Source organism: Pseudomonas sp. VE 267-6A (genome assembly GCF_024126555.1).
Lineage (GTDB): Bacteria > Pseudomonadota > Gammaproteobacteria > Pseudomonadales > Pseudomonadaceae > Aquipseudomonas > Aquipseudomonas palmensis.
Window position 1 is genome coordinate 1 of sequence record NZ_JAMYBY010000024.1, and the last position, 57,671, is coordinate 57,671.

Below are 57,671 nucleotides of genomic sequence, written 5' to 3' on the forward strand. Positions count from 1 at the left end.
CCAGGGCGTAGGCCTGCTGCATCCAGCACAGGCGGTTGGTGAGTGCGCTGTGGCGGTTGCCGGCGCCCTTGGGATTGCCGGTGGAGCCAGAGGTGTAGATGACGTAGGCCAGGTTCTCCGGGTGCAGGGCAATGTCCGGGTTGCTCTGGGCGTGCTCGCTCAGGTCCAGTGTGTCCAGGGCCAGCAGCGGTACGCCTTCGGGCACCGGCAGCTGTGCCAGCAGGTGCTGCTGGGTCAGCAGCAGGGCGATGCCGCTGTCGTCGAACAGGTAACCCAGGCGCTCGCGCGGGTATTCCGGGTCCAGCGGCACGTAGGCGCCACCGGCCTTGAGGGTCGCCAGCAGGGCGACGACCATCTCGATGCTGCGTTCCATGGCGATGCCGACCAGCACGTCGGGGCCGACACCGCGTGCAATCAGCGCATGGGCGAGCTGGTTGGCACGGCTGTTGAGTTCGGCATAGCTCAGGTGCTGCCCGCCGAACACCAGGGCCGGGGAGCCGGGGGTCCGCTCGACCTGGTCTTCGATCAGCTGGTGCACGCAGCGTTCGAGCGGGTATTCGGTGCTGGTGGCGTTCCACGCCTGGACGACCTGCTGGCGTTCGGTCGACGCGAGCATCTCCAGCTCGCCCAGGTGTTGGCGGGGGTTGTCGCGCATGCGTTCGAGCAGGTTGAGCAGGTGCTCGCCGATGGCCTGCACGCCCGCGTCGCTGAAATGCTGTCGCGAATAGCTGGCATGCAGCAGCAGCGAGTCGCCAGCACTGATGGCCAGGGTCAGCGGGTAGTTGGTCTGTTCGTGATAGTCGACTGCACCGAATGTCAGCCCGGCGGGCGCCTCCTGTTCCAGGGCTTCGGCCACCGGGTAGTTCTCGAACACCAGGATGTTGTCGAACAGTGCCTCGCCCTGTTGACCGGACCAGCGCTGGATATCGCTCAGCGCGGTGTGTTCGTGCTCACGCAGGCCAAGGTTGATTTCCTGCACCTGCTGCAGCCAGCTGGCCACGCTGACGTCGGGGCGCGGGCTGGCGATGACCGGCAGGGTATTGATGAACAGGCCGATCTGCTGTTCCACGCCCGCGATATCAGCCGGGCGCCCGGCCACGGTGGCCCCGAAACATACGCAGCGCTGGCCGCTGTACTGTTGCAGCACTACCAGCCAAGCGGCTTGCACGAGGGTGTTGAGGGTGACTTTCTGCTGGCGTGCGAAGTCGTTGAGGCGTTGAGTGCGTGGCGCATCCAGGCTCAGGTAGCAGGCGCCATGGCCCTGCGCCGGCGTGCTGTTGACGACCGAATGCGCGAGCCGGGTGGGCTCCTCCAGGTCGGCCAGTTGAGTGTGCCAGTAGGCCTGGTCAAGTACGGCGTCCTGACGGCCGAGCCAGTCGATGTAGTCGCGGTAGCGGCCTGGCGGGGTAGCGAGGGCCTGGCCGCTGTAGCGTTGCAACACTTCGCCGAGCAACTGCGAGGTGCTCCAGCCATCCATCAGGATGTGGTGGCTGGTATGGATCAGGTGATAGTGCCCAGGTGCGGTGCACACCAGCACAAGCCTGAACAGCGCAGCCTTGTCCAGCGCCAGGTCCTGTTGCAGCTGCTCGGCGGCCAGTGCGTCGAGCGCGCCCGGCAGGTCAGTGCGTTGCTGCCAGTCGAGCAGGCTGAACGGCACGCGCATCTGCCTGTACACCGCCTGCAGTGGCTGCGCCATTTCGCCTTGCCAGAGGAACACCGTGCGCAGGCTGTCGTGTCGGTCGACGGCGGCCTGCCAGGCTTCGGCGAATGCCTGGGGGTCCAGGCCGCTGATGTCCAGGCGCATCTGGTTGATGTAGCTGCGACCGTCCTGGTCGTGGGCTTCCTGCTCGTAGAGGGTATGGAACAGCATGCCTTGCTGCAGCGGCGACAGCGGATAGAGGTCGTCAATCAATGCCAGGTCGATCGGCAGGGCATCCAGTTGCGCCTGGTCGAGCCCGGCCAGCGGGAAGTCCGACGGGGTAGCGCCCTGATTCAGGCTGTCACAGCAGTGGTCGATCAGTGCGCCGAGCTCTGCGACATAGTCCTCTGCCAGACGCTCTATCACCTGCGGGGCGAAGCGGTTCTGGTCATAGGTCCAGCTCAGGCTCAACTCGCCGGCGTACACCTGGCCATTGATGCTCAGCCAGTTGCTCAGCGGGGCATCGGCGTGTTTCTCGGCACCTGCCGCTTCGCTGGCCGGTATCAGCAGCGGTTGCTGGGTGTCATCGAAGCTGGTGTCGAACTGGCCGAGGTAGTTGAAGGTGATACGTGCATCTGGCAGCGCCTGCAACACGTCGCGCACGGCTTGCTCGCCCAGGTAGCGCAGGGCACCGAAACCGATGCCTTTGTCGGGTATGCCACGCAGTTGCTCCTTGACCTGCTTGATGGTGGCCTGCAGGTCATGTCCCGCCGACAGCCGGAGCGGGAAGGCACTGGTGAACCACCCCACGGTACGGGTGAGGTCCAGCCCTTCACTCAGCTCTTCGCGGCCATGCCCTTCGAGCTGGATGAGGTTGTCGGCCTGTCCGGTCCAGCGTGCGAGTACTCGGGCCAGCGCGCTGAGCAGCAGGTCGTTGACCTGGGTGCGGTAGGCCGCAGGAGCCTGTTGCAGCAGGCGACGCGTGCGTTCGCTGTCCAGGTGCGAATCGAGCAGCGCGACCTGTGCCGGTGCGCCCATGGCGCTCCGGGCATCGGGCAGGTCGGCTGCGATGGCCTGGTGCTGGTCCAGCCAGTAGTCCAGCTCGCCGATGGCCTGGCCCCTGGCATGCTCGCGCAGCGCCTGGGCGAAGGCCTGCAGCGAACTGGTACGGGCCGGCAATTGGGGGGGCTGGCCAGCCAGGCACTGCTGGTAGGCGCTTTGCAGGTCATCAAACAGGATGCGCCAGGAAACCCCGTCGATCACCAGGTGGTGGGCTACCAGTAACAGGCGTTGACGCCCATCGGCCAGGCTCACCAGCAGCGCGCGCAGCAACGGGCCGTGTTCGAGGTCCAGGCTGCGCTGGGCGCGTTCGCACAACTGCTCCAGTTCGCGATCATCGCACGCCACCGCTTGTAGCAGGGCGTTGTGGGCGTCGGCAGGCGCGCGGTAGACGCTGTTCCAGCCCTGTGCCTGCTGGGTGAAACTCAGGCGCAATGCGTCGTGGTGGTTGATCAGGGTGTTCACTGCCTGTTCCAGCACAGCGGCATCGAGTGGCTGCCCGGCCGGCTTGAGCAGGACCGACTGGTTCCAGTGATGACGTGATGGCACCGGCGTATCGAAGAATGCCTGCTGAATCGGCAGCAGCGCGACCGTGCCGCTGGCCGGCCCCTGGTCGATGTGTGCAACCGGGTCGTCGAACTGTGCGACCTGGGCCAGCCCCTGCACGGTCTGGTGCTGGAACAGCTGTTTGGGAGTAAAGCGAATGCCAGCCTGACGGGCGCGGCTGACCACCTGGATGGAGACGATCGAGTCGCCACCCAGTTCGAAGAAGTTGTCGTTCAAGCCGATGTTCGGCTGCTTGAGCACTTCCTGCCAGAGCATCGCGATCTGGCGTTCCATGGCGCTTTGCGGGGCCGCGTACCGGTAGCCGGTGGGCGCGGTGTCGGGCATAGGCAAGGCCTTGCGGTCGAGCTTGCCGTTGCGTGTCAGGGGCAGGCCGTCGAGCAGCAGCAAGTGGGCCGGTACCATGTAGGCCGGCAGTTGCTGTTTGAGCCCGGCGATCAAGGCCTGGCGCAACTGGTCCTGCGCCTGAGCATCGGGCAAAGGCCGGGTGGCCACCACATAGGCCACCAGGCGCTGGCTGCCCAGGTAGTCCGGGGCCAGTACCACGGCTTCGGCCACCTGGGGCTGTTGCAGCAGGCGTGCCTCGATCTCGCCCAGTTCGATGCGCAGGCCGTGCAGCTTGATCTGGTGGTCGATGCGGCCGACATAGTCGATCACGCCGTCGTCGCGATAGCGGGTCAGGTCGCCACTGCGGTACAGGCGCTCGCCGTGTCCGGCGAAGGGGTCTGGCACGAAGCGTTCGGCGGTCAGCCCGGGCCGGGCGTGGTAGCCGCGGGCCAGGGCCACGCCACCGATCAGCAGCTCGCCACTGACGCCGATGGCGCAGGGGTTCAGCTCGTGGTCGAGCACGTGGGTGCGCAGGTTGCTGATTGGCTGGCCGATGGGGACGATGGCGCCGTCGGGCGTGGCCGGCACGCTGTAGCAGCACGTGTCGATGGTGGCTTCGCTGGGCCCGTAGAGGTTGTAGATACGGGCGTCGCTGACGCTGCGCAGTTGCTGCACCAACGCCGGGCTCAGCGCTTCGCCGCCCAGCAGGATTGCCCGCAGGCTGGCCAGTGATGTGCGCTCGGCCTGGCCCATCAGGGCTTGCAGCAGCGAAGGCGCGGCTTGCAGCACGGTGATGCGCTGGGCCTGCACTTCGGGCCACAGCAGCGACATGTCGTCGTTCAGTTCAGGGCCAGCCAGCACCAGTTGCGCGCCGTTGAGCAACGGCAGCCAGAACTCCCAGACCGAGGCATCGAAGCTGAACGCGGTTTTTTGCAGCACCCGGTCCTCGGCCTGCAATTGCAGGGTCTGCTGCATCCACAGCATGTGGTTGGTGAGTGCGCCATGACGAACCTGCACACCCTTGGGGCGACCGGTGGAGCCGGAGGTGTAGATGATGTAGGCCAGGTTGTCCGCGTCGACCACTGGCGTCGGGTTGCTGTCGGCATACCCCTGCAGTTCGTTGTCGGCCTGCTCCAGCAGCATGACCGGCAGGGCCTCGGGCAGCAGCAGGCCAGGGTGCACCGATGCCTGGGTCAACAGCAGTGCAATGTCGCTGTGCTCGATCATGTAGGCCAGGCGATCCTGCGGGTAGCCGGTGTCCAGCGGCACATAGGCGCCCCCGGCCTTGAGCACGCCCAGCAGCCCGATCACCATCTCCAGGCTGCGCTCGCACGCAATGCCCACGCCGACCTCTGCACCTACGCCCAGCTCCAGGAGCTTGTGCGCCAGGCGGTTGGCGCGCTGGTTGAGTTGACGATAGGTGAGAGCGGCACTGCCCAGGCGTACGGCGACGGCATCCGGGGTGGCGTGCGCCTGACGTTCGAACAGGGTCTGCAAGTTGGCATGCGCGCCGAAGTCCGTGGCTGTGGCGTTCCAGGTGTGGAGGGCCATCTGCTGTTCGGCACGCTCGAGCATTGGCAGCTCGCCCAGGCGCAGTTGAGGCGTTTCGACAAGCCCCTGAAGCAGGTGCTGCCAGTGGCCGGCCAGACGCTCGATGGTCTGTGGCAGGAACAGTGCGGTGCTGTAGCTGAACGTGGCGTCGATCTGCTGCTGGCTGTAGTCGATCTCCAGCGACAGGTCGAACTTGGCCTGCTGCTGCTCGACACCGAGAAATTCCACCTCCAGGCCATCCAGGCGCAGTTGTGCTGCGTCCTGGTTGGCCACGCGCCAGTTGAACAGCGTCTGGAACAGCGGGTTGGCCTGGGTGCTGCGTTGCAGTTGCAGGTCTTCCAGAATCAGCTCGATGGGGTAGTCGGCGTGCTCCAGTGCGGCCAGCGACTGTTCGCGCAGGCGTTGAAGGAATTCGGCGGCGGGTTGCGCGCAGTCGAGTCGGGCACGGTACACCTGGCTGCTGACGAAGAAGCCGACCAGCGCCTGTGTCTGGCCCTGGCTGCGGGTTGCATTGGGCACGCCGACGGTGAAGTCGTGCTGGCCGGTATAGCGACCCAGCAGCAGTTGCCAGGCACCCAGCAGCACGATGAAGGGGGTCAGCCCCTGTTGCTGGCAGAACCGCTGCAGGGCGCTGCCCAGCGAGGCCGGCAGGGTAAGGCAATGGTTGCCGACGAGGTGTAGCTGGTCTGGTGCATGCGGCCTGTCGAAGGGCAGGTCCAGGCTCGGCAGCTCGCCGTCGAGCACTTGCTTCCAATGGGCGGTCGCGCGTTCGTGGGCGGCGCTGAGCGGGTACTGCTGGCGCTGCCAGTGCGCGTAGTCGGCGTATTGGATCGACGGCCGCTGCAGGCCAGCGGGCAGGCCTGCCTGCGCTTGCGCAAAGGCTTGGGCCAGGTCCTGCAGCAGGATCGCATTGGACCAGGCATCGGACACGATGTGGTGCATGTTCAGCAGCAGCACGTGCTCGCTGGCACCGGTACGCAACAGCGTGCCGCGAATCAGAGGTGCCTGGCTCAGGTCGAACGGTTGGGCCAGGTCGGCGTCATGGTGCCGGCGTATGGCTGCGTCGCGCTCGGTGGCGGGCAGTTCGCCCAGGTTGTGCCGTGCAAGTATCAGTCGCGCCTGGCGGTCGACCTGCTGCTGCGCCAGGTTGTCGATTTCGACGAAGCGGGTGCGCAGGATATCGTGCTTGTCGATCACTGCATTCAACGCCTGCTCCAGCGCGTCGGCGTTCAGCGGACCGTTCAGGCGCAGTGCGCGAGGCAGGTTGTAGGCACAGCTCTGCGGGTCGAACTGCTGCAGGAACCAGAGGCGCTGCTGAGCGAAGGACAAGGCGCCATGCGTGGGTGCGCAACCGGCCTTGATCACGTGTTCGGAGCCGGCTTCGTCGGCCAGCAGCAGGGCCAGCAGGTCGTCGTCGGAGGGGTGATTCATCTGATTCATGTCGATCTCGTCGCCGTCGGCAGAAATTGAGCGTTGTCAGGAAGACGAAGGGCGACGAATGCGATTTAGTTGCAAAGGCGGGCAGCGGCGAGCGGCGGTGCGCTCGCCGGTTCTAGGCATTCAGGCGAAGACTTTTTCGCTGACCACACGACCGCCGTGCATGCGCACCAGTTGGTCGGCCACGTCGAAATAGCGGTCGTCGTGGGAGATCACGATGATGGTCTTGCCCAGGCGTTTGAGATCGGGCAGCAGCTCGGTGTAGAAGATCCGGCGGAAGGTCGGATCCTGGTCGGCGGCCCATTCGTCGAACACCAGCACCGGGCGCCCGTCGAGCCATGCATTGACCAGGGCCAGGCGCTTGCGCTGGCCGGTGGACAGGTCGGTGGTGGTGAAGGCGCCGTCGCGCACGCTGACCTTGTGCGCGATCTCCAGGCGCTCCAGGTACTGCGCGGCATCGTCGGGCAAGGCGCCTTCGCGCTGCACCAGTTCGTCGAACAGGAAGTAGTCGGCAAAGATGGTGGTGAACAGCTGGCGGTAATCGTCCAGGCCAGGCGCATCAACAGCCTTGCCGTTGAGCAGCACCATGCCCTGTTGCGGCGTGTACAGGCCCAGCAGCAGCTTGATCAGGGTGGTCTTGCCGCAGCCGTTCTCGCCGACGATGAACAGGATCTCGCCGGGCTCGATGTTCAGGTTGACCGGCCCCAGGCGGAAGGGCGCGGCGCCGGGTGCCGCCGGGAAGCTGTATTGAACGTCGCGCATTTCCAGGCCCTCGAAGGCGCCTGCGGGCTTTTCTGCAGCGCTGAGCAGCAGGTGTGGCTCGGGCGAGGAGAAGCGCTCGGCCAGGTCGGCGATGCGGCGGAAGGCGATTTGCGCCCGGCTGATGATCGGGATGTTGCCGATCAGGTTCTCCAGTGGGCCTTTCATGTACAGCAGTACCAGCACGAAGCCGCTCAGCGCGGTGGGGTTGCTGGCCGGCCAGAACGCCTGCAGGGCCAGGGCCAGGCCGATGACCACGAAGAACAGCATCGAACCCAGGCTCTTGGCGATCACGAAGATGTTGATGGCGCGTACATGGGTATCGCAGATGAAGTCGGCGGTGCCCTGGATGTTGCGGGTGAACATGGCGTGGCGGCGTGGGCGGTGGATGCGCAGTTCCTTGGCGCCCTCGGCGATTGCCTGGTAGTGCTTCTGCAGGTTGTCCTCGGCGTCGCGCGCGGCATGGAAACCCTTGACGCCGCGGCGCTGGGCAAAGAACTGCACCGCCGAACCGATGCCGATGGCAATCAGGGTCATCAGGCAGATCGGCCAGGACAGCATCGCCAGGTAGCCCAGGCAGCCGATCACCACGGTCAGCGAGATGGCCAGTGGCGCGAACGAAAAGGCGAAATCGCTGATGGTGTCGACGTCGTGGGTCAGCACCGGGATCAGGCGGTGGGTACGGTAGCGCTCGATCTGCTCGATCGGTGCGGCGAGCACCTTGGCGCCCAGGTCCTTGCGCAGCTTGGCGATGATTTTCTGGCCGACGTAGTTGCTGCCGATATCGGCCACGATGGTGCTGAGCAGGGCCAGAACGCATAGCCCGGTAAACGCCAGGACCACGCCCTTGCCCATGCCGCCGGCATCGTGCAGGCCCTGGTTGACGGTGGCCAGCAGGGCGGTGACGCTCAGGCCTCCGACGATACCCAGCGCGATCGAGGCGATCACGATGGCGCGGTAAGGCCTGAGCAGGCTGAAGAGTTCGCGAATGGCGCTACGCGGTGCTGCGGTCATGAAACTACCTCGGTCGCGACGTGGCTACGTGCTAAGGGCGAGTGGACCCGCGCACGGCGGGCTGTCTGAAACTGGACGAGTGGATACGCGGGGGATTTAGTGAGGGCGCCGGCGCGGCACCGGCGCCCTGGCCGGTCGGCTACAGGTCGCGCATCACACGAAAGCCCAGCCAGTCGCCGGCGTTGTCCGAACAGCGGTCGTTGCGGTTGCCTGAGCGCGAGAAGATCGGCGCTTCGGTCCAGTCGTTGCCGCGGATGTGCCGGTAGTCGCAGGTGGGGTCGCTCGGCTTGGGGTCGATCCAGGCGCTGCCATCGGTGGGTGCGCCGACGTAATCGTCATGCACGCTGTCGGCGACCCATTCGTAGACGTTGCCGTGCATGTCGTACATGCCGAAGGCGTTGGGGGGGAAGCTGCCCACCGGGGCGGTGAAGCTGAAGCCGTCTTCAGGCCCGTAGGTGTTGGCATGCCTGGCGATGCTGTATTCCTTGCCTTCGTCGAAGGGGAACGGGAAGGGGCCGGTGCTGCCGGCACGTGCGGCGTACTCGCGTACCGACTCGCTGAGCATGCGGTAGGGCTTGCCGGTCTTGTTCGACAGCCAGTCGATGTAGCGCTGCGCTTCGTGCCAGGTCATGCAGACGGCGGGGTGACGCGCGGTGGTCGGGTAGCTGGGGTTGCCGGCGCTGCATTTGCGGCCGGGGCGGTCATCGGCGTCGGGCATCCTGTAGCCGGTGTCGCGCAGAAATGCCTGCCACTGGCCGATGGTCACGGTGAAGCGGCTGACGGCAAATGGCTTGCTGAAGGTCACCTGGTGCAGCGGGCCTTCGTCGGGCTGGCGGCCGACTTCGTCATCAGGGGTGCCCATGGTAAAGCTGCCGCTGGGCAGCACGACCATTTCAGGGCAGTCCTTGCAGTCCTGGAACACCTCGCCCGGGGGCGGTACGGCGGCGTGTGCGGCGGGCATCAGGCAGGCGAGCAGGGCACCAAGGGCCAGTGCGTTGTGCCAGGGGGTCGGGATCATCTGGGGTCTCCATGAGGGGCGGATCGCTGCACGCAGGCAGGGACGGTACGCGGTGTGCTCCCCAGGAAGAACGAGCGCAGGGCCGATTAATTTATCCGGCACCGGGTGTGGCGCCGACACTAAATTTAACCTTCAAGCCTACGTCCTAGCTTGGATAAAGCCTGCTTCCAGGCTGATACAGGTAGGGCAATGACGATATCTCGACGAGGATTTGTCGCAGGCCTGGCACTGACCGGTGCTGCGGTGCCTGCTGCGTTGTACGCGCACAAGGAACTGACGCGACCCGAGCATCCGGTTACCCCGGGGGAAGCCAGGGTCGAGCTGCCGGATACGGCAGGACGCCAGTTGGCCGATCAGTTGCGCGGGGTGTGGAGCCTGCGCCTGGAAGGGCGCGATGCGGGACTGGACGGCCTGGCCACGCATGACCTGGAGGTGTTCATCGACATTGCACCGCGCGGGCGCGCGGTTCGCGGTTTCATCGACACCGCGCAGGCCCTGCGTGCCCCCGCGGCCCCGCGCTACAGCCTGCTGGGCGACCTGGCCACGCCGGGAGCGGGGGAGCTGACGTGGCGCCTTTTCGATCGGGAGCAGGGGCTGCAGCAACCGGTCTACGAATTGAGCATGGTGCTGGATGAGGTGTGGGGTGAATTTGCCAACGCCGGCAGCGGCACGCTTACCGGGCGCATTGCGCGCCTGGACCGCAGCCTTGCCCTGGTACAGCAGGACAACCGTTTTGTCGCCACCCGCAAGCTGTTCCCGGAAGCACGCGAGCGCATCGGCTTGCAGCCGGCCCTGCTGAACTGGCTGATTTCCGACGAGCACAGGTTGTTTCACCAACTCTGGCACGCTTCGCGTGACCAGTGGCACTCGTTACCCGAAGACAAGCGCAATGCTCTGCGCGGGCTTGGCTGGCAGCCCGGAACGCGCGAGCGCGAGCGCGATGCGCGGGGGCCGACCAAGGACCGCAATGGCTCCGGGGTGGATTTTCTGTTCATGCATCGACATATGCTGCAGACCGCGCGGGGGTTGCAGGACCTGCCTTCCTGGCCGCGCTTTCCGGCGCCACAGCCGGAGCTTGAACGCGACCGCCTGGGCTTTGCGCGCTACTTCGACAACCATGACGGCTGTGCGGTGCCGCCAACCTGGCTGGCGCCGGGGGATGCCGAGTACACCCAGTGGGTCAGTGACATCAAGAGTGCCGAGACCTACCACAGCAATTTCGAGGTGTGGGAGTCGCAGTACCGCGACCCGCGCTACCTGTCGCGCCTGACCCTGGGACAGCTGGGCTCGGAGATGGAGCTGGGCCTGCATGACTGGCTGCACATGCGCTGGGCGTCGGTGCCGCGTGACCCGTCCAACGGTGCGCCAGTACCCATGGCGCGTGACCTGGACGACTTCTCGGCGCGTTGGTATGGGCCCGAAAACGACTTTCTCGGCGATCCGTTTTCTTCCCATGTGAACCCTGTGTTCTGGCTGTTCCATGGCTGGATCGATGACCGTATCGAAGACTGGTTCCGCGCCCACGAACGCTTCCACCCCGGCCAGGTGACGCGCAACCGGGTCAATGGCGTGCCGTGGTTCGCCAAAGGGCGCTGGGTCGATATCAGGCAGCCCTGGCTGGGCCCTGTGACTCATGGTTGCAGCACCACGCCAGGCCTGCAGCCGGGCAAGAGTGTGGAGATGGACCCGGAGACCATGAAGCTGGCGCTGCGGGTGATCGTCGCCAATACCAAGGACAAGCAGCGTTTCAAGGGGTTGCTGCGCCGGGTGCCGCAACGGCCCTGGTACGCGCGTCACCTGGTGGTCACGCGTCGCACCTGAGGGCAGGTGCAGTCATTGCACCTGCCACCCCCCTCCCACAGCCTTGTACAGGGCGATGCTGGCCTGCAGTCGCTGCAGATGCAGCAGCACGGCCTCGTCCTGGCTTTCGTACAGGCTGCGTTGCGCGTCCAGTACATTGAGCAGCAATTCGGCGCCTGCCTCGTAGCGTGTGCGTGCAATGTCGAAGGCCTGCTGAGCCTGGTTCAGCTCGACGCGCTGCCATTGGCGCTGGCGATCGAGGCCGTCGATGCTGTTGAGGGCCTTTTCGACATCGGCAAATGCGTTGATCAGTTCGCCGCGGTATTTTTCCAGCAGTTCCTGCTGCACGGCGGTGGCCTTGTCACGTTCGGCGCCGAGCCGCCCATTGTTGAAGATCGGCGCACTGAGGCCGGCCGCCAGGCTGTAGAACGGGTTGCGCAGCACGTCGGCGGCGACGTTGGCGCCGGAGCCCAGGCCGGCAGTCAGGGTCAACTTGGGCAGCATCGCGGCGCGCGCCACCTGCACGTCGGCCTTGGCCGCTGCCAGGCGAGCCTCGGCCGCGGCGATGTCTGGCCGGCGGCTGAGCAGGTCGCTGGGCAACCCGGCATCGATGCCAGGGGCGGCGATGCGGTTGAAATCGCTGGCGTGCAGGGTGAGGGCCTGCACCGGCTTGCCCAGCAATGCGGCCAGGGTGATGCGGGCCTCGGTGGCCTGCTGGCGCAGCAATGGCAGCCGGCGCTGCTGCGCAGCGACCAGTACTTGCTGCTGGGCCAGCTCAAGTGCAGTTGCCGAGCCCGCGTTGTACTTGGCGCGTACCACCTCCAGTACCTGCTGGGCGTTGGCCAGGTTGAGGCTGGCGATACGCTGCTGTTCGTCCAGGGCCAGGGCCTGCAGGTAGAAGCTGGCCACGTTGCTGAACAGGGTCAGGGTGACGGTAGCCTGGTCGAACTCGCTGGCCTTGAGGGCCTGCTCGGCACTGTCGCGTGCCGCCGCATTGCCGCCCCAGAAGTCGACCTCGTAGCTGGCGTTGAAGCTGGCGCTGTAGCTGACCGATTCTCGGTCGTTGGTGCTGCTGGAGGTGCCGTAGCCGTTGTGGTGCATCTGTTTTTCGCGATTGCCGGCCAGGGCTGCGCCAACTTCGGGCAGCAGCGTGCCGCCAGTGATGGTGCGCGCCGCACGGGCCTGGCGCACGCGGGCGATGGCAGCGGCAATGTCGTAGCTGCCGCTGTCGGCCTGTGCGATCAGTTGGTCGAGTTCGGGACTGGCAAAGCTGCGCCACCAGGCGCGGTTGCTGTCGCGCACCGCCTGGGTGTTGGCTGACTGCCACTGTTGTGGCGGGGCAAACCCGATGTCCGGCGGGGTGGGTGGAGTGCTGCAGGCACTGAGCAGCAGGGCCAGGCTCAATGCGCTCAAGAGCGGTTTCATCGGAGGTTCATTCACTGGTGAGGGCCTTGACCGGATCGAGACGGGCGGCTTTGCGTGCGGGCATGAAACCGAATACCACGCCGGTGATGACCGCGCAGGTGAATGCGCCAAGCATGGCGCCCAGGGTAAAGGCCACGGCAATGTCGGCCAGCAGCAGGCCGCCGCCGATCAACAGCGCCAGGGCAATGCCGGTGATGCCACCGACCATCGACAGCAGCACCGCTTCGCTGAGGAACTGGCGCAGGATGTCGCGCTGGCGGGCGCCGGTGGCCATGCGGATGCCGATTTCGCGAGTGCGTTCGCGCACGGTCATCAGCATGATGTTCATCACCCCGATGCCGCCCACCAGCAGCGAAATGGCTGCGATTGCGCCCAGCATCAGCGACAGGGTGTTCTGGGTGCGGGCCTCGGCCTGGATCAGCGCCGCATCGTTGGTCAGCTCGAAATCATGCTTGCCGTTGTGCAGGCGGCGCATCAGGTGATCGATGGCCTGCTCGGTTTCCTTGACCCGGCCCGAGTCGACGGCGCCGATGGTGACGTACTCCGGATCGCGGCTGCCGAACAGGCGCACGGCAGCGGCGGAGTAGGGCACCACGATGCGGCCATCGCTGTCCTGATTGCCGGAGCTGGAACCTTTTTCGGCGAGTATGCCGATGACCTGGAAGGGCACGTTGCCGATCAGGATGTACTGACCAATAGGGTCGCCGGCATCCTTGAGAAGTTTTTCCCTGACCTTGTGACCGATCACCGCGACGGCTGCGGCAGCATGTTCGTCAGCGTCGGTGAAAAAGCTGCCTTCGACCACCGGCCAGTTGAAGATCTCGGGGAAGTGGGTGTTGTTGCCGCCGACGTAGAAGCGCTGGTTGCTGTTGCCGTAACGCACCGTCAGTTCGCTGCCGATGACCGGCATGATCATCTTCACCTGCGGTAACTGCGCCACTGCTGCCACATCGTCGAGGGTCACCACTCCGGCGGGGGCGTTGTGCGTTGGCTCGCTGCCGCTGAGGTAAAGGATGTTGGAGCCGAAGGCGGCCATCTGCGCCATGACCTGGCGCTTGCTGCCTTCGCCGACGGCCAGCATCACCACCACCGAGGCCACGCCGATGACGATGCCGAGCAGGGTCAGGGCGGTGCGGAAGCGGTTGATCCACATCAGGCGCCAGGCGGCCTGCAGGGCTTCGATGAGCTCGCCTTTCCAGGCCCCGCTCTGGGTGGCGCCGCGGTCCAGGCGCTGGCGCAGGTCGTCTGCATTCAGGCTGGCCACCGCTGCGCGCGCTGGCGCCGCCGCGTTGGCCGAGTCGCTTAGGATCAGGCCGTCGCGGATCTCGATGATGCGCTTGGCGCGCGCGGCGACTTCGCGGTCATGGGTGATCAGGATCACGACGTGGCCCTGGCCTGCCAGTTCGTCGAGCAGGCTCATCACTTCGGCGCCGCTCTGGCTGTCGAGGGCGCCGGTGGGTTCGTCGGCCAGGATGATGTGGCCGCCGTTCATCAGCGCGCGGGCAATCGAGACGCGTTGTTGCTGACCGCCGGACAGCTGGTGCGGACGGTTGCCCGTGCGGGTGGCCAGGCCCAGTCGGGCCAGCAGCCCGGCCGCGCGGGCATGGCGCTCGGCGGCAGGGGTACCGGCGTAGATTGCCGGCATCTCGACGTTTTCCTGGGCCGACCCGGAGGCGATCAGGTGGTAGCCCTGGAACACGAAGCCGAAGGCTTCGCGACGGATCCAGGCCAGTTCGTCGCTGTCCAGTTCGGCGACATCCTTGCCGGCAAAGTAGTACTGGCCGCTGGTGGGGCGGTCGAGGCAGCCCAGGATGTTCATCAGGGTCGACTTGCCCGAGCCCGAAGCCCCGACGATGGCAACGAACTCACCGGGCTGGATGGCCAGGCTGATACCGCGTACCACCTCGACCTTGGGCGTGTCGATGCCGCCGTAGGATTTGCGTATGTCGCGCAGTTCGATCAGGGGCGTGGACATTCAGCCTCCACTGGCGGCGGGCGCGCCGATCAGCAGGGTGTCGCCCTCGGCCAGGCCTTCGAGGATCTGCACGCGCAGGCGATCGCTGAGGCCGGCGCGAACCTGGCGTTGCTCGACCTTGCCGTTGGGGTGCAGTACCTGGACCAGGCGCATGTCGTTTTGCCGGGCATCGGGCTCCAGCGCCACGATCGGGGCAGTGAGCACGTTGCTGGCCTGGCCGGCGACGAAGAACACCTGGGCGGTCATTTCCGCCATCAGGGAATTGTCGACGTTGTCCACGTCCAGCAGGACGGTATACAGCACGACCTTGCCCCCACCGCCGGAGGCGCTGGAGCTGGTGGGGCTGCCACCGCCCTGGCTGATCTGGTCGAGCGGCTTGGGCGGTATCGGCAGGATCTGGCGCACGGTGCTGCTCCAGCGGCGCTTGCCGCCGGCCAGGGTGGTGAAGTAGGCCTGCATGCCGGGTTTGACGTTGCCGATGTCGGCCTCCGAGACCTCAGCCCATACGGTCATCGGCGACAGCTTGGCGATGCGCAGGATCAGCGGTGTTTGCTGCTGCGCGTTGAGTGTCTGGCCCTCACGCGCATCCACGGCGACCACCGTGCCGGACATCGGCGCGTAGATACGCGTGTAGCCCAGCTCTGCCTCGTCGCTGCGCAGGCTGGCCTGGGCCTGCAGGATCTGCGCCTGGAACATGCCGATGCGTGCCTGGGTGACTTTCAGTTGTGCCTGTGCGGTCTGCACATCCTCTTCGCGGGTAGCGCCGCTGGCGGCCAGTTGCTGCTGGCGCTTGAGCTGATGCTCGGCCAGGGTGTACTGGGCGCGCTGCTCCTGCAGCTGGGCCTTGAGGTTCTCGATCGAATAGCGGCCTGCATCGAGGCGTGCCTTCTGGGTCGAAGGGTCGATCTCGACCAGCAGTTGGCCTTCCTCGACGTGGTCTCCGGTTTCCACATGCAACTTGCGGATCTGTCCCGAGGCCTGGGCGCCGACATCGACATAGCGGCGTGGCTGCAGGGTGCCGAGTGCTGTCACGCTGCTTTCGATGTCGGCGCGGGTGACCTTGATGGTGTTCGAGGGCTCACCACCCAATGGCAGGGTTTGCCAGGCCGCCAGGCTGCCGGCGGCGAGCAGGCCGAGGCCGCAGAGCAACAGGCGGCGATTTTTCGTAAGACGTGTCATGCGGGCTTCCAGCCAGAAGGGTTGACCCGCGAGTTGCTGGCGTAGACAGCGCAGGCACGGGGGCTCCTCGTTAGACGAGCTATATGCGCAGGAATTTACCGGTGCACATTCAGGGTCGCAGGCCGTGCAGTCGGGTAATCTGCGAGGCGTGACGGAGGTTGCTGAGAATAATAATAATTTGTATTGTTGCCTACTGGCTTCACCCTGATTCTCCATTCTCGGCGCTTTAGCGCCGAATCCTGGCCAGGTGTCGTTTTGGAAAACTACTATCGCGAACTGGTGAGCTTTCTGTGTGTTCGGCTGGGCAGTCGCCAGGCGGCCGAGGACGTGGCCCACGACGCTTATGTGCGAGTGCTCGAGCGACATGGCGAACAGCAGATCGAGTATCCGCGGGCCTTTCTCTACCGTACCGCGCTGAATCTGGTGATCGACGACCATCGGCGTAGTCAGGTGCGGCACAACGAGCCGCTGGAAGTGCTCGACACCGACGAGGCATTCCGTTCGCCGGCGCCCTGCCAGCGCATGGACATGGATCGCCGACTGGAGCTGATGCAGCAGGCGTTGGGGGAACTAAGCCCTGGGTGCCGGGACAGTTTCCTTCTACGCAAGCTGGAGGGGCTTTCTCACCAGCAAATTGCCGAAAGACTCGGAATTTCTCGCAGTCTGGTGGAAAAAAATATCGTCAATGCCATGAAGCATTGCCGGGCGCGGATGCGCCAAAATTCCGTCTGATGCACTGGTCAGCAACAAACAATTGAGGCTGCGCCTTGATTTCCCGGCATTTCCCTACAACTATCTATCAGATCCGTCACCTGACGTAATGCCTGTCGCAGCCTGAGGTTTATCGTGGCGTAGTAGCGGTCAAGGAATGTCTTCCATGCTCTCTATCCAGGCCCTTCCGATGCCCGACAAGTCCATGCGAATCCTGATTGCCGATGAGCACCCCATCCAACTGCTGCAGTTGGAGAAGATGCTCAACGGCCTGGGGTATTACCGGATTGCCCCTGTCGAGACCTTCGACGACCTGCAGCGCCTGGTGCAGAACGCGCTTTTGCCGTTCAGTCTGCTGGTCGGAAATATCGACCTGGCCAGCCACGTGGGGGTCGATCTGGAGCGGTTCTGTCGCGTGAGTACGCAGATCCAGCATGTGCTGCTGTATGAGTCGCAACACCTTCGCGTACCTGCGGTGCCTGCTGGCCAGCGTCAGGCGGTGAGCGTCAGCCTGCCCAAGGTGCCCGACAACGAGGCCCTGCAGTCCTTCATGGCTATCATCGATGCCCCGCTGCTGTTGGGGCAGTTGCCCAACCCCGGGTACAGGCCTGCTGGTAACGCGCCCCCCATGCGCCGCCTGAACATGGGGCATACGGTGTTCCCTCGCGAGGCCTGAGCCGTTCGCCGCTTTTTGGTATGCTCTGCGCCTGTCCTGGCGCGCCTTGCTGCGCGCAGTGAGCCTATCGAAGCGGATGCCTTTATGACTGCCACCAACCCTGCGCGCCCGCTGCGGCTTTCGCGCGACGACCACAAGACCCTGGGCCTGGCGGCGCTGGGCGGTGCGCTGGAGATCTACGATTTCATCATCTTCGTGTTCTTCGCGCTGACCCTGAGCCAGCTGTTCTTCCCGCCCGAGATGCCGGAGTGGCTGCGTCTGCTGCAGAGCTTCGGGATCTTCGTCACCGGGTACCTGGCGCGGCCGCTGGGCGGCATCCTGATGGCGCATTTTGCCGACCACCTGGGGCGCAAGAAGGTGTTCAGCCTGAGCATCCTGATGATGGCGCTGCCGTGCCTGCTGATCGGGGTGATGCCGACCTATGCCGACATCGGCTACGCGGCGCCGCTGATCCTGCTGGGCCTGCGCATTCTGCAGGGCGCGGCGGTGGGCGGCGAGGTGCCAAGTGCCTGGACCTTCGTCGCCGAGCATGCGCCGGCCGGGCGGCGGGGCTATGCGCTGGGTTTTCTGCAGGCCGGGCTGACGTTCGGCTACCTGCTGGGCGCGCTGACCGCCACGGCGCTGGCCCAGGTGTTCACCGCCCAGGAGATTCTGGACTACGCCTGGCGCTATCCATTCTTGCTGGGCGGGGTGTTCGGCGTGATCGGGGTGTGGCTGCGCCGCTGGCTGAGCGAGACGCCGGTGTTCCTGGCGCTGCGCGAGCGGCGTGAACAACCGGTGGCCTTCCCGCTGCGCACGGTGCTGCGCGAGCACCGCCGCGCGCTGGTGCCGGCGGCCCTGCTGACCTGCGTGCTGACCTCGGCGGTGGTGGTGCTGGTGGTGATTACCCCGACGGTGATGCAGCAGCGCTTCGGCATGAGCGCGGCCGACACCTTCGCCCTGAGCGCGCTGGGTATCGTGTTCTTGAACATCGGTTGCGTGCTGGCCGGCTTGCTGGTGGACCGGGTAGGTGCCTGGCGCGCGCTGATGGTCTACAGCCTGTTGCTGCCGTTGGGAGTGGGGGCGCTGTATGCCAGCCTGATCGGCGGCTGGGGCTGGACCGGGATGGCCTATGCGCTGGCAGGGCTGGCCTGTGGTGTGGTGGGGGTGGTGCCGTCGGTGATGGTCGGGCTGTTTCCGCCGGCCATTCGCGTGTCGGGGATTTCCTTTACCTACAACCTGGCCTATGCGCTGTGGGCCAGCACCACGCCGCTGATGCTGATTGCGCTGATGCCGTGGAGCCCATGGGTGTGTGTGGGGTTCTGCCTGCTGATGGGCACGGTGGGCCTGCTCACGGCGGTGTACTTCAGTGCGCGGGAGGACCTGCGGGCCGGGGATGAACTGGTGTTGGCGAAGGTGTGAGACCGTTTGCTCGAACGCCTTCACGAAAAAGCCCCCAGCGCCGCAAGGCGTGGGGGCTTTTTTAGTGGGCGGTACTTACATGTTCGGGTAAGTCGGGCCGCCAGCACCTTCAGGGGTCACCCAGGTGATGTTCTGCGAAGGGTCCTTGATGTCACAGGTCTTGCAGTGCACGCAGTTCTGGGCGTTGATCTGGAAGCGCTTGCTACCGTCTTCCTGGCTGATCACCTCGTATACGCCGGCCGGGCAGTAGCGCTGCGCCGGTTCGTCGTACAACGGCAGGTTGGTGCCGATCGGGATGCTCGGGTCGGTCAGCTTCAGGTGGCACGGCTGCTCTTCTTCATGGTTGGTGCTGGAGAGGAACACCGAGCTCAGCTTGTCGAAGCTCAACTTGCCATCGGGCTTGGGGTAATCGATCTTCTTCGAGTCGGCCGCCAGCTTGAGGCAGGCGTAGTCCGGCTTGGTGTCGTGCAGGGTGAACGGCAGCTTGCCGCCGAACCAGTTCTGGTCGACATAGTTGAATGCCGCGCCGAGCATCGGGCCGAACTTGTGCATCGCCGGGCCGAAGTTGCGGCTGGCGAACAGTTCTTCGTACAGCCAGCTGGCCTTGAAGCCGTCGACGTAGGCGGTCAGTTCGTCGCCACCCTCGCTACCGGCCAGCAGCGCATCGGCCACCGCTTCGGCTGCGAGCATGCCGGACTTCATGGCGGTGTGGCTGCCCTTGATCTTGGCCACGTTCATGGTGCCCAGGTCGCAGCCGATCAGCGCGCCGCCCTTGAATACCATTTTCGGCAGCGAGTTCAGGCCGCCCTTGGCCAGGGCACGGGCGCCATAGCTGATGCGCTTGCCACCCTCCAGGTACTGGGCGAGCACCGGGTGGTGCTTGAGGCGCTGGAACTCGTCGAACGGGGAGAGGTAGGCGTTGGCATACGACAGGTCGACGATCAGGCCGACCACCACCTGGTTGTTTTCCAGGTGATACAGGAACGAGCCGCCGGTGTTCTCGGTGCTCATCACGTCCAGCGGCCAGCCGGCGGTGTGGATCACCAGGCCTTGCTGGTGCTTGGCCGGGTCGATTTCCCAGATTTCCTTGAGGCCGATGCCGTAGTGCTGCACGTCGCTGGCATTGTCCAGGTCGAAGCGCTTGATCAGTTGCTTGCCGATATGCCCACGGCAGCCTTCGGCGAACAGCGTGTACTTGCCGCGCAGTTCCATGCCGGGGGTGTATACGCCTTCCTTGGGGTTGCCTTCGCGGTCGACACCCAGGTCGCCGGTGATGATCCCGCGGACCACGCCGTTTTCATCGAACAGCGCTTCCTGGGCAGCGAAGCCTGGGTAGACTTCCACGCCCAGGTTCTCGGCCTGCTGGGCCAGCCAGCGGCACAGGTTGCCCAGCGAGATGATGTAGTTGCCTTCGTTGTGCATGGTCTTGGGCACGAACAGATCGGGCACCTTGACCGAGCTGCTGGCGTCGCGCAGCACGTAGATGTCGTCGCGCTTAACCTCGGTGTTCAGTGGCGCGCCGAGTTCTTTCCAGTCCGGGAACAGTTCGTTCAGGGCACGCGGCTCGAACACCGCACCGGAGAGAATGTGTGCACCGACCTCGGAGCCTTTCTCGACCACGCAGACGCTGATTTCATTACCGGCTTCGGCGGCCTTCTGCTTCAGTCGGCAGGCGGCGGACAGGCCTGCCGGGCCAGCGCCGACGATGACCACGTCGAATTCCATGTATTCGCGTTCCACAGGTTCTCTCCTACTCAAGGCTCATCGGTTTTTCTTTGTTGGCGGGTGTCAGGCGGTCATTTCGAAGTACCCGGGTGTGTAGCTCGGGTGATGACGGACTACACCGCTTTCTCTTGGCCGCGCATTATATCTACACCACTTGCGAGGTCCAATACAAACGTTTGTTTGAATTTGCCGCAGCCCAGTAAAATCAAAGACGCACGGCTTGAAGCTGGCTGGTTTGCCGTATTGACCGGATTGGGCGTTACGGTCAAGATACGGGCGGTTTTACGCTCGCCGTAGGCTGACCGTCGGATGCAGGAGCACCCCTAAAAACCAGGCAAAAAGCAGGGCAGTTACGCCAGGACCCGCCTTTGTAGTGGAGTTTACACGCCACGACAAACAATGACCCACGGGTTTTGCGCGCAAGCGTCGAGAACAGACTGCACAGTCAGTTGAATTTCACCTGCTCGCGTTCGTTTTTGGAGGTGCCCTTGTACCCACGCGCAATCGCCCGGTTCTGCCCAGGCGACATTCTTTTCACCGGAGAGTAACGAGGAATCCATGAAGGTTCTTGTAGCTGTCAAACGAGTGGTCGACTATAACGTCAAGGTTCGCGTCAAGGCGGACAACTCCGGCGTAGACCTTGCTAACGTCAAGATGTCCATGAACCCCTTCTGCGAAATCGCCGTAGAAGAAGCCGTGCGCCTGAAAGAGAAAGGCGTGGCGAGCGAAATCGTCGTCGTTACCGTCGGCCCGGCCACTGCCCAGGAGCAGCTGCGTACCGCCCTGGCACTGGGTGCCGACCGCGCCGTGCTGGTCGAGTCGGCTGAAGAGCTGACCTCGCTGGCCGTGGCCAAGCTGCTCAAGGCTGTGGTCGACAAGGAGCAGCCGCAACTGGTCATCCTTGGCAAACAGGCCATCGACAGCGACAACAACCAGACCGGCCAGATGCTGGCTGCGCTGACCGGCTATGCCCAGGGTACTTTCGCCTCCAAGGTGGAAGTGGCCGGCGACAAGGTCAACGTCACCCGTGAAATCGATGGCGGCCTGCAGACCGTTGCACTGAACCTGCCGGCGATCGTGACCACCGACCTGCGTCTGAACGAGCCGCGCTATGCGTCGCTGCCGAACATCATGAAGGCCAAGAAGAAGCCGCTGGAGACTGTGACTCCGGACGCGCTGGGCGTTTCCACCGCCTCTACCAACAAGACCCTGAAAGTCGAAGCGCCAGCTGCACGCAGCGCTGGTATCAAGGTCAAGTCGGTGGCTGAACTGGTCGAGAAACTGAAGAACGAGGCGAAGGTAATCTAAATGACTATCCTGGTTATCGCTGAACACGAAAACGGCGCCGTTGCCCCGGCGACCCTGAACACCGTTTCTGCCGCCGCGAAAATCGGTGGCGATATCCACGTACTGGTCGCTGGCCAGAACGTGGGTGGCGTTGCCGAAGCTGCCGCGAAAATCGCTGGCGTGGCCAAGGTGCTGGTAGCCGACAACGCTGCCTATGCGCACCAGCTGCCGGAAAACGTCGCGCCGCTGGTGGCCGAGCTTGGCAAGGCCTACAGCCACGTGCTGGCACCTGCCACCTCCAACGGCAAGAACATCCTGCCGCGCGTTGCCGCGCTGCTGGACGTCGACCAGATCTCCGAGATCATCGCGGTCGAGTCGGCGGACACCTTCAAGCGTCCGATCTACGCCGGTAACGCCATTGCCACCGTGCAATCGAGCGCTGCGGTCAAGGTCATCACCGTGCGTGCCACCGGCTTCGACGCCGTTGCCGCCGAAGGTGGTTCGGCTGCTGTCGAAGCGGTTGGCGCTGCCCACGATGCGGGCAAGTCGGCATTTGTCGGCGAAGAGCTGGCCAAGTCCGATCGTCCTGAGCTGACCGCTGCCAAGATCGTCGTTTCCGGCGGTCGCGGCATGCAGAACGGCGACAACTTCAAGCACCTGTACGCGCTGGCGGACAAGCTCGGCGCCGCCGTGGGTGCTTCGCGCGCCGCGGTCGACGCAGGCTTCGTGCCCAACGACATGCAGGTCGGCCAGACCGGCAAGATCGTTGCGCCGCAGCTGTACATCGCCGTCGGTATCTCCGGCGCGATCCAGCACCTGGCCGGCATGAAGGACTCCAAGGTGATCGTTGCGATCAACAAGGACGAAGAGGCGCCGATCTTCCAGGTGGCCGACTACGGCCTGGTCGCCGACCTGTTCGAAGCCGTACCTGAGCTGGAGAAGCTGGTTTAATCCAGCCGCTTCACTTATAAAGAGCCCGGTCTTTTGATCGGGCTTTTTTATTTCGCGACGCAAGGGAGGCATGTGCATGGGGTGGCTTGGCCGAATGGCGATGGCAGGATTGCTGGGGTTTGCCTGCTTGCCCACGGCGGCGCTGGCGGTGGGCAAGTGCGAGCGTCTGGTGGCGACCGGCAGCCCCGATGCGCCGCCCTATGCCTGGCGCGACCCGCAGGACCCCAGGCACCTGATTGGCGCCAACGTCGACCTGCTCAAGCAGGTGGCGACGGAGCTTGGGCTGAAGGTCGAGGTGCTGTACGCAGGCAAGCGCAACGAGGCGCAGGATGAAGTGCGCAGCGGACGCATGGACCTGCTGGTGGATGCGCCGCTGGCCACTGAAGACCTGACCCGCGTCGACTTCATCCACCCGGCGCTGCTGCAGAACGACTACCTGGTGTGGACCCGGCACGACTCCACGCTGGCCTACGACGGCCTGGCCGATCTGCACCAGCACCAGGGCGCGATCTCGGAGAAGGCCAGGCTGACCCCGGCGTTCGCCCAGTTTGCCAAGGACCAGTTGAAGCTGGCGCCGGCGCAGAACCTGACCCAGGCATTCCAGAAGCTTTTGCTTGGCCAGGTCGACTATGTGCTGGCCGGGCGTTACGCCGGCATGGCCATGGCGCAGACCCTTGGCATGGCCAACGACCTGATCGCCCGCGGCCTGCCGCTGGATCGCCCCGGGCTGTACCTGGCGCTGTCGCACAATTCGGCGTGCAATGACGCCTGGTTGCGCGGACAGCTGGCCAAAAAACTGACAGAATTGCCGGCCTCAGGCGTGCCTCAGGCAGTACTGCAACGCAATGTCGAGCGCTGGAAGGCGCAGCTGCAGCAACCGCTCGACGCCCCCAAACAGTAGGAAGATTGTGTGAGAACTCAACCGTTTTTCGCTGCCATGGCGTTACTGGCCCTGGCCGGTTGCGCTGTCGACCCGGCGCCCCACGAGCAGATGCGCCTGTCCGAACAGGCGCTGGAGCAGGCCAAGGCCGTCGGTGCCACCGACGAAGTGGCCGAGCTGAAGCTGGCCGAAGACAAGCTTGCCCGCGCCCGCAGCAACATGGCCAGCGAGTCGTACCGTGATGCGCGGCTGCGCGCCGAGCAGGCCGAGCTTGATGCGCGGCTGGCCGAAGCCCGGGTGCTGACCCTCAAGAGTCAGGAGCAGCTGTCGCTGCTGCAATCGCGGGTCAATCGTCTGCGCAAGCAGTTGGGGGAGCAACAGTGAGTTCGATCAAGCCCTTGGTGGCCGTGTTGTGTGCAGGTGTGCTGGGGTTGCAGGGCTGCGCCAGCGAGCGCAGCGAAACCGCCCTCGACCAGGCCGCCGCCAGTTTCCAGGCAGTGAAGGACGATTCCAATGTGCTGCGCAGTGCGCCGCGTGACGTGATCCGCGCCGGCGAGTCGCTGGCCCGTGCCGAGCGGTTGTCCAGCTACGTGGGCAGTGGTGCGGACGTGCGCCATTACGCCTACCTGAGTCAGCGCTACAGCGAGATTGCCCGCGAGCACAGCAACCTGGTGCTCAATCAGGAACGCCTGGCCAAGCTCGAACTGGAGCGCCAGCGCCTGCAGCTGGCCCTGCGCGAAGCCAAGCTGGTCAGCGTGCAGCAGCAGGGCAAATGGCTGGAGGCGCAGATCGTCAGCCTGGCCACGACCCAGAGCGACCGTGGCCTGGTGATGACCCTGGGTGACGTGCTGTTCGATACCGGGCAGGCCGAATTGAAGAACTCCGCCAGTCGTACCGTGCTCAAACTGGTGCAGTTTCTGCAGCTCAACCCCCGGCGCGTTGTGCGCATCGAGGGGTATACCGACAGCACCGGCACCCCCGAGGACAACCTGACGCTGTCGCGTGATCGTGCGCAGGCCGTGGCGGACATGCTGGTCGACCTGGGCGTCGACGAAAAACGCATCCAGGTCGAAGGCTATGGCGACCAGTACCCGATCGAGGCCAATGCCTCGGAGCGGGGCAGGGCGCAGAACCGTCGGGTGGAGATCGTGTTTTCCGACGAGAAAGGCCACCTGGGCGCGCCGCGCTGAGGTCGAGGTAAACAAAAAACCGGTGATAGTCACCGGTTTTTTTATGCCGCAAAGCTTGAAAAAGCCGCTGTCACACAACTGTGTAGTCGACTATTCTGGCATCTGTGCCCGTACACTTATGCACTGTTCCGGTATTCTTCGCCGACTGTACAAGAACAATTAGATAGCCCGCGTTTCGAGATCCGTCCCATGACCAATCTGTTGCTCTACCAGCGTATCGCCCAGCAACTGGCGGAAGACATCCGTCGCGGCGTTTATCAGCCCGGTGAGCGCGTACCGTCGGTACGCAAGATGAGCTCGCAGCTCAATGTCAGCCATGCCACCGTGCTGCAGGCCTATGCCAACCTCGAGGACCAGGGGCTGATTCGCGCGCGGCCGCAATCGGGCTACTACGTCCACCAGACCCCGGCCTTGACTGCGCAGACCCCGGACATCGCGCGGGTCGAGCGTCCAGGGCTGGTCACGCGCAGCAGCATCATCCAGCAGGTACTGACCGAAGCCCGGCGTGATGGGGTGTTCCCGCTGGGGGCGGCGGTTCCGCATGTGGACTACCTGCCGGTGCGGGCGCTGCACCAGCAACTGGCCAAGGTCACGCGGTTCCAGAGCCCGCGCGCGTTCAGCTACATGTTCAGCCCGGGTTTCGAGCCGCTGCGCCGGCAGATCGCCATTCGCATGCGCGACGCCGGGGTGGTGGTCGACCCGTCCGAAGTGGTGGTAACCCACGGTTGCGTCGATGCGCTGCAGATGTCGTTGCGGGTGCTGACCCGGCCAGGCGACCTGATCGCCGCCGAGTCGCCCACCTATTACGGGCTGCTGCAACTGGCGGACCTGCTGGGGCTCAAGGTGATCGAGATCCCCAGCGACCCGGCCACCGGCATCAGCCTGGAGGCCCTGCAACTGGCGGCCAACCAGTGGTCGATCAAGGCGCTGGTGCTGACTGCGCGGTTGAGCAACCCGCTGGGCGGCACCATTCCGGAGGAGCGCCAGAAGCAGTTGCTGCGCCTGGCCTCGGATTTCAACATCCAGATCGTCGAGGACGATATCTACGGCGAGCTGATGTTCGAGCAAGGGCGCACCAAGGCGCTCAAGGCCTTCGACCGGCTGGGGCGGGTGATCTATTGCTCGAGCTTTTCCAAGACCCTGTCGCCGGGGGTGCGTATCGGCTGGATGATCGCGGGCAACTATCAGCAGGAAATCCAGCGACTGCAGACCTTTACCACGCACTCGGCGTGCAGTGTGACGCAGATGGGGGTGGCGGCCTACCTTGAAAATGGTGGCTATGACCGCCATCTGCGCTACATTCGCCAGGAATATCGCAAGAACCTCAGTGCCTACCAGCTGGCGGTACAGCAGCACTTTCCGGAAGGCACCCAGATGAGCCGGCCTACCGGGGGCTTCATCCTGTGGGTCAGCCTGCCGGGGCGGGTCAACACCCAGGAGTTGCATGTACGTGCCTTGCAGCAGGGCATCAGCATCGCGCCCGGGCTGATCTTCAGTAACACGGAGCAGTTCAACCACTGCATTCGCCTCAACTGCGGCATTCCGTGGAACCGCGAGGCTGAGCGGGCGCTGCTGACATTGGGGATGCTGGCCCATCAGCTTTGCCAGGAAACCGCCTCGGGCGGATACCTCTAGATCGCGGGCTTGCCAGCGACTGCAGGAACAAGGAGCATGTGCGACTCATGAATACGTCTCGTTGCCTATGAAAGCGTTGAGCTGTGCTGCCGTGATGTTGTGTGCGCTGGGCCTGTGTGCAACGGGCCCGGCACTGGCTGTGCCCGGACCGGGGCCGATACTGCTGGCACAGGCGTCGGCTGTCCCGGCACCGGACCGGAAGCCTTCGACCCAGGCCCCGGTAAAAGCGAGTGCCAAGCCACAGGCCAAGCCCAAGGCGCAACCCAAGACCAAGGCTGGCGACCCAAGGAAGACGCCGGCCAAGGCGGTAAAGTCGGGCAAGCGCAAGGCCTCCGAGGTGATTGCCGCGCCCTTGCCCAAGGCGCGCCTGGATCTGAGCCTGCCCCCGGAGATGGTCAAGGACCTGCAGCCGAGCAGTCAGGAGGAAGTCCGTGTGCGACGTCCGCTGCTGCCGTCGTTGTTCGAAGAAAAGCCTGCCGCAGACAGCCCGTTCCAGCTCAATGGCCGCTTGATCAGCAACGAAATGCAATTGCAGTTGCGCAATGATGCCCGTCAGGACATCGAGGGTGCAGCCATCGATTTCGAGTTCAAGCAATAAACGCTGCTCGACCTGCCGGTCACATTCTGCGCGGCGATATTTCATCTGAGCGGTAATTTCAAACACCTGTTTTAGCGGTTACTATCCCCATTCACCCATCATTTGTTAGGCCGAGGTCCATGTCGTCATGAACTGCCGTGAAGGCTGTGGCGCTTGCTGCATTGCCCCTTCCATCAGCTCGCCCATTCCTGGCATGCCGCACGGCAAGCCGGCTGGCGAACGCTGTGTGCAACTGTCCGAGTACAACCTCTGCAGCCTGTTCGGCCAGCCTGAACGGCCGGCGGTGTGCTCGGGCTTCCAGGCGGAGGTGGACACCTGCGGCAATGATCGCGACGAGGCGATCAGGATCATCGGTTGGCTGGAGCAAGTGACGGCGGCTTGAGTGAGTGGAACTTCGCAAACAAGGAAAACAACACGATGGGTTCGATGAAGCGGGTAGCGGTGATTTGTGGTCTGAGTGCGATGTTCATGTCGGTGGCGCAGGCTGAAGACTGGAAGGTTGCCAAGGAAGGGGATGGCATCAAGGTATCGCTGAGCGAAGTGAGTGGTTCGAACTACAAGGCCTATCAGGGCGTGACGACCATCAAGGCGCCGCTGGCCAAGGTCCGGGCGCTGCAGGAAGACGTGGCCGGGGCCTGTGCCTGGATTCACGAGTGCAAGAGCCAGAAGCTGCTCAAGCACGAGGGTGACCAGAGCTGGACCTACACCCAGTTCAATACGCCGTGGCCGGTCACCCCTCGCGATTCGATCATCCATGTAACCACCAGCGAAGGTGCCGACGGCAGCCTGACCCGCAAGCTGGAGGGTGTGCCCAAGTACCTGCCGGAAGAAAAAGGCTATGTGCGGGTGGCTGAAGTGCAGGGTTTCTGGAAGCTGGTGCCCAAGGGTGACACTACCGAGGTGACATACCAGGTGCACACCGAGCCAGGCGGCAGTGTGCCAGCGATGGTGGCGAACAAGTTCGTTGTGGATGCGCCGTTCAATACGCTCAAGGCGTTGAAGGAGCGGGCGGAGAAACCGTAACAGTTTGATGGTTGGTTGGAATATGTCTCAACTGTAGGGGCCGCCAAGGCTTGCTCCTCCTGCATGAAGCGTTACGCAACAAAAAAGGCTGCCCGAGGGCAGCCTTTCTTGTTGTTGCAGGCGAGCCGTTTGGCTTACTTGCGGTCTGCCAGTTTGACGATGTCACGCGACTCGTAGCCGGTGTACAGCTGGCGCGGACGGCCAATCTTGTACGGGCTGGAGAGCATTTCCTTCCAGTGCGAGATCCAGCCGACGGTCCGCGCCAGGGCGAAGATCACGGTGAACATGCTGGTAGGGATGCCGATTGCCTTGAGGATGATCCCCGAGTAGAAGTCGACGTTCGGGTACAGCGAGCGCTCGATGAAGTACGGATCGGTCAGGGCGATCTCTTCCAGGCGCATGGCCAGTTCCAGCTGCGGATCGTTGGTGATGCCCAGCTCGCGCAGCACTTCGTCGCAGGTCTGCTTCATCACGGTGGCGCGCGGGTCGCGGTTCTTGTAGACGCGGTGACCGAAGCCCATCAGCTTGAACGGGTCGTTCTTGTCCTTGGCCTTGGCGATGAAGGTGTCGATGTTTGAGACATCGCCAATTTCGTCGAGCATGGTCAGCACGGCTTCGTTGGCGCCGCCGTGGGCAGGGCCCCACAGTGCAGCGATACCGGCAGCGATGCAGGCGAACGGATTGGCGCCCGAGGAGCCTGCCAGTCGTACGGTGGAGGTCGACGCATTCTGTTCGTGGTCGGCGTGGAGGATGAAGATCCGGTCCATTGCCTTGGCCAGCACCGGGCTGATCGGTTTGATCTCGCACGGGGTGTTGAACATCATGTGCAGGAAGTTTTCGGCGTAGGTCAGGTCGTTGCGCGGGTACATCATGGGCTGGCCCATGGAGTACTTGTAGACCATCGCGGCCAGGGTCGGCATCTTGGCGACCAGGCGCACGGCCGAGATTTCCCGGTGCTGCGGGTTATTGATGTCCAGCGAGTCGTGATAGAACGCCGACAGGGCGCCAACCACGCCGCACATGACGGCCATCGGGTGGGCGTCGCGGCGGAAGCCGTTGAAGAACGACTTCAACTGCTCGTGCACCATGGTGTGATTTTTGACGGTGCTGACGAACTGAGCCTTCTGCTCGGCATTCGGCAGTTCGCCGTTGAGCAGCAGGTAGCAGGTTTCCAGGTAGTCGGATTGCTCGGCGAGCTGTTCGATCGGGTAGCCGCGATGCAGCAGGATGCCCTTGTCGCCGTCAATGTAGGTGATCTTGGACTCGCACGATGCGGTCGCCATGAAACCAGGGTCGAAAGTGAAGTGACCCGTGGCCCCCAACCCTCTAACGTCGATAACATCGGGACCAACGGTGCCGGTTAAAATGGGCAGCTCGACGGGGGCTGCGCCCTCGATGACCAACTGCGCTTTTTTGTCAGCCATGTGGCCTCCTATTAATGCTTGAAATCATCAGACAGACCCCCCACGCAGGGCCCGCACCACTATAGTGAGATAAATTCGAATGTCAATTTGCCTAAAGCACGGTTGTAAAGGGCTTTGGGCGCTGTTTTTCCGCGAAATTGCGGCCCGTTTACGCCTTTTGTTCGCCAAAGGCAATGCGCTATTTGGGCTAGGGCTTCACGTTGTCATTAGTAGCCTAACTGTCTATACTCGGCACCCGACCGCCAGGGGCTTTAAAGCCCGCTTTTCTGGGGTCGTCACTCCCTGGGTGGTGGGTACCTGACCAGTACACTTACCAACAACTTTGCCCTGCTTGCTAGGGGCTCTTCAGTGTGAAAAAAGCCGTGAAAAGCCAACGACCTGTAAACCTAGACCTAAGGACCATCAAACTCCCCATTACCGGCGTTACGTCATTTCTTCACCGTGTTTCCGGCATCATCCTCTTTCTGGGCCTGGGCATCATGCTGTACGCATTGAGCCAATCCCTGAGTTCCGAGGAAGGTTTTGCCGAGGTGAAGGCATGCCTGACCAGTCCGCTGGCCAAATTCGTGGCGTGGGGCCTTCTGTCCGCCTTGCTGTATCACCTGGTTGCCGGTGTGCGCCATCTGATTATGGACATGGGCATCGGTGAGACGCTGGAAGGCGGCAAACTGGGCTCGAAAATCGTTATCGCCATTTCCGTGGTGGTGATCGTTCTGGCGGGAGTTTGGATATGGTAACTAATGTCACGAACCTGTCGCGTTCGGGCCTCTATGACTGGATGGCGCAGCGCGTTTCTGCGGTCGTTCTCGCGGCTTACTTCATTTTTCTGATCGGCTACCTGGTGGCGCACCCTGGCATCGACTATGCCCAGTGGCACGCCCTGTTCTCCCATAACGCGATGCGGATCTTCAGTCTGCTGGCCCTCGTTGCCCTGGGCGCTCACGCCTGGGTCGGCATGTGGACCATTGCCACCGACTACCTGACGCCGATGGCGCTGGGCAAGTCGGCGACTGCAGTTCGTTTCCTGTTCCAGGCGGTATGTGGTGTCGCGATGTTCGCGTACTTCGTCTGGGGTGTGCAGATTCTCTGGGGTATCTGATTCATGGCTAACATTCCAACGATTTCCTTCGACGCCATCATCATTGGTGGTGGCGGTGCCGGCATGCGCGCTGCGCTGCAGCTGGCTCAAGGCGGCCACAAGACCGCCGTGATCACCAAGGTGTTCCCGACCCGTTCGCACACCGTATCGGCCCAGGGTGGCATCACCTGCGCCATCGCTTCGGCCGACCCGAACGATGACTGGCGCTGGCACATGTACGATACCGTCAAGGGTTCCGACTACATCGGTGACCAGGACGCTATCGAATACATGTGTCAGGAAGGCCCGGCTGCGGTGTTCGAGCTGGACCACATGGGTCTGCCGTTCTCGCGTACCGAAACCGGCCGTATCTACCAGCGTCCGTTCGGTGGCCAGTCCAAGGACTACGGTAAAGGTGGCCAGGCCGCCCGTACCTGCGCCGCTTCCGACCGTACCGGTCACGCGCTGCTGCACACCCTCTATCAGGGCAACCTGAAAGCCGGCACCACCTTCCTCAACGAGTGGTACGCGGTTGACCTGGTCAAGAACCAGGACGGCGCCTTCGTCGGCGTGATCGCGATCTGCATCGAAACCGGCGAGACCGTCTACATTCGCGCCAAGGCCACCGTACTGGCCACCGGCGGTGCAGGGCGTATCTACGCCTCCACCACCAACGCCCTGATCAATACCGGCGACGGTATCGGCATGGCCCTGCGTGCCGGCGTGCCGGTGCAGGACATCGAGATGTGGCAGTTCCACCCGACCGGCATCGCCGGCGCAGGTGTACTGGTTACCGAAGGCTGCCGTGGTGAAGGTGGTTACCTGATCAACAAGCACGGCGAGCGTTTCATGGAGCGCTACGCGCCAAACGCCAAGGACCTCGCCGGTCGCGACGTTGTGGCCCGCTCCATGGTCAAAGAGATCATCGCCGGCAACGGCTGTGGCCCGAACGGCGACCACGTGATGCTCAAGCTCGACCACCTGGGCGAGGAAGTGCTGCACAGCCGCCTGCCAGGCATCTGCGAGCTGTCCAAGACCTTCGCGCACGTCGACCCGGTCGTTGCACCCGTACCCGTCGTTCCAACCTGCCACTACATGATGGGCGGCGTTGCCACCAACATTCATGGCCAGGCGATCTCGCAGAACGCCGACGGCGAAGACACCATCATCGAAGGGCTGTTCGCGGTCGGTGAAGTGGCTTGCGTATCGGTTCACGGCGCCAACCGCCTGGGCGGCAACTCGCTGCTCGACCTGGTGGTGTTCGGCCGTGCGGCCGGCCTGCACCTGGAAAAGGCCCTGAGCGACGGTATCGAATACCGCGACGCCAGCGACACCGACGTGGAAGTCGCGCTGAACCGTCTGAACAAGCTCAACGAGCGTACCGACGGCGAAGACGTGGCAACCCTGCGTCGCGAGCTGCAAAGCTGCATGCAGAACTACTTCGGCGTATTCCGCACCGGCGAATACATGCAGAAGGGTATCGAACAGCTGGCTGGCCTGCGCGAGCGTATCGCCAACGTCAAGATCAACGACAAGTCCCAGGCCTTCAACACCGCGCGTATCGAAGCGCTGGAGCTGCAGAACCTGCTGGAAGTCGCTGAAGCCACTGCAATCGCTGCTGAAGTGCGCAAAGAGTCCCGCGGTGCCCACGCCCGTGAAGACTTCGAAGACCGTGACGACGAAAACTGGCTGTGCCACACCCTGTACTTCCCGGGTGAAAAGCGGGTTGCCAAGCGTGCAGTCAACTTCTCGCCGAAAACCGTTCCGACGTTCGAGCCTAAAGTCCGGACTTACTAAGGGTGGCCACTATGTTGAAAGTCGAAGTTTATCGCTACAACCCCGACACCGACTCGGCACCTAAGACCCAGGTGTTCGAAGTCGATACCGGCGGCAAGGACCTGATGGTTCTGGATGTGCTGGCACTGATCAAGGAACAGGACGAAGGCTTCTCCTATCGTCGTTCGTGCCGCGAAGGCGTGTGCGGTTCCGATGGCATGAACATCAACGGCAAGAACGGCCTGGCCTGCATCACCCCGCTGTCGGCGGTGGTGAAGAAGAACAAGCTGGTCGTGCGTCCGCTGCCCGGCCTGCCGGTCATCCGTGACCTGGTCGTTGATATGAGCATCTTCTACAAGCAGTACGAGAAGGTGAAGCCGTTCCTGCAGAACGATACCCCGGCGCCGGCGATCGAACGCCTGCAGTCCCCGGAAGAACGCGAGAAGCTGGACGGTCTGTACGAGTGCATCCTGTGCGCTTGCTGCTCGACTTCCTGCCCGTCGTTCTGGTGGAACCCGGACAAGTTCCTGGGCCCGGCCGCTCTGCTTCAAGCTTATCGCTTCCTGGCCGATAGCCGTGACACCAAGACCCAGGAGCGCCTGGCGTCCCTGGATGACCCGTTCAGCGTATTCCGCTGCCGCGGGATCATGAACTGCGTAAACGTTTGCCCCAAAGGTCTGAACCCGACCAAGGCAATCGGCCACGTACGTAACATGCTGCTGCAAAGCGGCACCTGATTCAAAAGTGTTGTACCCGTAGCACACCGAAGTGCGGGCCCTTGCCCGCACCGAGGTGCAACTTGAGCAAAGGCCAAAAGCCCGAGCTTTTACCTATGAAGATATGAGACCAGCAGGGGCGTCCGGGCTGGTACCCGGTAAATCTGCGGAACTCTCGGTGGCTTGGTTCAGTCGCTGCATACGGACTCAACTCAGCTTGCTGTGGTTCTTGCCGATCGAGGCCCCTAACCGAGGGTGACCAAGCATGCAAGAAAGCGTGATGCAGCGCATGTGGAACAGCGCCCACCTTTCAGGTGGTAACGCTGCCTATGTGGAAGAGCTCTACGAGCTCTACCTGCACGACCCTAACGCTGTGCCAGAAGAGTGGCGCACTTACTTTCAGAAGTTGCCCGCCGAAGGCAGCACTGCCACCGATGTATCGCACTCGACGATCCGCGACCATTTCGTACTGCTGGCAAAGAACCAGCGCCGCGCCCAACCGGTTTCCGCCGGTAGCGTGAGCAGTGAACACGAGAAGAAGCAGGTTGAAGTGCTGCGACTGATCCAGGCCTACCGTATGCGCGGCCACCAAGCCGCGAAGCTCGACCCCCTGGGGTTGTGGCAGCGCCCTGCGCCAGTAGACCTGTCGATCAATCATTACGGCTTGACCAATGCCGATCTTGATACGACCTTCCGTGCCGGCGACCTGTTCATCGGCAAAGAGGAAGCGAGCCTACGCGAAATCTTCGAGGCGTTGCAGCAGACATATTGCCGCACCATCGGCGCCGAGTTCACCCACATCGTCGACTCCGAGCAGCGCAGCTGGTTCCAGCAGCGTCTGGAGAGCGTGCGTGGGCGTCCTGAATTTTCCGCAGACATCCAGAGCCACCTGCTCGAGCGCGTTACCGCGGCAGAAGGCCTGGAGAAATACCTGGGTACCAAATACCCGGGCACCAAACGTTTCGGCCTGGAAGGCGGCGAAAGCCTGATTCCGATGCTGGACGAGCTGATCCAGCGCTCCGGTTCCTATGGCACCAAGGAAGTCGTGATCGGCATGGCCCACCGTGGTCGCCTGAACGTACTGGTCAACACCTTCGGCAAGAACCCGCGCGAGCTGTTCGACGAGTTCGAAGGCAAGAAGAAGGTCGAGCTGGGTTCCGGTGACGTGAAGTATCACCAGGGCTTCTCGTCCAACGTGATGACCGCCGGCGGTGAAGTTCACCTGGCCATGGCGTTCAACCCTTCGCACCTGGAAATCGTCTCGCCAGTGGTGGAAGGTTCGGTGCGTGCCCGTCAGGACCGCCGCAACGACAGCGTTGGCGACAAGGTACTGCCGATCTCGATCCACGGCGACGCGGCCTTCGCTGGCCAGGGCGTGGTCATGGAAACCTTCCAGATGTCGCAGACCCGCGGTTTCAAGACCGGCGGCACCGTGCACATCGTGATCAACAACCAGGTTGGTTTCACCATCAGCAACCCGCTGGACTCGCGTTCCACCGAGTACTGCACCGACGTCGCCAAGATGATCCAGGCGCCGATCCTGCACGTCAACGGCGACGATCCGGAAGCGGTGCTGTTCGTGACCCAGCTGGCGGTCGACTACCGCATGCAGTTCAAGCGTGACGTGGTCATCGACCTGGTCTGCTACCGTCGTCGCGGCCACAACGAGGCCGACGAGCCGAACGGCACCCAGCCGCTGATGTACCAGCAGATCAGCAAGCAGCGCACCACCCGTGAGCTGTACGCCGATGCGCTGACCCAGGCCGGTCGTCTGGATGCCGAGCGCGTCCAGGCCAAGGTCGACGAGTACCGCAATGCGCTGGACAACGGCCTGCATGTTGTGAAAAGCCTGGTCAAGGAGCCGAACAAGGAGCTGTTCGTCGACTGGCGTCCATACCTGGGCCACGCCTGGACCGCGCGTCACGACACCCGCTTCGACCTCAAGACCCTGCAGGAGCTCTCGGCCAAGTTGCTGGAGCTGCCGGAAGGCTTCGTGGTTCAGCGCCAGGTCTCGAAGATCTACGAAGATCGCCAGAAGATGCAGGCCGGTGGCTTGCCGATCAACTGGGGTTACGCCGAAACCATGGCGTACGCCACCCTGGCCTTCGAAGGTCACCCGATCCGCATGACGGGTCAGGATATCGGTCGCGGCACCTTCTCTCACCGCCATGCGGTGTTGCACAACCAGAAGGACGCCAGCACCTATATCCCGCTGCAGAACCTGTTCCCGGGCCAGCCACGTTTCGACCTGTACGATTCGTTCCTGTCCGAAGAGGCGGTACTGGCGTTCGAATACGGCTACTCGACCACCCAGCCCAATGCGCTGGTGATCTGGGAAGCCCAGTTCGGCGACTTCGCCAACGGTGCCCAGGTGGTTGTCGACCAGTTCATCACCAGCGGCGAGCACAAGTGGGGCCGTCTGTGCGGTCTGACCATGCTGCTGCCACACGGTTATGAAGGGCAGGGGCCTGAGCACTCCTCGGCGCGTCTGGAGCGTTACCTGCAACTGTGTGCCGAGCACAACGTTCAGGTCTGCGTACCTACCACGCCGGCTCAGATCTACCACCTGCTGCGTCGTCAGGTCATCCGTCCGCTGCGCAAGCCGCTGATCGTGCTGACACCCAAGTCGCTGCTGCGCCACAAGCTGGCCATCTCGACCCTGGAAGAACTGGCCGAAGGCTCGTTCCAGACCGTCATTCCGGAAATCGACAGCCTCGATCCGGCCAAGGTGACGCGCCTGGTGCTGTGCAGCGGCAAGGTCTACTACGATCTGCTGGAAAAACGCCGTGCCGAAGGCCGTGAAGACATCGCTATCGTGCGTATCGAGCAACTGTATCCGTTCCCTGAAGACGATCTGGTTGAAATCCTTGCGCCTTACACCGGTCTGAAGGACGTGGTGTGGTGTCAGGAAGAGCCGATGAACCAGGGCGCGTGGTACAGCAGCCAGCACCACATGCGTCGCATCCTGAGCCGTCACAACAAGGACCTGGTCCTTGAGTACGCCGGTCGTGACGCCTCGGCAGCACCTGCCTGTGGTTACGCTTCGATGCACGCCGAACAGCAGGAAAAACTGCTGCAAGCTGCCTTCACCGTTTAATGCCATCGCGCACCAGAAACCGAATTTAAGGAACCACTGATAATGGCTATCGAGATCAAAGCCCCTACTTTCCCGGAATCGGTTGCCGATGGCACCGTTGCCACCTGGCACAAGAAACCGGGCGAAGCCGTCAAGCGTGACGAGCTGATCGTCGACATCGAGACCGACAAGGTCGTCCTGGAAGTGCTGGCCACCGCCGATGGCGTGCTGGGCGACATCGTCAAGGGCGAAGGCGAGACCGTGCTGTCCGACGAAGTGCTGGGTTCGATCAATGAAGGCGCTGCACCAGCTGCTGCTCCGGCCGCCGCTGCCGCCGCACCTGCCCAGGCTGCCGCTCCGGCCGACGCTGGCGAAGACGACCCGATTGCTGCGCCTGCCGCACGCAAGCTGGCCGAAGAAAACGCCATCGACCTGGCCAGCGTCGCTGGCACCGGTAAAGGCGGTCGCATCACCAAGGAAGACGTCGTCGCTGCCGTCGCCAACAAGAAGGCCGCTCCGGCTGCCGCTGCTGCCAAGCCGGCCGCTGCTGCCGCTGCCCCGGTTGTCGCCACTGGCGACCGTACCGAGAAGCGTGTGCCGATGACCCGCGTGCGTGCCACCGTGGCCAAGCGTCTGGTCGAAGCACAGTCGAACATGGCGATGCTGACCACCTTCAACGAAGTCGACATGACCGAAGTCATGGCACTGCGTTCGAAGTACAAGGACCTGTTCGAGAAGTCCCACAACGGCGTGCGCCTGGGCTTCATGTCGTTCTTCGTCAAGGCTGCCACCGAAGCGCTGAAACGCTTCCCGGCTGTCAACGCCTCGATCGACGGCAGCGACATCGTCTACCACGGCTACGCCGACATCGGTGTTGCCGTGTCCAGCGACCGCGGCCTGGTGGTACCGGTACTGCGTAACGCCGAGCAGATGAGCCTGGCCGAAATCGAAGGCGGCATCGCCACCTTCGGCAAGAAGGCCCGTGACGGCAAACTGTCGATCGACGAGATGACCGGCGGTACCTTCACCATCACCAACGGTGGTACCTTCGGTTCGATGATGTCGACCCCGATCGTCAACCCGCCGCAGGCTGCAATCCTGGGCATGCACAACATCATCCAGCGTCCGATGGCCGTCAACGGCCAGGTCGTGATCCGTCCGATGATGTACCTGGCACTGTCCTACGATCACCGCCTGATCGATGGCAAAGAAGCCGTGACGTTCCTGGTGACCATCAAGAACCTGCTGGAAGACCCGGCTCGTCTGCTGCTGGACATCTGATAAACAGCTGCAGGCTGCAAGCGACAAGCTTCGAGCAGAAGCGTGTTCGCCTTGCCGCCTGCAGCTTGCCGCTTGACGCTAAAAGGAATCTTTTATGACCCAGAAATTCGACGTGGTAGTGATTGGTGCAGGTCCTGGCGGCTATGTAGCCGCGATCAAGGCTGCCCAGCTCGGCCTGAGCACTGCCTGTATCGAGAAGTACGTTGACGGCGAAGGCAAACTGGCCCTCGGCGGTACCTGCCTGAACGTGGGTTGCATTCCGTCCAAGGCGCTGCTGGACAGCTCCTGGAAGTACAAGGAAGCCAAAGAGAGCTTCAACGTGCACGGCATCTCCACTGGCGAAGTGAAGATGGACGTGGCTGCGATGGTTGGCCGCAAGGCTGGCATCGTCAAGAACCTGACCGGCGGCGTTGCCACCCTGTTCAAGGCCAACGGCGTCACTTCGATCCAGGGCCACGGCAAACTGCTGGCCGGCAAGAAAGTCGAAGTCACCAAGCCTGACGGTAGCACCGAAATCATCGAAGCCGAGAACGTGATCCTGGCCTCCGGTTCGCGTCCGATCGACATTCCGCCGGCTCCGGTCGACCAGAAAGTCATCGTCGACTCCACCGGCGCCCTGGAATTCCAGACCGTGCCAAAACGCCTGGGCGTGATCGGCGCCGGCGTCATCGGCCTGGAGCTGGGTTCGGTATGGTCGCGCCTGGGTGCCCAGGTGACCGTGCTCGAAGCCCTGGACACCTTCCTGATGGCAGCCGACACCGCTGTTGCCAAGGAAGGCCTGAAGACCCTGACCAAGCAAGGTCTGGACATCAAGCTGGGCGCTCGCGTGACCGGCTCGAAGGTCAACGGCGACGAAGTCGAAGTGACCTACACCGACGCCAACGGCGAGCAGAAGATCACCTTCGACAGGCTGATCGTTGCAGTCGGCCGTCGCCCTGTGACCACCGACCTGCTGGCTGCCGACAGCGGCGTGACCATCGACGAGCGCGGTTTCGTGTTCGTTGACGACTACTGCGCTACCAGCGTACCGGGCGTCTACGCCATCGGTGACGTGGTACGTGGCATGATGCTGGCGCACAAGGCCTCGGAAGAGGGCATCATGGTCGTCGAGCGCATCAAGGGCCACAAGGCCCAGATGAACTACGACCTGATCCCATCGGTTATCTACACCCACCCGGAAATGGCCTGGGTCGGTAAAACCGAGCAAGCCTTGAAGGCTGAAGGCGTTGAGGTTAACGTGGGCACCTTCCCGTTCGCGGCCAGCGGCCGTGCGATGGCGGCCAACGACACCGGTGGTTTCGTCAAGGTCATCGCCGATGCCAAGACCGACCGCGTTCTGGGTGTACACGTCATTGGCCCAAGCGCTGCCGAACTGGTGCAGCAGGGTGCAATCGCAATGGAATTCGGCTCCAGCGCCGAAGACCTGGGCATGATGGTCTTCTCCCATCCGACCTTGTCTGAAGCGCTGCACGAAGCCGCTCTGGCCGTGAATGGCGGTGCCATCCACGTAGCCAACCGCAAGAAGCGTTAAACAATAAGAAACCACGGCGGACGGCCCGTCGTGAGTCTTGCGTGCATGGCTCACCGCGGAAAGTCCGCCGGACTCGAACTCCCGGAGCATACCGGGGGCAAGCGGTCACAGGTGGCGCGGCACTCCACAGGAGCGCAGCGCCGAAGCGCAGTACCTAACGAAGACGGTAAAAAGCATGAATCTTCACGAGTATCAGGGTAAGCAGCTGTTCGCTGAATACGGCCTGCCAGTTTCCAAGGGTTTCGCAGTCGACACCCCTGAAGCTGCAGCAGAAGCCTGCGACAAGATCGGTGGCACCGAGTGGGTTGTAAAAGCCCAGGTTCACGCCGGTGGTCGCGGTAAAGCGGGCGGCGTAAAGCTGGTTCGCAGCAAAGAAGACGCCAAGGCGTTCGCTGCCCAGTGGTTGGGCAAGCGTCTGGTTACCTACCAGACCGATGCCAATGGTCAGCCAGTCACCAAGATCCTGGTTGAATCGTGCACTGATATCGCTAAAGAGCTGTACCTGGGCGCTGTCGTTGACCGTTCGAGCCGTCGTATCGTGTTCATGGCCTCCACCGAAGGTGGCGTGGACATCGAGAAAGTCGCTCACGACACTCCGGAAAAAATCATCAAGGCCACTATCGATCCACTGGTTGGCGCTCAGCCATTCCAGGGTCGCGAGCTGGCATTCCAGCTGGGTCTGGAAGGCAAGCAGGTTGCTCAGTTCGCCAAGATCTTCGTCGGTCTGGCCAAGCTGTTCAAAGAGCACGACCTGGCACTGCTGGAAGTGAACCCGCTGGTGATCAAGGCCGACGGCGATCTGCACTGCCTCGATGCCAAGATCAACATCGACGCCAACGCCATGTACCGTCAGCCCAAGCTGAAAACCTTCCACGACCCGTCGCAGGACGATCCTCGTGAAGCCCACGCTGCCAGCTTCGAGCTGAACTACGTGGCCCTGGAAGGCAACATCGGCTGCATGGTAAACGGTGCCGGCCTGGCCATGGGTACCATGGACATCGTCAACCTGCACGGCGGCAAGCCAGCCAACTTCCTCGACGTAGGTGGTGGCGCTACCAAAGAGCGCGTGACCGAAGCGTTCAAGATCATCCTGTCCGACAGCAATGTCGCGGCCGTACTGGTCAACATCTTCGGCGGCATCGTTCGTTGCGACATGATTGCCGAAGGCATCATCGGTGCAGTGAAAGAAGTTGGCGTTAAAGTGCCGGTTGTTGTTCGTCTGGAAGGCAACAACGCTGAACTGGGCGCCAAAGTACTGGCAGAAAGCGGTTTGAACATCATTGCGGCAACCAGCCTGACCGACGCTGCTCAACAAGTTGTCAAAGCTGCGGAGGGCAAGTAATGAGCGTCCTGATCAATAAAGACACCAAAGTCATCTGCCAGGGCTTCACCGGCTCGCAGGGTACCTTCCACTCCGAGCAAGCCATCGCCTACGGCACCAAGATGGTTGGCGGCGTGACCCCAGGCAAAGGCGGCACCACTCACCTGGGCCTGCCGGTGTTCAACACCGTGAAAGAAGCAGTAGCTGCTACCGGCGCCGACGCGTCGGTCATCTACGTACCGGCTCCTTTCTGCAAGGACTCGATCCTGGAAGCAGCGTTCGGCGGCATCAAGCTGATCGTGTGCATCACCGAAGGCATTCCTACCCTGGACATGCTCGATGCCAAGGTCAAGTGCGACGAGCTGGGTGTTACCCTGATCGGCCCTAACTGCCCAGGCGTCATCACCCCGGGCGAGTGCAAGATCGGCATCATGCCAGGTCACATCCACTTGCCAGGCAAGGTCGGTATCGTGTCGCGTTCCGGCACCCTGACCTATGAAGCCGTGAAGCAGACCACTGACGCCGGTTTCGGTCAGTCCACCTGCGTCGGTATCGGTGGCGACCCGATCCCGGGTTCGAACTTCATCGACATCCTGAAGCTGTTCCAGGAAGACCCGAAGACCGAGGCGATCGTGATGATCGGCGAGATCGGCGGTTCGGCTGAAGAAGAAGCGGCTGCCTACATCAAGGCAAACGTCACCAAACCAGTGGTTTCCTACATCGCCGGTGTGACTGCCCCAGCGGGCAAGCGCATGGGCCATGCTGGCGCCATCATTTCGGGCGGCAAGGGTACTGCAGACGAGAAGTTCGCAGCCCTGCAGGACGCCGGTGTAAAAACCGTGCGTTCGCTGGCCGACATCGGCAAGGCCCTGGCCGAGCTGACCGGTTGGGAAGTGAAGAAGTAAGCTGCGGCTGACCTTCCACGCTTCGGCAAAGGCCACCCTCGGGTGGCCTTTGTGCTTTCTGGTGTACAACGCTGCCCCCTGTAGGGGCCGGACTTGCCGGCGAAGCAGACAGCGCGTTCTTGCATAAAAGTCGGTCATCCACGCGACATGCATATTCGCTCATCGGACAAGCACCCCTCTGGCAGTGCGTTTTGCGGCCAGATTCGTTAACCTGTGCCCTCATTTTGTGCCAGCACCCCAAAAGGGAGCTACACGCTAAACGGGTCTGCTCCATCCGGGCAGGCAGCATTTCCCTCACCCAAGGGGAAGTCCCTCTCTAAATCCCGATTTCAGAAGTGTGGTATTTCCTTAATGAAAGTCTTGAAAGGCCAGGACATCCTGGCGCTTGGTTTTATGACGTTCGCGTTATTCGTGGGCGCAGGCAACATCATTTTCCCGCCTATCGTCGGCCTGCAATCGGGCCCCTACGTCTGGTTGGCCGCCCTGGGCTTTCTGGTCACTGCCGTGGGCCTGCCCGTGATCACCGTGGTGGCACTGGCCAAGGTCGGTGGCGGCATGGACGCGCTGAGCAGCCCGATCGGCAAGGTGGCCGGTGGCCTGCTGGCGGCTGCCGCGTACCTGGCCGTAGGCCCGCTGTTCGCCACCCCGCGTACCGCGACCGTGTCCTTCGAGGTAGGTGTTGCACCGCTGACCGGCGAGAGCCCGACCGCGTTGTTCATCTATAGCCTGGTGTACTTTGCCGTGGTGCTGGCCGTGTCCATGTACCCGGGCAAGCTGCTCGATACCGTCGGGCGCTTCCTGGCCCCGCTGAAGATCATCGCGCTGGCCGCGCTGGGCATCGCCGCGTTCATGCTGCCGGCCGGCACCATGGGGGTGGCGCAACCTGAATATGTCGCCGCGCCGTTCTCCCAGGGCTTCATCAATGGCTACCTGACCATGGATACCCTGGGCGCGCTGGTGTTCGGTATCGTCATCGTCAACGCGATCCGCTCGCGTGGCGTCGACTCGCCGCAACTGATCACCCGCTATGCCATCATCGCCGGCCTGATTGCCGGTGTCGGCCTGGCGCTGGTGTACATCAGCCTGTTCCGCCTGGGTGCGGGCAGCCACGAGATCGCCGCCGGTGCGAGCAATGGTGCGGCGGTGCTGCATGCCTATGTACAGCACACTTTCGGTTCGCTGGGCAGTGGCTTCCTGGCTGTACTGATCGCGCTGGCCTGCCTGGTCACCGCCGTGGGCCTGACCTGCGCCTGCGCCGAGTACTTCAGCCAGGTACTGCCGTTGTCGTACCGTATGCTGGTGGTGCTGCTGGCCGGCTTCTCGCTGGTGGTGTCGAACCTGGGCCTGACCAAGCTGATCGCGTTCTCGATCCCGGTGCTCACGGCAATCTACCCGCCCTGCATCGTGCTGGTGGCGCTGAGTTTCTGCGGCAACCTGTGGAACTCCCAGACCCGCATCATGGCCCCGGTCATGGCGGTGTCGCTGCTGTTCGGCGTGATCGACGCGCTCAAGGGCGCCAACCTCGCTGGCTGGCTGCCGGAGTCGCTGGCGCACCTGCCGCTGAGCGAGCAGGGCCTGGCCTGGCTGGTGCCTTCGGTGGCGATGCTGGCTGTTGCCGTGGTGCTTGACCGCATGCTCGGCAAGCCGCGCGAAGCGGTCGCCTGAGTGCCGGCCGCGGCAGGCGCGGGCCACAAGCCATGATCGCCTGCCGGGCCAGCCTCTGAAGAGCCCCGCATCCATTCGGATGCGGGGCTTTTTCGTCTCGGGGCCACGTGTCTTTTTGCCGCTGGCAGCGTCGAAAGGCGGACAATGCACCATCCTGTGCCATTTCTTCGGGAGCGCCATGAGCTTCATCCAGAACAACCTGATCAACCTGTTTGCCGCCTGCTGGTTCGTTGCCTGCTGGGGCGGCTACACCCGCTACGCCAGCTGGAAGGCCCGTGATACCGCCTGCCTGGCCAGCGTCATGCACCTGTACCGCGAGGACTGGATGCGCCGCATGCTGCTGCGCGACAACCGCATCGCCGACGCCAGCGTGATCGGCAACCTGGAGCGCAACGCATCGTTCTTCGCCTCCAGCACCCTGATCATCCTGGCCGGTATCCTCACCGTGCTGGGCGCCTCGGACCGTGCCTGGTCGCTGCTGGCCGACCTGCCGCTGGTACAGCAGACATCCCAGGGCATGTCCGAAATCAAACTGTTATGCCTGGCGATGGTGTTCGTGTACGCCTTCTTCACCTTCAGCTGGTGCATGCGCCAGTACAACTTCGCCGCCGTGCTGGTGGGCTCGGCACCGATGATCGGCGAGCGTCAGGTCAGCGAGCAGGAGCGCAAGGCCTTCGCTCTGCGCGGGGCGCGGGTGATCTCGCTGGCGGCCAACCAGTTCAACTTCGGGCTGCGCTCGTACTATTTCGGCATGGCCTTGCTCAGCTGGTTCATCAGCCCCTGGCTGCTGGTGCTGATGAGCACCGGGGTAGTACTGGTGCTGTACCGCCGCGAGTTTCATTCCGACGTGCTCGACGTGATGGTCTATACCCCTACAGAGGCGCCATTGCCTGAGCCGAACAAGGAACCGGTCGCATGAGTATTCCGTTCTGGTGTGTGTTGATCAGCGCACTGCTGATCTATGTGGCGCGGGTGCCGGTGGCGCGTGCGATGAAGCAACAGGGCAGCTACGACAACCACCTGCCGCGCAGCCAGCAGGCGCAACTGACCGGCATGGGCGCCCGGGCGGTGGCGGCGCACCAGAACAGTTTCGAAGCATTCATGTTGTTCGCCGTAGGTGTATTGATGGCGCACACCACCCAGACCCAGGGTTTTCTGATCGATACCCTGGCGATCATCTTCGTGATCGCGCGGATCATCTACCTGCCGCTGTATTGGTATGACTTTGCGTGGCAGCGCAGCCTGGTCTGGTCGATCGGGCTGATCTGTTCATTGTTGCTGATGCTCAGCCCGACCTTTCGCCAACTTCTGGCCTGACATGAAAAAACCCGACCTGAGTCGGGTTTTTTCATTAAAGCGCAGTTGCTTACTTGGCAGGTTCTGCCGGGGCGGCTTCTGGTGCTGGCGTCACAGGAGCGGCCTGGTTGTTTTCTTCTGCACGCTTTTGTTCGGCTTCAGCACTGTCTTTGGCGGCTTCGGCGTTTTCTTTGGCGGCGTCGTTCATCTTATCCTGAGCGTCGTCCATTTTCTTCTGGGCTTGCTCGGCATGTTCTTGAGCGTCCTGGGCTTTGTTTTCGCTGGCTTTATCGCAAGCAGCGAGGCCCAGGGCGGCGGCCAGCATAACGGCAAAGGCAATGGGTTTACGCATGGGGTGTTTCTCCTTGTGGAATAGAGTTGCTTGAATTATCTGAGTTCAAGTAAGCGACATAAGTTCCGCGTCGTTTGCACATATATAAGTGCCGGATCCATATAGACTTTCCCTCAGGCTTATGCAGCACCTGAGTTATTGCACAAGGAGCTGACCGTGAATGAACCGTCACCGTTGATGGCCCAGGCCGAACGTTTTCTTTCGGCGCTGCGCCATTGCCAGTTGTTGAAGATGCGCGTAGAGCGCGCCGATGCCGATGGCATCACGCTGTGCCTGCCGTACTCGCCGCAGATCGTGGGTAACCCGCAGAGCGGCGCGATCCATGGCGGTGCAATCACCACGCTGATGGACACTGCGCTGGGCATGGCCACCCTGTGCGCCCTGGCCGAGTTCGAGGTGTGCCCGACCCTGGACCTGCGCATCGACTACATGCACCCGGGGCAGGCCGACAAGGCCGTGTATGGGCAGGCGCAGTGCTACCGGGTCACCCGCGATGTGATCTTCATCCGCGGCTGCGCCTACCAGGACGACCCCGGCGAGCCGATTGCCCAGGTGGTGGGCACCTACATGCGCCTGGGCAAGGACATCAAGGGCGGCCTGGGTTTCGGCCGGCAGCTCAAGGCGGTGGCGCAATGATTCCCGCGGACGTGCATGCACAGCTGCGCCAGGCGCATGCCCAGGGCAACTACGCGCCATTGCTGCAACTGATCCCCTACGCCAGCCTGATCGGCATCCAGTGCAGCCGTGACGGCGACGACCTGCTGTTCTGCCTGCCGGCCAGTGCCGACAATATCGGCAACCCGTTGCTGCCGGCAATCCATGGCGGGGTGATCGCCGGGTTCATGGAACTGTCGGCGGCGCTGTACCTGCTGATTTTCAGCGAAAGCGCGAGCATTCCCAGGATCATCGACTTTTCCATCGATTACCTGCGCGCCGGCCTGTACCGCGATACCTATGCGCGGTGCCAGCTGTGGCGCCAGGGGCGGCGGGTGACCAACGTCGCGATCACCGCCTGGCAGGGCGACCCGGACCAGCCCATCGCCACGGCCCGTGCGCATTTCAAGATCAAAGAACTGCCCGTGCCCTTGAAATAGATATGCCAGCCCCCATCTGCTGTTCATCCCGCCACGAAAGGCCGGACGCTGCCCCGCGGGGGCCGTCGGCCCGAGTGACTACTGCCATCAGATCGGAGTGTTGAAGACCATGAGTGTGGAAACTCAAAAAGAAACCCTGGGCTTCCAGACCGAGGTGAAGCAGCTGCTGCACCTCATGATCCATTCGCTGTACTCGAACAAGGAAATCTTCCTTCGCGAATTGATTTCCAACGCCTCCGACGCCGTCGACAAACTGCGCTTCGAAGCCCTGGCCAAGCCCGAGCTGCTCGAGGGCGGCAGCGACCTGAAGATTCGCGTGAGCTTCGACAAGGCGGCCAACACCGTCACCCTGGAAGACAACGGCATCGGCATGAACCGCGATGACGTGATCACCCACCTGGGCACCATCGCCAAGTCCGGCACTGCCGACTTCATGAATAACCTCACCGGTGACCAGAAGAAAGACTCGCACCTGATCGGCCAGTTCGGTGTGGGCTTCTACTCGGCTTTCATCGTCGCCGACCAGGTCGATGTCTACAGCCGCCGCGCCGGTACTCCGGCGAGCGAGGGCGTGCACTGGTCGTCCAAGGGCGAGGGCGAGTTCGAAGTCGCCACCGTGGACAAGGCCGAGCGCGGTACGCGCATCGTGCTGCACCTGAAAAAAGGTGAAGACGAATTCGCCGATGGCTGGCGCCTGCGCAACATCATCAAGAAGTACTCCGACCATATCGCCCTGCCGATCGAACTGCCCAAGGAAGCGACTGCCGCCGAAGGCGAAGAGCAGCCGGCCGTGGAGTGGGAAACCGTCAACCGTGCCAGCGCGCTGTGGACCCGTCCGCGTACCGAGATCAAGGACGAGGAATACCAGGAGTTCTACAAGCACATCGGCCACGATTTCGAAAACCCGCTGGCCTGGAGCCACAACAAGGTCGAAGGCAAGCTGGAGTACACCTCGCTGCTGTACGTGCCGGCCCGTGCGCCGTTCGACCTGTACCAGCGTGAAGCGCCACGCGGCCTGAAGCTGTACGTGCAGCGCGTGTTCGTGATGGACCAGGCCGAATCGTTCCTGCCCTTGTACCTGCGCTTCATCAAGGGTGTGGTCGACTCCAACGACCTGTCGCTGAACGTGTCGCGCGAGATTCTGCAGAAAGACCCGATCATCGATTCGATGAAGTCGGCGCTGACCAAGCGCGTGCTGGACATGCTCGAGAAGCTGGCCAAGAACGAGCCTGAGCAGTACAAGGGCTTCTGGAAGAACTTCGGCCAGGTGCTCAAGGAAGGCCCGGCGGAAGACTTCGCCAACAAGGAGAAGATCGCCGGCCTGCTGCGCTTTGCCTCCACCCATGACGACAGCGGCGAGCAGAGCGTGTCCCTGGCCGACTACCTGGCACGTGCCAAGGAAGGTCAGGACAAGATCTATTTCCTCACCGGCGAGTCCTACGCGCAGGTACGCAACAGCCCGCACCTGGAAGTCTTCCGCAAGAAAGGCATCGAAGTGCTGCTGCTGACCGACCGCATCGACGAGTGGCTGATGAGCTACCTGAGCGAGTTCGACGGCAAGGGCTTCGTCGACGTGGCCCGTGGCGACCTGGACCTGGGCAAGCTGGACTCCGAGGAGGACAAGAAGGCTCAGGAAGAAGTGGCCAAGGACAAGGAAGGCCTGGTCGAGCGTCTGAAAGCCGCGCTGGGCGATACCGTCAGCGAAGTGCGCGTGTCGCACCGCCTGACCGATTCGCCGGCGATCCTGGCCATCGGTGAACAGGACATGGGCCTGCAGATGCGCCAGATCCTCGAAGCCAGCGGGCAGAAGGTGCCGGACTCCAAGCCGATCTTCGAATTCAACCCGGGTCACCCGCTGATCGAGAAGCTGGACAACGAGCAGAGCGAAGACCGTTTCGCCGACTTCTCGCATATCCTCTTCGATCAGGCCGCCCTGGCGGCGGGCGACAGCCTCAAGGATCCGGCGGCGTATGTGCGTCGACTGAACAAGCTGCTGGTCGAACTGTCGGCGTAAGCAGTTGCAGGAAAGCCCGCTTCGGCGGGCTTTTTTCATTGTGCAAGGAGGGGTTCATGAGCAACGTGACGATCGAGTCGCTGGTGTACAAGCTTGACGGCAAGGTGTACGAAAGCCGCCTGGTGTATACCCACGGCGCCAAGGAACAGCCGGGCCTGGTGATGGCGCCGAACTGGATGGGCATCGGCGAGGGCGCCGAGCGCATTGCCAGGGAAGTGGCGGCCCAGGGCTATGTGGTGCTGCTGGCTGACCTGTATGGGCAGACGCTGCGCCCATCCAACATGGATGAAGCGGGGGCGGCGATGATGCCGCTGAAAAATGATCGGGTCGAGCTGCGCAAACGCATGAAGGCGGCGCTGGATCAGTTGCTGGGGCAATCGAAGGCAGTGCTTGCGCCGGGCAAGCTGGCCACCTTCGGCTTCTGCTTCGGCGGTTGCTGCGCACTGGAGCTGGCCCGTGAAGACCAGCGTCTGCGCGCTGCGGTGTCGTTCCACGGTACGCTGGACACGCCGCTGCCGGCCCAGGAGGGCAAGGTGTCGGCTGCGTTGCTGGTGTTGCACGGTGCAGCCGACCCGTTCGTGCCGCGCGAGCAACTGCCTGCCTTCGAAGCCGAGATGGATGCGGCCAAGGCTGACTGGCAGCTGGTGAGCTACGGAGGTGCGGTGCATTCGTTCACCGACCCCGCAGCGAACGTGCCAGGCAAGATGAAGTACGACGCCAGGACGTCCAAGCGCGCGTTCCAGGCGATGCACAACCTGCTGCGGGAAGTGTTCCAGGCCTGATGGCCTCTTCGCTGGCAAGCCCGCTCCTGCCTCTGTAGGAGCCGGCCTTGCCGGCGAATCTCAAGGCAACTCGATTCGCCCGATCTCGCCCGGTACCACCGGCCAATCCCCGGCCGCCCAGCGTGCCCGTGCCTGCTCGATCAGCGCCGGGTCACTGGCGACGAAGTTCCAGTTCATCCGCCGCGGCCCGTCCAGTGCGTCGCCGCCAATGATCACCAGGTGGCATTCGCTGTCGGCGTACAGGCTCATCGCTTCGCCTTCGGGCAGCACCACCAGGCTGCATGGCTCCAGTGGCTGATCGTCAAGGCTCGCCTCACCGTCGAGTACATAAACTGCCCGTTCAGCGTGTTCGGCGGGAATCAGCAGCGTGCTCGCCGCCTGCATGCGCACCTCGGCATACAGGGTCGCTGACAACACCGGCACTGGCGAGGTCAGGCAAAACCCCGTGCCCGCGATCATGCGGATACTCACCCCCAGCGCATCGCTGCTCGGCAAGCTGGCCGCCGGGTGATGGCTGTAGTGCCCCGGCCCCTGTTCGTGATCCTTCGGCGAGGCCAGCCACACCTGCAGCCCGTGCAGGCGCTTGGGCTGACCCAGCAGCTCCGGCGGGGTGCGCTCGATATGCGCCACGGCGCTGCCGGCGGTCATCCAGCTCACCTCGCCGGCACTCACGCGCTGATCCGAGCCCAGGCTGTCCTTGTGCTGCAACTGGCCTTCGAACAGGTAGGTGAGGGTGGACAGGCCGATGTGCGGGTGCTGGCGAATGTCCATGCCACGCCCGGGCGGGTAGTCGGTCGCCAGCATGTGATCGAAGAACACGAACGGCCCGACGCTACGCCGCCGTGCCGAAGGCAGCGGGCGCAGGATGGGTTGGCCTTCGACGGATTCGGCGCGCGGGCGGATTACCAGGGGAGGGTTCATCAGGGGCACCAGGGCGATGGAAATAATTGGAAGCATAACCTGCCCGGTGCCCGGGCTGAACCGTTGCGCCCGGCGGCAGGTCTACCCTGGGTCAATTGCACAAGGGGATTGCGATGTGGGCCAGGACGCTGGGGTGCCTGTTGCTGTCGGTGACGCTGTCGGGCATAGCCCAGGCGCGGGAGTACCGCTACAGCGACGCGCACCTGCATTATGTCGATTTCTTTCAGGAAAGCGCCGGCATGGACGAGTTGCTCAAGGCCATGGATGCGGCGCGTATCGATCAGTCGATGATCTCGGGTGTGGCGGTGGCCAAGAAATGGCATGAAGACGAGCCCAAGCGCCCGCGCTACTACGCCGGCGATGATGCCGCAGCATATTGGTACAGCGCCACCGACATCTATGTGGCAGCGGCGCTGCAACAGTTGCCCGAGCAGCAGCGCCAGCGCTTTCACCCGTTTCTGACCGGCTTCAACCCGGTGGACAAGAACGCGGCCACCCATATCGAGCGCATGCTCGAGCTGTTTCCCGGCCTGTGGCAGGGCATCGGCGAAGTCTTCACCCGCCACGACGACCTGACGGCGTTGACCAGCGGCGACACGCCACGGGCCAACAACGAAGCGCTGGGCCTCATCTATCAGCTGGCGGCCAGGCACGACATGCCGGTGCTGATCCACTCCAACATCACCTCCAAGCGCGAACGCAACCCGCTGTACCTGGAAGAGATCGAGCAGCCCCTGCGCGAGCACCCCGATACCCGTTTCATCTGGGCCCACGCCGGCACCAGCATGGAGATTCACCGCCACCAGACCCAGCTGGACTTTCTGCTGCCGACCCTGACGCGCATGCTCGAGCGTTATTCGAACCTGTACATCGACCTGTCGTGGAGCGTGCTCCAACCCTACCTGCTGGACGACAAGGGCGTGCCACGGCCCGAATGGGTTGCGCTGGTGGAGCGCTTCCCCGAGCGTTTCATGCTCGGTTCCGATGTGGTCGGCCGCTTCGCCAGCCTGGGCGAGCAACTGCACGGGTTCGACCGGTTCCTGGATGCCTTGCCCGAGGCCGTGGCGCACAAGGTGGCCAAGGACAACTTTCTCGCGGTACTGCCCAGGTCACGCTGATGTCATCAGCCTGTCATGCAAGCCCCATAGCCTGCCGCCATCAACCTGATGGAGAGCAGTATGTCGAAGAGTCGTTTGGGCGCCCTGGCCGCGCTGATGCTGGTGAGTGCGGTGGCCGGTGCAGAGGTGCGGGTGCAGGGGCCGGTGGAGTACGGCGTGTTCCAGACCCGCCACCAGGACTTCCAGCCCGGTGAACGGGTATTGACCCAGACCAACCAGACCCTGGAGCACACCGACCGGGTGCCGGCCCGTCTTGGCAGCAAGTTCGGCCTGCGCTATCGCCTTGAAGGCAAGGTGGCCGAAGACACGCCCTTGACGCTGCTGTACCTGACCCCCGGGGTGATCACCCCCGACGGCCAGCGCCATGACAAGTTCGAGGTGGTGCAGAAGCTGGTACCGGGGGCCGCGCAGGATGTCATGGCCTATGAATTTACCGAGCACCACGAAGTGGTACCGGGCCAGTGGCACTTCATGGTGTTCCAGGGGGACCGCCTGCTGGCCGAGCAGCGCTTCATCGTGCAATGAGGCATGCGCCGCCTGCGCTCGCAATGACAAGGCGTTTTGATATCACTTTTTCGTCTTACGCAAAAATCTCAAGGGCCGATACCTTCTAATAAGCACGTCAGCTGCATGACCGATGCAGCGCTTTTGGAGGGAACCGGAAGATGAGCTTGAGACGTTTGAACATTGCGCCGCGGGCAGGTCTGGGGTTTGGTCTGGTAGCGTTGCTGGTGTTTGCATTGGGGGCCTTCTCGCTCCTGCAGATGAGCAGCATGCGCCAGCAGTCCGAACAGGTCGACAGCAACTGGCTGCCCAGTGTGATCTCTGTGGGGCAGATCAGCCAGGACATGTTCCGGATACGGGCGCTGACCCTGCGCCTGCTGCTCAACAGCGACAACGCCGCGCAGCAGCAGACCCATTCACGCATCGAGCAGATTAAGGGCGAGCTGGGCAAGGAACAGCAACGCTACCAGGCCCTGATTGCATTGCCCGAGGAGCAGGCGCTGTTCGACCGCTACCTCAAGCTCGAGCAGCAGTACCTGGGCTATCAGGCACGGGTAGCGCAGATGGCCCTGCAGGGCCAGACAACGGAGGCGGTGGCGCTGGTCAACGGTGAGATGAACCAGCTGGCCGATCAGCTCACCACCACCCTCAACGAGCTGATCGCCCTCAACAACCATCACGCCAACATGGCCACCGAGCTTGCCGGCACGGTGTATGAGCGTGCCCGCGTGTGGGTGGTCGGCCTGCTGGTGGCCGCACTGGTGCTCACCGTGGTGCTGGCGCTGACCCTGACCCGCAGTATCGTGCGCCCGCTGGCGCAATCGTTGCAGGTGGCCGAGGTGGTCGCCACTGGCGACCTGACCCCGCAGATCAACGTGGAGGGCAGTGACGAGCCGGCGCGCTTGCAGGCGGCCCTCAAGCAGATGCAGCAGAGCCTGCGCGATACCATCGGGCGTATTTCCGATTCGTCCAACCAACTGGCCTCGGCGTCCGAAGAGCTCAGCGCAGTGACCGAGGACGCCACCCGCGGCCTGCACCAGCAGACCCAGGAAATCGAGCAGGCCGCTACTGCCGTGAACCAGATGACCGCCGCGGTGGAAGAGGTGGCGAGCAATGCGGTGGCCACCTCCCAGGCCTCGACCGAGTCCGATCGCATTGCCCGTCAGGGGCGCGAGCAGGTGCGCCTCACGGTGGCGTCGATCGAGGCGCTGGCCGATGGCGTTACCGCCAATGCCGCGGAAGTCGGGCAGTTGGCCGAGCAGGTGCACGGCATCACCAAGGTGCTGGATGTGATCGGTTCGATCGCCGAGCAGACCAACCTGCTGGCCCTGAACGCGGCCATCGAGGCGGCGCGGGCGGGGGACGCCGGGCGCGGTTTTGCAGTGGTGGCCGACGAGGTACGGGCACTGGCCCATCGTACCCAGCAGTCGACACGGGAAATCGAACAGATGATCGGTGGCATCCAGGAGGGTACCGACCGGGCGGTGGAGGGCATGCAGCAGACCAACCAGCGTGCCCAGGGCACCCTGGATGGCGCGCATGCGGCGGGTACGGCGCTGGAAGAGATTGCCACGGCCATCAGCCTGATCAACGAGCGCAACCTGGTGATCGCCAGTGCGTCCGAGCAGCAGGCACAGGTGGCGCGGGAGGTGGACCGCAACCTGACCAACATCCGCGACCTGGCGCTGCAGAGCTCGGCGGGGGCCAACCAGACCAGCGCGGCGAGCCAGGCGTTGTCGCAGCTGGCCATCGAGCTCAATACGCTGGTGGGCAGGTTTTCGGTGTAACGCCTTTGGCCGGCAAGGCCGGCCCCTACAGGCATCGCGTGCCCTGCAGGAGCCGGCCTTGCCGGCCAATTGCCCCGAAAGCCGCAAACAAAAACGCCCCGAACCAGTCGGGGCGTTTCTACAGCAGGGGCGAGCCCTTGCTTACTTGCCAGCCCAGCGCTTGAGCACCAGGGTGGCATTGGTGCCGCCGAAACCGAAGCTGTTGCTCATCACGGTGTCGATCTTGGCATTTTCGCGGGTTTCGCGCAGAACTGGCAGGTCGGCCACTTCCGGGTCCAGCTCGTCGATGTTGGCGGAGCCGGCAATGAAGTTGCCTTCCATCATCAGCATGCAGTAGATCGCCTCGTGAACGCCGGCAGCGCCCAGCGAGTGGCCCGACAGGCTCTTGGTGGAGCTGATGGCCGGGGCCTTGTCGCCGAACACTTCACGCACACCCTTCATTTCGGCAACGTCACCGACCGGGGTCGAGGTGCCGTGGGTGTTCAGGTAGTCGATCGGGGTGTCGACGGTGGACAGCGCCTGCTGCATGCAGCGGATCGCGCCTTCGCCACTTGGGGCAACCATGTCGTAACCGTCGGAGGTCGCGCCGTAGCCAACGATTTCGGCGTAGATCTTCGCGCCACGGGCCAGAGCGTGCTCCAGCTCCTCGACCACTACCATGCCGCCACCGCCGGCGATGACGAAACCGTCACGGTCGGCATCGTAGGCGCGCGAGGCTTTTTCCGGGGTGTCGTTACGCTTGCTGGACAGTGCGCCCATGGCGTCGAACAGGAACGACTGGCTCCAGTGCTCTTCTTCACCGCCACCGGCGAACACCACGTCCTGCTTGCCCATCTGGATCTGTTCCATCGCGGTACCGATGCAGTGCGCGCTGGTGGCGCACGCCGAGGCGATGGAGTAGTTCAGGCCCTTGATCTTGAACGGGGTGGCCAGGCACGCCGACACGGTGCTGCTCATGGTGCGGGTAACGCGGTATGGGCCGACGCGCTTGACGCCTTTTTCGCGCAGGATGTCCAGCGCTTCCATCTGGTTCAGGGTCGAGGCGCCGCCGGAACCGGCGATCAGACCGGTGCGCGGGTTGGACACCTGCTCTTCGCTCAGGCCCGAGTCCTTGATCGCGTCCTGCATCGCCAGGTAGGCGTAGGCGGCTGCGTGGCCGACGAAGCGATAGACCTTGCGGTCGATCAGCTCTTCGAGGTTGAGGTCGATGGAACCGGAAACCTGGCTGCGCAGCCCCATTTCCTTGTATTCCGGGTTGAAACGGATGCCCGGACGGCTTTTACGCAGGTTTTCGGAGACGGTCTCTTTGTCATTGCCCAGGCACGATACGATGCCCAGACCTGTGATTACGACGCGGCGCATGCGAATAACCCTTAGAAATTTTCAGTGGAGGTAAATACACCGACCCGAAGGCCTTCGGCGGTGTAGATCTCGCGGCCGTCGACGCTGACCGAGCCATCGGCGATGGCCATGTTCAGCTTGCCTTTCAGGACGCGCTTGATGTGGATGTTATAGGTGACTTTCTTGGCGGTCGGCAGTACCTGACCGAAGAACTTCACTTCGCCCGAACCCAGGGCCCGGCCACGGCCTGGCAGGCCTTGCCAGCCCAGGAAGAATCCGACCAGCTGCCACATGGCATCCAGGCCCAGGCAGCCTGGCATCACCGGGTCGCCTTCGAAATGGCAGGCGAAGAACCACAGGTCTGGACTGATATCCAGCTCGGCGACCAACTCACCTTTGCCGTACTTGCCACCCTCTTGGCTGATGTGCGTGATGCGATCCACCATCAGCATGTTAGGGGCGGGCAGTTGCGCGTTACCTGGGCCGAACAGCTCACCGCGACTGCAGCGCAGCAGGTCTTCCCGGGTAAAGGCGTTTTGTTTGGTCATGCGAGCTCCTCAATAGTCACCGTGCGGCACGGGGTAGATCTTCCCGACCGACCCAAAAGCCTCAGGCTTGGGGCGGCAGCCTACACATAGACTATTGCGTTGTAGTGAAAGTCACAGCACAGGGGACGAAGATGTACACTTGTGCACTGAAATTTTTATGACAAGCCCGGCAAGGGCCCGGTTCAGTCTGTAAGACTGCCGCACTTTAGCATTTATCGCCAGTCACAGATGCCTGTGCGGGCAGCCAGCGTTGCAGAATCTGCTGCAGATCAATGCGTTTGAACGGCTTGGTCAGGTAGTCGTTCATGCCGGCGGCCAGGCAGCGTTCGCGATCGCCCTGCAGCGCGTTGGCAGTCAGGGCGATGATCGGCATGGCTGCGGCATGGGGGATCTGGCGGATGCGCCGGGTGGCCTCGTAGCCGTCGATGACCGGCAGGCGGCAATCCATCAGCGTGGCGGCAAAGCGCTGGCGGCTGGCCAGCGCCACCGCCTGGGCGCCATCGGCGGCCACGCACACCTCGAACCCCAGGCTGCGCAGCATGGCCTGGGTCACGGCCTGGTTCACCGGGTTGTCCTCCACCAGCAGGATGCGCCGGCCCTGGCCAGGGTCACTGTTGTCGGCCCTGGGCGCAGGCAGCGTGGGGTTCTGCTGCATGCATAGCGCCAGCGGCATTTCCAGGGTAAAGGTCGAGCCCCTGCCTTCACGGCTTTCGGCACGCAGCGTGCCGCCCATGCGCTCGGTCAGGGTGCGGGCGATAGACAGCCCCAGGCCGGTACCGCCGTAACGTCGTGAAATAGAACTGTCGGCCTGCTGGAAGGCAACGAACATGGTTTCCAGGCGCTCGCTGTCGATACCGATGCCGGTATCGCGCACCGCACAGGTGAACCAGATCAGTTGTCGGTCCAGTACCTGCCAGCGCGGTTCGATCTGCACGCTGCCGTGTTCGGTGAACTTCAGCGCGTTGCCGATCAGGTTCACCAGCACCTGGCGGATGCGGGTCGGGTCGCCGGCCACGCGCAACTGTTCCATGCCCGGCGGCAGTGGCGCCAGCAGCAGCAATCCGCGCTGCTGGGCGACATGCTGGAACGACTGCGTGCAACTGCCCAGCAGCTCGGCCAGGTTGAACTCGATGTGCTCCAGCTCCAGCGTCGTGCGCTCGATCCGCGAGAAGTCGAGGATGTCGTTGATCACCTTGAGCAGATGGCCGGTGGACTCGCTGGCCACGGCCGCGTACTCGCTCTGTTCTTCGCTCAGCGCGGTGGTCTGCAGCAGTTGCAGCATGCCCAGCACCCCGTTCATGGGGGTGCGCAGCTCGTGGCTCATCATCGCCAGGAAGTCCGACTTGGCCTTGTTCGCCTGTTCCGCTTCCTCGCGGGCCTGGATCAGCTGGGCGATGGCCTGTTGCTGCTCATGGCTGGCCTGTGCCAGGCCGCTGGCCAGGTTGTTGATGTGGCGGGCCAGGTGGCCCAGCTCGCTGTCGTCGACCACCGGCAGCGGCGCGTTGAAGTCGCCTTTCTGGATGGCCTTGACCGCGTGCCCCATGTCGCTGATCGGACGCGACAGGCTGCGCGCCAGGCGCCGTGCGAGGATGAAGGTGAACAGCAGGGCGAACAGGGCCAGGATCGCGGCCTTGATCACGATTTCCTGCTGGCGCTGGTTGAAGGCGTCATCGGACATGCCCACGATCACCCGGCCCAGGTAATCGTCCTTGCGGGTCGAGGCCGAGCCACCGCTGTGCAGGAAATCGCTGTCCAGGAAGATCCGCTGCAGGCGGATAGGCGCCTGGAATACCTCGACCTGCTGGGGGCGGTTCTCGTGCTCGTCGGCCTGCTCGACATACACCAGGATGTGGTTTTCGCTGTCCTGCACTTCGAGAAAGCGCACATGCGGAATGGTCAGGGTGGCGCGCATCAGGCTCTCGAGCACTTCGTCATTGCCCGAAATGACCCCGTATTCCGAGGCCGGTGCCAGCTGGTTGGCGATCAGCTGGCCGGTATGGTTGAGCTCCTGGCGCAAGTCCTGGATGCGCACGAAGGTGAAGAAGCTGATCAGCAGCAACGTCAGCAGCAGGGCCGGCCCCAGGCTGATGATCTGGGTGCGGGTACTGATGTCCCAGGTCAGTTTTTTCATCGGTGCTTCTCTCCTGCGGCCACGGCCTGTTGTGCGGCCACCGGGTCTATCGCCTCGATGCCCAGGGCTCGGGCCACCTGCTGGTTGCCGGCCACGCGAAATCGCTCGGGGTACAACGTCCGCGGCCAGGCCGCCGGCGGCTGGTCGAGCAGGCGGTCGAGCACCGCCAGCCAGTCATGCTGGTCGCTCAGGGTACTGGCCAGCCCGCCGGCGCGCACGAACCCGGCATTCGGACCGATCAGCGGGACCTGGCGTGCATAGCTGCTCAACAGCAGGTGCTTGGCCGTGGTGGCGTTGTACAGCAGTGGGTCGTCCAGGCCCAGTAGCACATCGCTGTTTTTGAGCACGGCCTGCAGCGGCCGATTGTCACGCGGGTCGGGCCAGGCCTGGGCGATGATCTCAAGGCGCAGCGCCTTGGCCGCCTGGCGCAGCTCGTCGAGCAGGAACCGGCTGTTCTCGGTATATAGCACACCAATGCGCCTGGCCTGGGGCAGCAGGTAGTGGGCCAGGCGCAACTGACGCGCGGGCGGCGGGTCGCTCCACAGCAGGCTCAGGTAGGACGGGCGTCGGTCGCCCAGGTGCCGGCTGGCCTGTACCCGGCTGACCCGCAAGGCCAGCGTCGGCGGGCCTTCGGCCTGTTTCAGGCGCCAGTCCAGTGCGGCCAGGTCGAGCAGAATCAGGCGCGTGCCCGGCTTGAGCCTGTGCCCGGCAGGCAGTTCTGACACGGCGGTGAAGCGCACGTGATCGGTGGGGCGCTGCGCGCGCAGGGCGGTGACGAAGTCGCGCACGCCTGCATTGCCCTGGGCGGCGGTAACCAGAATGTCTGCGGCCGCCAGTGCGCTCAGCGGCCACGCCAGCATCAGCACCAGGCAAGCGTGCAGCAGGCGCATCAGAATTCCAGCTCCGCGCTCAGGTACAGCACCTGCCGGCTGTCGTAGCGGTTCTGCCAGTTGCTGGTGGGCTCGTCATCCAGGCGTTGCTGAAGCATCCCGGCCAGCTCCAGGCTGGCGTTGCGGATGGGGATGCGCCTGGCCACGCGCAGGTCGATACGCTCGAAGCGGTACTGGTTGAGGGCGTCGTCGCCGTAGTAGAACACTGCGCTCGACCAGCCTCGGCCCCAGTCGCGCAGCCAGCCGGCCGAGCCGCTGTTGCGTGCGCTGAGGTGGCGGTCATCGGGGTTGCTGGC

Annotated in this window: 47 protein-coding genes (1 of these 47 running past the window's edge); 32 read left to right on the forward strand and 15 right to left on the reverse strand. The window is 63.3% G+C overall.

The annotated features are described in order from the left end of the window. From NJH59_RS22980 to NJH59_RS22990, 3 genes are all read right to left on the reverse strand, one after another. Positions 1 to 6,580, reverse strand: a 6,580-nt coding sequence (locus tag NJH59_RS22980; RefSeq protein ID WP_253087353.1) for a non-ribosomal peptide synthetase, incomplete at its 3' end; no start/stop codon positions are given. A gap of 120 nt (positions 6,581 to 6,700) precedes the next feature. After that, positions 6,701 to 8,350, reverse strand: coding sequence for a cyclic peptide export ABC transporter (locus tag NJH59_RS22985; RefSeq protein ID WP_104572892.1), 1,650 nt, complete (start codon positions 8,348 to 8,350; stop codon positions 6,701 to 6,703). Positions 8,351 to 8,489: 139 nt separating this feature from the next. Continuing rightward, positions 8,490 to 9,368, reverse strand: a complete 879-nt coding sequence (locus NJH59_RS22990) for a formylglycine-generating enzyme family protein (protein WP_253087354.1) — start codon at positions 9,366 to 9,368, stop codon at positions 8,490 to 8,492. Between the two features lie 189 nt (positions 9,369 to 9,557). Between NJH59_RS22990 and NJH59_RS22995 the strand changes: the two genes are divergently transcribed. Then, complete coding sequence (locus tag NJH59_RS22995) at positions 9,558 to 11,189, forward strand: PvdJ/PvdD/PvdP-like protein (RefSeq protein ID WP_104572890.1); 1,632 nt, start codon at positions 9,558 to 9,560, stop codon at positions 11,187 to 11,189. A gap of 12 nt (positions 11,190 to 11,201) precedes the next feature. Here the strand turns inward: NJH59_RS22995 and NJH59_RS23000 are convergent, their stop codons facing one another. From NJH59_RS23000 to NJH59_RS23010, 3 genes are read right to left on the reverse strand one after another with little or no spacing between them, the layout of a single operon-like run. Continuing rightward, positions 11,202 to 12,593 (reverse strand): efflux transporter outer membrane subunit, encoded by a 1,392-nt coding sequence (locus tag NJH59_RS23000; protein ID WP_253087355.1) that lies wholly within the window; start codon positions 12,591 to 12,593, stop codon positions 11,202 to 11,204. 7 nt (positions 12,594 to 12,600) lie between these two features. Next, complete coding sequence (locus NJH59_RS23005; RefSeq protein WP_104572888.1) at positions 12,601 to 14,568, reverse strand: MacB family efflux pump subunit; 1,968 nt, start codon at positions 14,566 to 14,568, stop codon at positions 12,601 to 12,603. After that, the gene (locus NJH59_RS23010) at positions 14,569 to 15,747 is read right to left on the reverse strand and encodes an efflux RND transporter periplasmic adaptor subunit (protein ID WP_253087356.1); all 1,179 of its coding nucleotides are present in this window, start codon (positions 15,745 to 15,747) and stop codon (positions 14,569 to 14,571) included. It abuts the gene before it with no gap. 255 nt (positions 15,748 to 16,002) lie between these two features. Between NJH59_RS23010 and NJH59_RS23015 the strand changes: the two genes are divergently transcribed. The 3 genes from NJH59_RS23015 (at position 16,003) to NJH59_RS23025 (ending at position 18,535) form a co-directional block, all read left to right on the forward strand. Beyond that, a complete protein-coding gene (locus tag NJH59_RS23015; protein WP_104572886.1) occupies positions 16,003 to 16,479 on the forward strand; it encodes a sigma-70 family RNA polymerase sigma factor in 477 nt (158 codons plus the stop codon). 169 nt (positions 16,480 to 16,648) lie between these two features. Further along, positions 16,649 to 17,134: a histidine kinase gene (locus tag NJH59_RS23020; RefSeq protein WP_104572885.1), complete on the forward strand. Its 486-nt coding sequence runs from the start codon at positions 16,649 to 16,651 to the stop codon at positions 17,132 to 17,134. Between the two features lie 84 nt (positions 17,135 to 17,218). Continuing rightward, positions 17,219 to 18,535, forward strand: a complete 1,317-nt coding sequence (locus tag NJH59_RS23025) for an MFS transporter (RefSeq protein ID WP_253087357.1) — start codon at positions 17,219 to 17,221, stop codon at positions 18,533 to 18,535. A 75-nt stretch (positions 18,536 to 18,610) separates the two neighbouring features. On the opposite strand, the gene NJH59_RS23030 is transcribed toward NJH59_RS23025, so the two are convergent. Beyond that, positions 18,611 to 20,275: an electron transfer flavoprotein-ubiquinone oxidoreductase gene (locus NJH59_RS23030; protein WP_043863152.1), complete on the reverse strand. Its 1,665-nt coding sequence runs from the start codon at positions 20,273 to 20,275 to the stop codon at positions 18,611 to 18,613. A gap of 543 nt (positions 20,276 to 20,818) precedes the next feature. Here NJH59_RS23030 and NJH59_RS23035 point away from each other — a divergent pair. From NJH59_RS23035 to NJH59_RS23075, 9 genes are all read left to right on the forward strand, one after another. Continuing rightward, entirely contained in the window at positions 20,819 to 21,568 is a 750-nt protein-coding gene (locus NJH59_RS23035; RefSeq protein WP_043863151.1) for an electron transfer flavoprotein subunit beta/FixA family protein, read from the forward strand. After that, positions 21,569 to 22,498, forward strand: coding sequence for an FAD-binding protein (locus NJH59_RS23040; RefSeq protein WP_253087358.1), 930 nt, complete (start codon positions 21,569 to 21,571; stop codon positions 22,496 to 22,498). 94 nt (positions 22,499 to 22,592) lie between these two features. Next, positions 22,593 to 23,399 (forward strand): ABC transporter substrate-binding protein, encoded by an 807-nt coding sequence (locus tag NJH59_RS23045; RefSeq protein ID WP_244988700.1) that lies wholly within the window; start codon positions 22,593 to 22,595, stop codon positions 23,397 to 23,399. A 9-nt stretch (positions 23,400 to 23,408) separates the two neighbouring features. After that, positions 23,409 to 23,762, forward strand: a complete 354-nt coding sequence (locus NJH59_RS23050; protein ID WP_253087359.1) for a DUF4398 domain-containing protein — start codon at positions 23,409 to 23,411, stop codon at positions 23,760 to 23,762. After that, complete coding sequence (locus tag NJH59_RS23055; protein WP_043863147.1) at positions 23,759 to 24,568, forward strand: OmpA family protein; 810 nt, start codon at positions 23,759 to 23,761, stop codon at positions 24,566 to 24,568. The genes NJH59_RS23050 and NJH59_RS23055 overlap by 4 nt, the downstream gene beginning before the upstream one ends. Positions 24,569 to 24,757: 189 nt before the next feature. Continuing rightward, the gene (locus tag NJH59_RS23060) at positions 24,758 to 26,203 is read left to right on the forward strand and encodes a PLP-dependent aminotransferase family protein (RefSeq protein ID WP_043863146.1); all 1,446 of its coding nucleotides are present in this window, start codon (positions 24,758 to 24,760) and stop codon (positions 26,201 to 26,203) included. Between the two features lie 67 nt (positions 26,204 to 26,270). Further along, a complete protein-coding gene (locus NJH59_RS23065; RefSeq protein ID WP_253087360.1) occupies positions 26,271 to 26,801 on the forward strand; it encodes a translation initiation factor 2 in 531 nt (176 codons plus the stop codon). A gap of 127 nt (positions 26,802 to 26,928) precedes the next feature. Further along, positions 26,929 to 27,183 carry a YkgJ family cysteine cluster protein gene (locus tag NJH59_RS23070; RefSeq protein ID WP_253087361.1) on the forward strand — a complete coding sequence of 85 codons (255 nt, stop codon included), beginning with the start codon at positions 26,929 to 26,931 and terminating at the stop codon, positions 27,181 to 27,183. A gap of 35 nt (positions 27,184 to 27,218) precedes the next feature. After that, on the forward strand, positions 27,219 to 27,824 hold the full coding sequence (locus NJH59_RS23075) for an START domain-containing protein (RefSeq protein WP_043863143.1): 606 nt from the start codon (positions 27,219 to 27,221) through the stop codon (positions 27,822 to 27,824). 134 nt (positions 27,825 to 27,958) lie between these two features. Here NJH59_RS23075 and gltA read toward each other — a convergent pair whose 3' ends face one another. After that, complete coding sequence (gltA, locus tag NJH59_RS23080; protein ID WP_253087362.1) at positions 27,959 to 29,248, reverse strand: citrate synthase; 1,290 nt, start codon at positions 29,246 to 29,248, stop codon at positions 27,959 to 27,961. Between the two features lie 350 nt (positions 29,249 to 29,598). Here gltA and sdhC point away from each other — a divergent pair, with 350 nt between their 5' ends. From sdhC to NJH59_RS23140, 12 genes are all read left to right on the forward strand, one after another. Next, positions 29,599 to 29,985, forward strand: a complete 387-nt coding sequence (sdhC, locus tag NJH59_RS23085) for a succinate dehydrogenase, cytochrome b556 subunit (protein WP_088515660.1) — start codon at positions 29,599 to 29,601, stop codon at positions 29,983 to 29,985. Then, positions 29,979 to 30,347 (forward strand): succinate dehydrogenase, hydrophobic membrane anchor protein, encoded by a 369-nt coding sequence (gene sdhD, locus NJH59_RS23090; protein WP_043863140.1) that lies wholly within the window; start codon positions 29,979 to 29,981, stop codon positions 30,345 to 30,347. The genes sdhC and sdhD overlap by 7 nt, the downstream gene beginning before the upstream one ends. A gap of 3 nt (positions 30,348 to 30,350) precedes the next feature. Further along, the gene (gene sdhA / locus NJH59_RS23095; RefSeq protein WP_043863139.1) at positions 30,351 to 32,123 is read left to right on the forward strand and encodes a succinate dehydrogenase flavoprotein subunit; all 1,773 of its coding nucleotides are present in this window, start codon (positions 30,351 to 30,353) and stop codon (positions 32,121 to 32,123) included. 11 nt (positions 32,124 to 32,134) lie between these two features. Further along, the gene (locus NJH59_RS23100) at positions 32,135 to 32,839 is read left to right on the forward strand and encodes a succinate dehydrogenase iron-sulfur subunit (protein ID WP_043863138.1); all 705 of its coding nucleotides are present in this window, start codon (positions 32,135 to 32,137) and stop codon (positions 32,837 to 32,839) included. A 244-nt stretch (positions 32,840 to 33,083) separates the two neighbouring features. Beyond that, complete coding sequence (locus NJH59_RS23105) at positions 33,084 to 35,915, forward strand: 2-oxoglutarate dehydrogenase E1 component (protein ID WP_043863137.1); 2,832 nt, start codon at positions 33,084 to 33,086, stop codon at positions 35,913 to 35,915. Positions 35,916 to 35,957: 42 nt separating this feature from the next. Next, positions 35,958 to 37,175: a 2-oxoglutarate dehydrogenase complex dihydrolipoyllysine-residue succinyltransferase gene (gene odhB / locus NJH59_RS23110; RefSeq protein WP_054915668.1), complete on the forward strand. Its 1,218-nt coding sequence runs from the start codon at positions 35,958 to 35,960 to the stop codon at positions 37,173 to 37,175. Positions 37,176 to 37,269: 94 nt separating this feature from the next. Next, positions 37,270 to 38,706, forward strand: coding sequence for a dihydrolipoyl dehydrogenase (gene lpdA, locus NJH59_RS23115; protein ID WP_043863135.1), 1,437 nt, complete (start codon positions 37,270 to 37,272; stop codon positions 38,704 to 38,706). A 175-nt stretch (positions 38,707 to 38,881) separates the two neighbouring features. Continuing rightward, on the forward strand, positions 38,882 to 40,048 hold the full coding sequence (sucC, locus tag NJH59_RS23120) for an ADP-forming succinate--CoA ligase subunit beta (RefSeq protein WP_043863134.1): 1,167 nt from the start codon (positions 38,882 to 38,884) through the stop codon (positions 40,046 to 40,048). After that, complete coding sequence (sucD, locus tag NJH59_RS23125) at positions 40,048 to 40,932, forward strand: succinate--CoA ligase subunit alpha (protein WP_038613108.1); 885 nt, start codon at positions 40,048 to 40,050, stop codon at positions 40,930 to 40,932. The genes sucC and sucD overlap by 1 nt, the downstream gene beginning before the upstream one ends. Before the next feature lie 351 nt (positions 40,933 to 41,283). After that, the gene (gene brnQ / locus NJH59_RS23130) at positions 41,284 to 42,597 is read left to right on the forward strand and encodes a branched-chain amino acid transport system II carrier protein (RefSeq protein WP_043863133.1); all 1,314 of its coding nucleotides are present in this window, start codon (positions 41,284 to 41,286) and stop codon (positions 42,595 to 42,597) included. 178 nt (positions 42,598 to 42,775) lie between these two features. Next, positions 42,776 to 43,516 carry a DUF599 family protein gene (locus NJH59_RS23135; protein WP_054915669.1) on the forward strand — a complete coding sequence of 247 codons (741 nt, stop codon included), beginning with the start codon at positions 42,776 to 42,778 and terminating at the stop codon, positions 43,514 to 43,516. Continuing rightward, a complete protein-coding gene (locus NJH59_RS23140) occupies positions 43,513 to 43,914 on the forward strand; it encodes an MAPEG family protein (protein WP_054915670.1) in 402 nt (133 codons plus the stop codon). Before NJH59_RS23135 ends, NJH59_RS23140 begins: the two co-directional genes overlap by 4 nt. 49 nt (positions 43,915 to 43,963) lie before the next feature. Here NJH59_RS23140 and NJH59_RS23145 read toward each other — a convergent pair whose 3' ends face one another. After that, positions 43,964 to 44,245: a hypothetical protein gene (locus tag NJH59_RS23145; protein ID WP_043863130.1), complete on the reverse strand. Its 282-nt coding sequence runs from the start codon at positions 44,243 to 44,245 to the stop codon at positions 43,964 to 43,966. A gap of 177 nt (positions 44,246 to 44,422) precedes the next feature. Here NJH59_RS23145 and NJH59_RS23150 point away from each other — a divergent pair, with 177 nt between their 5' ends. From NJH59_RS23150 to NJH59_RS23165, 4 genes are all read left to right on the forward strand, one after another. After that, entirely contained in the window at positions 44,423 to 44,881 is a 459-nt protein-coding gene (locus NJH59_RS23150; RefSeq protein WP_078480455.1) for a PaaI family thioesterase, read from the forward strand. Next, complete coding sequence (locus NJH59_RS23155) at positions 44,878 to 45,339, forward strand: PaaI family thioesterase (RefSeq protein ID WP_043863128.1); 462 nt, start codon at positions 44,878 to 44,880, stop codon at positions 45,337 to 45,339. The genes NJH59_RS23150 and NJH59_RS23155 overlap by 4 nt, the downstream gene beginning before the upstream one ends. Positions 45,340 to 45,448: 109 nt before the next feature. Continuing rightward, the gene (gene htpG, locus NJH59_RS23160; RefSeq protein WP_253087363.1) at positions 45,449 to 47,353 is read left to right on the forward strand and encodes a molecular chaperone HtpG; all 1,905 of its coding nucleotides are present in this window, start codon (positions 45,449 to 45,451) and stop codon (positions 47,351 to 47,353) included. 56 nt (positions 47,354 to 47,409) lie between these two features. Further along, a complete protein-coding gene (locus NJH59_RS23165) occupies positions 47,410 to 48,135 on the forward strand; it encodes a dienelactone hydrolase family protein (protein ID WP_253087364.1) in 726 nt (241 codons plus the stop codon). A 60-nt stretch (positions 48,136 to 48,195) separates the two neighbouring features. Here NJH59_RS23165 and NJH59_RS23170 read toward each other — a convergent pair whose 3' ends face one another. After that, positions 48,196 to 49,056 carry a pirin family protein gene (locus tag NJH59_RS23170; RefSeq protein WP_054915674.1) on the reverse strand — a complete coding sequence of 287 codons (861 nt, stop codon included), beginning with the start codon at positions 49,054 to 49,056 and terminating at the stop codon, positions 48,196 to 48,198. Between the two features lie 113 nt (positions 49,057 to 49,169). Between NJH59_RS23170 and NJH59_RS23175 the strand changes: the two genes are divergently transcribed. From NJH59_RS23175 to NJH59_RS23185, 3 genes are all read left to right on the forward strand, one after another. Next, a complete protein-coding gene (locus NJH59_RS23175) occupies positions 49,170 to 50,174 on the forward strand; it encodes an amidohydrolase family protein (protein ID WP_253087365.1) in 1,005 nt (334 codons plus the stop codon). 60 nt (positions 50,175 to 50,234) lie between these two features. Further along, positions 50,235 to 50,699 (forward strand): DUF3859 domain-containing protein, encoded by a 465-nt coding sequence (locus NJH59_RS23180; RefSeq protein ID WP_253087366.1) that lies wholly within the window; start codon positions 50,235 to 50,237, stop codon positions 50,697 to 50,699. 140 nt (positions 50,700 to 50,839) lie between these two features. Next, entirely contained in the window at positions 50,840 to 52,465 is a 1,626-nt protein-coding gene (locus NJH59_RS23185) for a methyl-accepting chemotaxis protein (RefSeq protein WP_104572269.1), read from the forward strand. A 141-nt stretch (positions 52,466 to 52,606) separates the two neighbouring features. Here NJH59_RS23185 and fabB read toward each other — a convergent pair whose 3' ends face one another. From fabB to NJH59_RS23210, 5 genes are all read right to left on the reverse strand, one after another. Continuing rightward, the gene (fabB, locus tag NJH59_RS23190) at positions 52,607 to 53,827 is read right to left on the reverse strand and encodes a beta-ketoacyl-ACP synthase I (protein ID WP_054915677.1); all 1,221 of its coding nucleotides are present in this window, start codon (positions 53,825 to 53,827) and stop codon (positions 52,607 to 52,609) included. Positions 53,828 to 53,838: 11 nt separating this feature from the next. Then, a complete protein-coding gene (gene fabA / locus NJH59_RS23195; protein WP_043863120.1) occupies positions 53,839 to 54,354 on the reverse strand; it encodes a 3-hydroxyacyl-[acyl-carrier-protein] dehydratase FabA in 516 nt (171 codons plus the stop codon). A gap of 205 nt (positions 54,355 to 54,559) precedes the next feature. Next, entirely contained in the window at positions 54,560 to 56,485 is a 1,926-nt protein-coding gene (locus NJH59_RS23200) for an ATP-binding protein (protein WP_104572270.1), read from the reverse strand. Then, positions 56,482 to 57,375 carry an ABC transporter substrate binding protein gene (locus NJH59_RS23205; RefSeq protein WP_043863118.1) on the reverse strand — a complete coding sequence of 298 codons (894 nt, stop codon included), beginning with the start codon at positions 57,373 to 57,375 and terminating at the stop codon, positions 56,482 to 56,484. Before NJH59_RS23205 ends, NJH59_RS23200 begins: the two co-directional genes overlap by 4 nt. Next, positions 57,375 to 57,671 carry the end of a TonB-dependent receptor gene (locus NJH59_RS23210; RefSeq protein WP_253087367.1) on the reverse strand. 1,815 nt of this gene lie beyond the right edge of the window, so 297 of the gene's 2,112 nt are visible here — the last part of the coding sequence; its start codon lies beyond the right edge, outside the window; it ends in the stop codon at positions 57,375 to 57,377. Before NJH59_RS23210 ends, NJH59_RS23205 begins: the two co-directional genes overlap by 1 nt.

Bases quoted from the DNA above. Each gene is read 5' to 3' on its own strand.
- htpG (WP_253087363.1), top strand. From the start codon at position 45,449: ATGAGTGTGGAAACTCAAAAAGAAACCCTGGGCTTCCAGACCGAGGTG.
- sdhA (WP_043863139.1), top strand. From the start codon at position 30,351: ATGGCTAACATTCCAACGATTTCCTTCGACGCCATCATCATTGGTGGT.
- NJH59_RS23040 (WP_253087358.1), top strand. From the start codon at position 21,569: ATGACTATCCTGGTTATCGCTGAACACGAAAACGGCGCCGTTGCCCCG.
- NJH59_RS23065 (WP_253087360.1), top strand. From the start codon at position 26,271: ATGAAAGCGTTGAGCTGTGCTGCCGTGATGTTGTGTGCGCTGGGCCTG.
- NJH59_RS23105 (WP_043863137.1), top strand. From the start codon at position 33,084: ATGCAAGAAAGCGTGATGCAGCGCATGTGGAACAGCGCCCACCTTTCA.
- NJH59_RS23155 (WP_043863128.1), top strand. From the start codon at position 44,878: ATGATTCCCGCGGACGTGCATGCACAGCTGCGCCAGGCGCATGCCCAG.
- NJH59_RS23060 (WP_043863146.1), top strand. From the start codon at position 24,758: ATGACCAATCTGTTGCTCTACCAGCGTATCGCCCAGCAACTGGCGGAA.
- NJH59_RS23020 (WP_104572885.1), top strand. From the start codon at position 16,649: ATGCCCGACAAGTCCATGCGAATCCTGATTGCCGATGAGCACCCCATC.
- lpdA (WP_043863135.1), top strand. From the start codon at position 37,270: ATGACCCAGAAATTCGACGTGGTAGTGATTGGTGCAGGTCCTGGCGGC.
- sucC (WP_043863134.1), top strand. From the start codon at position 38,882: ATGAATCTTCACGAGTATCAGGGTAAGCAGCTGTTCGCTGAATACGGC.
- NJH59_RS23025 (WP_253087357.1), top strand. From the start codon at position 17,219: ATGACTGCCACCAACCCTGCGCGCCCGCTGCGGCTTTCGCGCGACGAC.
- NJH59_RS23175 (WP_253087365.1), top strand. From the start codon at position 49,170: ATGTGGGCCAGGACGCTGGGGTGCCTGTTGCTGTCGGTGACGCTGTCG.
- NJH59_RS22985 (WP_104572892.1), bottom strand. From the start codon at position 8,350: ATGACCGCAGCACCGCGTAGCGCCATTCGCGAACTCTTCAGCCTGCTC.
- odhB (WP_054915668.1), top strand. From the start codon at position 35,958: ATGGCTATCGAGATCAAAGCCCCTACTTTCCCGGAATCGGTTGCCGAT.
- gltA (WP_253087362.1), bottom strand. From the start codon at position 29,248: ATGGCTGACAAAAAAGCGCAGTTGGTCATCGAGGGCGCAGCCCCCGTC.
- NJH59_RS23075 (WP_043863143.1), top strand. From the start codon at position 27,219: ATGGGTTCGATGAAGCGGGTAGCGGTGATTTGTGGTCTGAGTGCGATG.
- NJH59_RS23170 (WP_054915674.1), bottom strand. From the start codon at position 49,056: ATGAACCCTCCCCTGGTAATCCGCCCGCGCGCCGAATCCGTCGAAGGC.
- NJH59_RS23150 (WP_078480455.1), top strand. From the start codon at position 44,423: ATGGCCCAGGCCGAACGTTTTCTTTCGGCGCTGCGCCATTGCCAGTTG.
- fabB (WP_054915677.1), bottom strand. From the start codon at position 53,827: ATGCGCCGCGTCGTAATCACAGGTCTGGGCATCGTATCGTGCCTGGGC.
- NJH59_RS23135 (WP_054915669.1), top strand. From the start codon at position 42,776: ATGAGCTTCATCCAGAACAACCTGATCAACCTGTTTGCCGCCTGCTGG.
- NJH59_RS23045 (WP_244988700.1), top strand. From the start codon at position 22,593: ATGGCGATGGCAGGATTGCTGGGGTTTGCCTGCTTGCCCACGGCGGCG.
- NJH59_RS23010 (WP_253087356.1), bottom strand. From the start codon at position 15,747: ATGACACGTCTTACGAAAAATCGCCGCCTGTTGCTCTGCGGCCTCGGC.
- brnQ (WP_043863133.1), top strand. From the start codon at position 41,284: ATGAAAGTCTTGAAAGGCCAGGACATCCTGGCGCTTGGTTTTATGACG.
- NJH59_RS23000 (WP_253087355.1), bottom strand. From the start codon at position 12,593: ATGAAACCGCTCTTGAGCGCATTGAGCCTGGCCCTGCTGCTCAGTGCC.
- NJH59_RS23100 (WP_043863138.1), top strand. From the start codon at position 32,135: ATGTTGAAAGTCGAAGTTTATCGCTACAACCCCGACACCGACTCGGCA.
- NJH59_RS23205 (WP_043863118.1), bottom strand. From the start codon at position 57,375: ATGCGCCTGCTGCACGCTTGCCTGGTGCTGATGCTGGCGTGGCCGCTG.
- NJH59_RS23200 (WP_104572270.1), bottom strand. From the start codon at position 56,485: ATGAAAAAACTGACCTGGGACATCAGTACCCGCACCCAGATCATCAGC.
- NJH59_RS23180 (WP_253087366.1), top strand. From the start codon at position 50,235: ATGTCGAAGAGTCGTTTGGGCGCCCTGGCCGCGCTGATGCTGGTGAGT.
- fabA (WP_043863120.1), bottom strand. From the start codon at position 54,354: ATGACCAAACAAAACGCCTTTACCCGGGAAGACCTGCTGCGCTGCAGT.
- NJH59_RS23035 (WP_043863151.1), top strand. From the start codon at position 20,819: ATGAAGGTTCTTGTAGCTGTCAAACGAGTGGTCGACTATAACGTCAAG.
- NJH59_RS23070 (WP_253087361.1), top strand. From the start codon at position 26,929: ATGAACTGCCGTGAAGGCTGTGGCGCTTGCTGCATTGCCCCTTCCATC.
- NJH59_RS22995 (WP_104572890.1), top strand. From the start codon at position 9,558: ATGACGATATCTCGACGAGGATTTGTCGCAGGCCTGGCACTGACCGGT.
- sucD (WP_038613108.1), top strand. From the start codon at position 40,048: ATGAGCGTCCTGATCAATAAAGACACCAAAGTCATCTGCCAGGGCTTC.
- NJH59_RS23165 (WP_253087364.1), top strand. From the start codon at position 47,410: ATGAGCAACGTGACGATCGAGTCGCTGGTGTACAAGCTTGACGGCAAG.
- NJH59_RS23005 (WP_104572888.1), bottom strand. From the start codon at position 14,568: ATGTCCACGCCCCTGATCGAACTGCGCGACATACGCAAATCCTACGGC.
- NJH59_RS22990 (WP_253087354.1), bottom strand. From the start codon at position 9,368: ATGATCCCGACCCCCTGGCACAACGCACTGGCCCTTGGTGCCCTGCTC.
- NJH59_RS23145 (WP_043863130.1), bottom strand. From the start codon at position 44,245: ATGCGTAAACCCATTGCCTTTGCCGTTATGCTGGCCGCCGCCCTGGGC.
- NJH59_RS23140 (WP_054915670.1), top strand. From the start codon at position 43,513: ATGAGTATTCCGTTCTGGTGTGTGTTGATCAGCGCACTGCTGATCTAT.
- sdhD (WP_043863140.1), top strand. From the start codon at position 29,979: ATGGTAACTAATGTCACGAACCTGTCGCGTTCGGGCCTCTATGACTGG.
- NJH59_RS23185 (WP_104572269.1), top strand. From the start codon at position 50,840: ATGAGCTTGAGACGTTTGAACATTGCGCCGCGGGCAGGTCTGGGGTTT.